The 57,197-nt window shown below is 68.9% G+C and carries 52 protein-coding genes, 1 other RNA gene and 2 pseudogenes (2 of these 55 cut by a window edge); 32 read left to right on the top strand and 23 right to left on the bottom strand.

What is annotated here, in order from left to right; genetic code table 11:
* The 9 genes from N542_RS0117930 to nhaC form a co-directional block, all read right to left on the bottom strand.
* On the bottom strand, positions 1-527 hold the 5' portion of the coding sequence (locus tag N542_RS0117930) for a UbiA family prenyltransferase (protein WP_028645109.1). Its footprint begins 277 nt before the window's first position; only the first 527 of its 804 coding nucleotides appear in the window; the start codon lies at positions 525-527; its stop codon lies beyond the left edge, outside the window.
* Positions 528-630: 103 nt separating this feature from the next.
* On the bottom strand, positions 631-3,576 hold the full coding sequence (locus N542_RS0117925; RefSeq protein ID WP_028645108.1) for a bifunctional [glutamine synthetase] adenylyltransferase/[glutamine synthetase]-adenylyl-L-tyrosine phosphorylase: 2,946 nt from the start codon (positions 3,574-3,576) through the stop codon (positions 631-633).
* Positions 3,573-4,346 (bottom strand): type 1 glutamine amidotransferase, encoded by a 774-nt coding sequence (locus N542_RS25470; RefSeq protein ID WP_051552012.1) that lies wholly within the window; start codon positions 4,344-4,346, stop codon positions 3,573-3,575. The genes N542_RS0117925 and N542_RS25470 overlap by 4 nt, the downstream gene beginning before the upstream one ends.
* A complete protein-coding gene (locus N542_RS0117915; protein ID WP_028645107.1) occupies positions 4,343-4,696 on the bottom strand; it encodes a hypothetical protein in 354 nt (117 codons plus the stop codon). Before N542_RS0117915 ends, N542_RS25470 begins: the two co-directional genes overlap by 4 nt.
* Entirely contained in the window at positions 4,696-6,036 is a 1,341-nt protein-coding gene (glnA, locus tag N542_RS0117910; RefSeq protein ID WP_028645106.1) for a type I glutamate--ammonia ligase, read from the bottom strand. Before glnA ends, N542_RS0117915 begins: the two co-directional genes overlap by 1 nt.
* A gap of 9 nt (positions 6,037-6,045) precedes the next feature.
* Positions 6,046-7,002 carry a lysylphosphatidylglycerol synthase domain-containing protein gene (locus tag N542_RS0117905; RefSeq protein ID WP_081795352.1) on the bottom strand — a complete coding sequence of 319 codons (957 nt, stop codon included), beginning with the start codon at positions 7,000-7,002 and terminating at the stop codon, positions 6,046-6,048.
* 47 nt (positions 7,003-7,049) lie between these two features.
* Complete coding sequence (locus tag N542_RS0117900) at positions 7,050-8,303, bottom strand: arginine deiminase (RefSeq protein WP_028645104.1); 1,254 nt, start codon at positions 8,301-8,303, stop codon at positions 7,050-7,052.
* A gap of 22 nt (positions 8,304-8,325) precedes the next feature.
* Positions 8,326-9,789 (bottom strand): basic amino acid/polyamine antiporter, encoded by a 1,464-nt coding sequence (locus N542_RS0117895; RefSeq protein ID WP_028645103.1) that lies wholly within the window; start codon positions 9,787-9,789, stop codon positions 8,326-8,328.
* Entirely contained in the window at positions 9,786-11,261 is a 1,476-nt protein-coding gene (nhaC, locus tag N542_RS0117890; protein WP_028645102.1) for a Na+/H+ antiporter NhaC, read from the bottom strand. Before nhaC ends, N542_RS0117895 begins: the two co-directional genes overlap by 4 nt.
* Positions 11,262-11,389: 128 nt before the next feature.
* Between nhaC and N542_RS0117885 the strand changes: the two genes are divergently transcribed.
* Together N542_RS0117885 and N542_RS0117880 are read left to right on the top strand one after the other, a co-directional pair.
* Complete coding sequence (locus N542_RS0117885; protein WP_028645101.1) at positions 11,390-14,110, top strand: AAA family ATPase; 2,721 nt, start codon at positions 11,390-11,392, stop codon at positions 14,108-14,110.
* Positions 14,111-14,190: 80 nt separating this feature from the next.
* A complete protein-coding gene (locus N542_RS0117880; RefSeq protein ID WP_028645100.1) occupies positions 14,191-15,900 on the top strand; it encodes an RCC1 domain-containing protein in 1,710 nt (569 codons plus the stop codon).
* A gap of 494 nt (positions 15,901-16,394) precedes the next feature.
* Here the strand turns inward: N542_RS0117880 and N542_RS0117875 are convergent, their stop codons facing one another.
* Positions 16,395-18,437 carry an NAD(+) synthase gene (locus tag N542_RS0117875; protein ID WP_028645099.1) on the bottom strand — a complete coding sequence of 681 codons (2,043 nt, stop codon included), beginning with the start codon at positions 18,435-18,437 and terminating at the stop codon, positions 16,395-16,397.
* Positions 18,438-18,496: 59 nt separating this feature from the next.
* On the opposite strand from N542_RS0117875, the gene N542_RS0117870 reads away from it, so the two are divergent.
* The 7 genes from N542_RS0117870 to N542_RS0117840 all read left to right on the top strand — a co-directional run bounded on the left by N542_RS0117870 (position 18,497) and on the right by N542_RS0117840 (position 24,633).
* Complete coding sequence (locus N542_RS0117870) at positions 18,497-18,958, top strand: VOC family protein (RefSeq protein ID WP_028645098.1); 462 nt, start codon at positions 18,497-18,499, stop codon at positions 18,956-18,958.
* 99 nt (positions 18,959-19,057) lie between these two features.
* A complete protein-coding gene (panB, locus tag N542_RS0117865; RefSeq protein WP_028645097.1) occupies positions 19,058-19,909 on the top strand; it encodes a 3-methyl-2-oxobutanoate hydroxymethyltransferase in 852 nt (283 codons plus the stop codon).
* A 93-nt stretch (positions 19,910-20,002) separates the two neighbouring features.
* Positions 20,003-20,923 carry an ABC transporter ATP-binding protein gene (locus N542_RS0117860; RefSeq protein WP_036508664.1) on the top strand — a complete coding sequence of 307 codons (921 nt, stop codon included), beginning with the start codon at positions 20,003-20,005 and terminating at the stop codon, positions 20,921-20,923.
* Positions 20,920-21,705 carry an ABC transporter permease gene (locus tag N542_RS0117855; RefSeq protein WP_028645095.1) on the top strand — a complete coding sequence of 262 codons (786 nt, stop codon included), beginning with the start codon at positions 20,920-20,922 and terminating at the stop codon, positions 21,703-21,705. Before N542_RS0117860 ends, N542_RS0117855 begins: the two co-directional genes overlap by 4 nt.
* 14 nt (positions 21,706-21,719) lie before the next feature.
* On the top strand, positions 21,720-22,838 hold the full coding sequence (locus N542_RS0117850) for a sensor histidine kinase (RefSeq protein WP_197026019.1): 1,119 nt from the start codon (positions 21,720-21,722) through the stop codon (positions 22,836-22,838).
* Entirely contained in the window at positions 22,835-23,452 is a 618-nt protein-coding gene (locus N542_RS0117845) for a response regulator transcription factor (RefSeq protein ID WP_028645093.1), read from the top strand. The genes N542_RS0117850 and N542_RS0117845 overlap by 4 nt, the downstream gene beginning before the upstream one ends.
* 29 nt (positions 23,453-23,481) lie before the next feature.
* Positions 23,482-24,633, top strand: a complete 1,152-nt coding sequence (locus N542_RS0117840) for a PQQ-dependent sugar dehydrogenase (protein WP_028645092.1) — start codon at positions 23,482-23,484, stop codon at positions 24,631-24,633.
* A 3-nt stretch (positions 24,634-24,636) separates the two neighbouring features.
* On the opposite strand, the gene N542_RS0117835 is transcribed toward N542_RS0117840, so the two are convergent.
* Together N542_RS0117835 and N542_RS0117830 are read right to left on the bottom strand one after the other, a co-directional pair.
* Entirely contained in the window at positions 24,637-24,909 is a 273-nt protein-coding gene (locus N542_RS0117835) for a hypothetical protein (RefSeq protein WP_051552009.1), read from the bottom strand.
* Positions 24,906-25,088 (bottom strand): hypothetical protein, encoded by a 183-nt coding sequence (locus tag N542_RS0117830; RefSeq protein WP_028645090.1) that lies wholly within the window; start codon positions 25,086-25,088, stop codon positions 24,906-24,908. The genes N542_RS0117835 and N542_RS0117830 overlap by 4 nt, the downstream gene beginning before the upstream one ends.
* Before the next feature lie 35 nt (positions 25,089-25,123).
* Between N542_RS0117830 and map the strand changes: the two genes are divergently transcribed.
* The 4 genes from map to N542_RS0117810 all read left to right on the top strand — a co-directional run bounded on the left by map (position 25,124) and on the right by N542_RS0117810 (position 29,387).
* The gene (gene map / locus N542_RS0117825; RefSeq protein WP_081795304.1) at positions 25,124-25,978 is read left to right on the top strand and encodes a type I methionyl aminopeptidase; all 855 of its coding nucleotides are present in this window, start codon (positions 25,124-25,126) and stop codon (positions 25,976-25,978) included.
* A gap of 63 nt (positions 25,979-26,041) precedes the next feature.
* Positions 26,042-27,622 (top strand): circularly permuted type 2 ATP-grasp protein, encoded by a 1,581-nt coding sequence (locus tag N542_RS0117820; RefSeq protein ID WP_028645088.1) that lies wholly within the window; start codon positions 26,042-26,044, stop codon positions 27,620-27,622.
* Positions 27,616-28,545 (top strand): alpha-E domain-containing protein, encoded by a 930-nt coding sequence (locus tag N542_RS0117815; RefSeq protein WP_028645087.1) that lies wholly within the window; start codon positions 27,616-27,618, stop codon positions 28,543-28,545. Before N542_RS0117820 ends, N542_RS0117815 begins: the two co-directional genes overlap by 7 nt.
* Before the next feature lie 2 nt (positions 28,546-28,547).
* The gene (locus tag N542_RS0117810) at positions 28,548-29,387 is read left to right on the top strand and encodes a transglutaminase family protein (protein ID WP_036508661.1); all 840 of its coding nucleotides are present in this window, start codon (positions 28,548-28,550) and stop codon (positions 29,385-29,387) included.
* Here the strand turns inward: N542_RS0117810 and N542_RS27645 are convergent.
* Entirely contained in the window at positions 29,371-30,114 is a 744-nt protein-coding gene (locus tag N542_RS27645; protein ID WP_155993193.1) for a hypothetical protein, read from the bottom strand. The genes N542_RS0117810 and N542_RS27645 overlap by 17 nt on opposite strands.
* A 91-nt stretch (positions 30,115-30,205) precedes the next feature.
* On the opposite strand from N542_RS27645, the gene N542_RS25460 reads away from it, so the two are divergent.
* The 4 genes from N542_RS25460 (at position 30,206) to N542_RS0117785 (ending at position 31,738) form a co-directional block, all read left to right on the top strand.
* Positions 30,206-30,733 carry an RNA polymerase sigma factor gene (locus tag N542_RS25460; protein ID WP_051552005.1) on the top strand — a complete coding sequence of 176 codons (528 nt, stop codon included), beginning with the start codon at positions 30,206-30,208 and terminating at the stop codon, positions 30,731-30,733.
* Between the two features lie 100 nt (positions 30,734-30,833).
* Positions 30,834-30,962 (top strand): hypothetical protein, encoded by a 129-nt coding sequence (locus tag N542_RS28330; protein WP_269319779.1) that lies wholly within the window; start codon positions 30,834-30,836, stop codon positions 30,960-30,962.
* 61 nt (positions 30,963-31,023) lie between these two features.
* Positions 31,024-31,278 (top strand): DUF6458 family protein, encoded by a 255-nt coding sequence (locus N542_RS0117790; RefSeq protein ID WP_028645085.1) that lies wholly within the window; start codon positions 31,024-31,026, stop codon positions 31,276-31,278.
* Between the two features lie 85 nt (positions 31,279-31,363).
* Complete coding sequence (locus N542_RS0117785) at positions 31,364-31,738, top strand: hypothetical protein (protein ID WP_028645084.1); 375 nt, start codon at positions 31,364-31,366, stop codon at positions 31,736-31,738.
* Between the two features lie 104 nt (positions 31,739-31,842).
* On the opposite strand, the gene N542_RS0117780 is transcribed toward N542_RS0117785, so the two are convergent.
* Both N542_RS0117780 and N542_RS0117775 read right to left on the bottom strand, forming a co-directional pair.
* The gene (locus N542_RS0117780; protein WP_028645083.1) at positions 31,843-32,259 is read right to left on the bottom strand and encodes a tetratricopeptide repeat protein; all 417 of its coding nucleotides are present in this window, start codon (positions 32,257-32,259) and stop codon (positions 31,843-31,845) included.
* 17 nt (positions 32,260-32,276) lie between these two features.
* A complete protein-coding gene (locus N542_RS0117775; protein WP_028645082.1) occupies positions 32,277-32,822 on the bottom strand; it encodes a GNAT family N-acetyltransferase in 546 nt (181 codons plus the stop codon).
* A gap of 516 nt (positions 32,823-33,338) precedes the next feature.
* Between N542_RS0117775 and N542_RS0117770 the strand changes: the two are divergent.
* The 4 genes and pseudogenes from N542_RS0117770 to N542_RS0117765 all read left to right on the top strand — a co-directional run.
* Positions 33,339-34,325: pseudogene (locus tag N542_RS0117770) on the top strand (DUF222 domain-containing protein); the annotation flags it as partial.
* 98 nt (positions 34,326-34,423) lie between these two features.
* Complete coding sequence (locus N542_RS28185) at positions 34,424-34,585, top strand: HNH endonuclease (protein ID WP_231482755.1); 162 nt, start codon at positions 34,424-34,426, stop codon at positions 34,583-34,585.
* A gap of 54 nt (positions 34,586-34,639) precedes the next feature.
* An RNA gene (rnpB, locus tag N542_RS26825) (RNase P RNA component class A) lies at positions 34,640-35,032 on the top strand.
* A gap of 158 nt (positions 35,033-35,190) precedes the next feature.
* Complete coding sequence (locus N542_RS0117765) at positions 35,191-36,030, top strand: nuclease-related domain-containing protein (RefSeq protein WP_036508658.1); 840 nt, start codon at positions 35,191-35,193, stop codon at positions 36,028-36,030.
* 101 nt (positions 36,031-36,131) lie between these two features.
* On the opposite strand, the gene N542_RS0117760 is transcribed toward N542_RS0117765, so the two are convergent.
* On the bottom strand, positions 36,132-36,908 hold the full coding sequence (locus N542_RS0117760; protein WP_028645079.1) for a hypothetical protein: 777 nt from the start codon (positions 36,906-36,908) through the stop codon (positions 36,132-36,134).
* Positions 36,909-37,424: 516 nt separating this feature from the next.
* Between N542_RS0117760 and N542_RS0117755 the strand changes: the two genes are divergently transcribed.
* Complete coding sequence (locus N542_RS0117755; RefSeq protein WP_028645078.1) at positions 37,425-37,805, top strand: hypothetical protein; 381 nt, start codon at positions 37,425-37,427, stop codon at positions 37,803-37,805.
* Between the two features lie 204 nt (positions 37,806-38,009).
* Positions 38,010-38,483: an AAA family ATPase gene (locus N542_RS0117750; RefSeq protein ID WP_197026018.1), complete on the top strand. Its 474-nt coding sequence runs from the start codon at positions 38,010-38,012 to the stop codon at positions 38,481-38,483.
* A 34-nt stretch (positions 38,484-38,517) separates the two neighbouring features.
* Here the strand turns inward: N542_RS0117750 and N542_RS25455 are convergent, their stop codons facing one another.
* Genes N542_RS25455 through N542_RS0117730 form a run of 4 tightly spaced genes read right to left on the bottom strand, consistent with a single transcriptional unit; the run spans position 38,518 to position 41,232 of the window.
* Positions 38,518-39,288, bottom strand: a complete 771-nt coding sequence (locus N542_RS25455) for a nucleotidyl transferase AbiEii/AbiGii toxin family protein (RefSeq protein WP_051552003.1) — start codon at positions 39,286-39,288, stop codon at positions 38,518-38,520.
* Positions 39,289-39,307: 19 nt separating this feature from the next.
* Positions 39,308-39,769: a helix-turn-helix domain-containing protein gene (locus tag N542_RS27950; RefSeq protein WP_036508654.1), complete on the bottom strand. Its 462-nt coding sequence runs from the start codon at positions 39,767-39,769 to the stop codon at positions 39,308-39,310.
* A 14-nt stretch (positions 39,770-39,783) separates the two neighbouring features.
* Positions 39,784-40,974 carry a tyrosine-type recombinase/integrase gene (locus N542_RS25450; RefSeq protein WP_081795285.1) on the bottom strand — a complete coding sequence of 397 codons (1,191 nt, stop codon included), beginning with the start codon at positions 40,972-40,974 and terminating at the stop codon, positions 39,784-39,786.
* 27 nt (positions 40,975-41,001) lie between these two features.
* Complete coding sequence (locus N542_RS0117730) at positions 41,002-41,232, bottom strand: helix-turn-helix domain-containing protein (protein ID WP_028645075.1); 231 nt, start codon at positions 41,230-41,232, stop codon at positions 41,002-41,004.
* A gap of 153 nt (positions 41,233-41,385) precedes the next feature.
* On the opposite strand from N542_RS0117730, the gene N542_RS27945 reads away from it, so the two are divergent.
* Entirely contained in the window at positions 41,386-42,198 is an 813-nt protein-coding gene (locus N542_RS27945) for a helix-turn-helix domain-containing protein (RefSeq protein ID WP_051551999.1), read from the top strand.
* Positions 42,138-42,272: a DUF433 domain-containing protein gene (locus tag N542_RS28450; protein ID WP_442937496.1), complete on the top strand. Its 135-nt coding sequence runs from the start codon at positions 42,138-42,140 to the stop codon at positions 42,270-42,272. Before N542_RS27945 ends, N542_RS28450 begins: the two co-directional genes overlap by 61 nt.
* A gap of 14 nt (positions 42,273-42,286) precedes the next feature.
* On the opposite strand, the gene N542_RS28180 is transcribed toward N542_RS28450, so the two are convergent.
* Positions 42,287-42,556: a hypothetical protein gene (locus N542_RS28180; RefSeq protein WP_028645074.1), complete on the bottom strand. Its 270-nt coding sequence runs from the start codon at positions 42,554-42,556 to the stop codon at positions 42,287-42,289.
* A gap of 109 nt (positions 42,557-42,665) precedes the next feature.
* On the opposite strand from N542_RS28180, the gene N542_RS28175 reads away from it, so the two are divergent.
* On the top strand, positions 42,666-43,139 hold the full coding sequence (locus N542_RS28175; protein WP_231482777.1) for a hypothetical protein: 474 nt from the start codon (positions 42,666-42,668) through the stop codon (positions 43,137-43,139).
* A gap of 14 nt (positions 43,140-43,153) precedes the next feature.
* Here N542_RS28175 and N542_RS28170 read toward each other — a convergent pair.
* Together N542_RS28170 and mobF are read right to left on the bottom strand one after the other, a co-directional pair.
* A pseudogene (locus N542_RS28170) lies at positions 43,154-43,939 on the bottom strand (AAA family ATPase); the annotation flags it as partial.
* Positions 43,825-44,829 carry a MobF family relaxase gene (gene mobF / locus N542_RS28165; RefSeq protein ID WP_028645072.1) on the bottom strand — a complete coding sequence of 335 codons (1,005 nt, stop codon included), beginning with the start codon at positions 44,827-44,829 and terminating at the stop codon, positions 43,825-43,827. The pseudogene N542_RS28170 and the gene mobF, both read right to left, overlap by 115 nt.
* A 347-nt stretch (positions 44,830-45,176) precedes the next feature.
* On the opposite strand from mobF, the gene N542_RS0117705 reads away from it, so the two are divergent.
* The 6 genes from N542_RS0117705 to N542_RS25430 all read left to right on the top strand — a co-directional run.
* The gene (locus tag N542_RS0117705) at positions 45,177-47,873 is read left to right on the top strand and encodes a DNA methyltransferase (RefSeq protein ID WP_036508650.1); all 2,697 of its coding nucleotides are present in this window, start codon (positions 45,177-45,179) and stop codon (positions 47,871-47,873) included.
* A gap of 23 nt (positions 47,874-47,896) precedes the next feature.
* Positions 47,897-49,849: a DEAD/DEAH box helicase gene (locus N542_RS0117700; RefSeq protein ID WP_231482751.1), complete on the top strand. Its 1,953-nt coding sequence runs from the start codon at positions 47,897-47,899 to the stop codon at positions 49,847-49,849.
* Entirely contained in the window at positions 49,846-51,036 is a 1,191-nt protein-coding gene (locus N542_RS0117695) for a GIY-YIG nuclease family protein (protein WP_051551997.1), read from the top strand. The genes N542_RS0117700 and N542_RS0117695 overlap by 4 nt, the downstream gene beginning before the upstream one ends.
* Positions 51,037-51,411: 375 nt before the next feature.
* Positions 51,412-52,572, top strand: coding sequence for a hypothetical protein (locus N542_RS0117690; RefSeq protein WP_155993191.1), 1,161 nt, complete (start codon positions 51,412-51,414; stop codon positions 52,570-52,572).
* A 307-nt stretch (positions 52,573-52,879) separates the two neighbouring features.
* Positions 52,880-55,318 carry a GmrSD restriction endonuclease domain-containing protein gene (locus N542_RS25435; RefSeq protein ID WP_081795283.1) on the top strand — a complete coding sequence of 813 codons (2,439 nt, stop codon included), beginning with the start codon at positions 52,880-52,882 and terminating at the stop codon, positions 55,316-55,318.
* A gap of 469 nt (positions 55,319-55,787) precedes the next feature.
* On the top strand, positions 55,788-57,197 hold the 5' portion of the coding sequence (locus N542_RS25430; RefSeq protein WP_197026017.1) for an ATP-binding protein. It continues 420 nt past the right edge of the window; only the first 1,410 of its 1,830 coding nucleotides appear in the window; its start codon is at positions 55,788-55,790; its stop codon lies off the right edge, out of view.

Genomic DNA, 57,197 nt, shown 5'->3' with positions numbered 1-57,197 from the left:
TTGACCAGGTGGGCCCCGACGCCGAGCAGGGCCGCGGCGACCGCCAGCCACAGCGGAGGCAGCGTCGCGGGGTCGCCGGCCAGGTAGATGAAGACCGGGAGGCCGCCGAACGAGACGGCGTACGGCGCCCACGACCACCAGGTCGACTTGAGGCCGAGGTTGTAGGCCCACGCGGAGGCCACCAGGACCAGGTGGACGAGGCCGGCGTACCAGCCGCAGGCCAGCGACAGCAGCACCGTCGCCACCAGCGCCACCGCGCAGCAGAGACGCACGGTCGACGCCGTGACGTCCCCGCTCGCGATCGGCTTGTCGCTGCGCCCCACGCTCGCGTCACGGGAGGCGTCGACGAGGTCGTTGGACCAGCCGACCGTGAGCTGGCCGGAGAGCACGGCGCCCGTGACGAGCGCGATGTCGGCCGCTCCCAGGCCCCCGGAGAGGGCGAGCAGGGCGGCGAGCACCGTCACTGCGAGCACCGGCCCGGGGTGGGCGGCACTCGTCAGCCCACGCGCGGTGCGCCCGATGCCCATGCACCAGGTGTACCCCTGCCCTCCTATTCCACGCCGCCGCGAGGTGTCCGCTCCCCCGCCGACGGCCGGCCGCGGCACCGCTCGCCGGCGCCCCGGGCGGGGCTCACTCCCAGAAGATCCGGTCCACCACGCCGCGGGCGAGCCGCGTGTAGCGCAGCTGGTCGTTGACCATCGCGTCGGAGGACTCCGGTGGGTAGCCGAGGATGGCGGCGATCGCCGCGCGCTCGCGGATGTCGCGCGGCAGCTCGTCGCCGGGCTTGCCCCGCACCAGCGTGACGGCGTTGCGGACACGGCTGACGCGGCGCCAACTCTGCTGGAGCACCGCCGCGTCGTCCTCGCCGATCAGGTCGGCCTCACGGGCGGCGGCGAGGGCCTCGAGGGTGCGCGACGTGCGCAGCCCGGGCACCGCGCCGGCGTACCGCATCTGCAGCAGCTGGATGGTCCACTCGATGTCGGCGAGGCCGCCGCGGCCCAGCTTGAGGTGGGTGTGCGGGTCGGCGCCGCGCGGCAGCCGCTCGGAGTCGACACGGGCCTTGATCCGGCGCACCTCCGCCACGTCGTCGTCGGAGATGCCGTCGGGCGGGTAGCGCAGCGGCGCGATCAGCGCCTCGAACCGGATCCGCAGGTCGAGGTCGCCCACGACCGCGTCGGCGCGCAGCAGCGCCTGGGCCTCCCAGACCTTGGACCACTTGGCGTAGTAGGCCGCGTAGGAGTCGAGCGTGCGGACGAGGGCACCCTGGGCGCCTTCGGGACGGAGGTTGGCATCGATCTCCAGGGCCGGGTCCTGGCCGGGCAGGGCGAGCAGCCGCCGGAGCTCGTTGGCCACGCTCTGGGCGTACGACGCCGCGACCTGCGGGTCCGCGCCCGGCAGCGGGTCGTGCACGAACATCACGTCGGCGTCGCTGCCGTAGGACAGCTCGAAGCCGCCGTACCGCCCCATCGCGACGACCGCCATCCGCGTCGGCGCCTCCTCGAGGCCCCGCTGGGTGCGGGCGAACCGGCCCGCGACCGCCATCGTCGCCTCGAGGGTCGCGTCGGTGAGCCGGGACAGGCCGGCCCCGACGTCGGCGACGTCGGTCTGGCCGAGCAGGTCGCCGGATGCGATCCGGAGCAGCTCGCGCCGCCGGATGCCCCGGATCGCCCGGGCCGCGACGTCCGGCTCCTCGTGCCGTCGCACGAGCGCCAGCATCTCCTCGGTGAGCACCTCGGCGCTCAGCGGCTGGAGGTCGCCGGCGAGCATCCGCACGCCCTGTGGCTCGCGCTCCAGGAGGTCGGTGGCGTAGCGCGACGTGGCGAGCACCCGCGCCAGTCGCTCGGCGACCTCGCCCTCGTCGCGCAGGGTGGAGAGGTACCAGGGCGTCGAGCCCAGCGACTCGCTGATCCGACGGAAGCCGAAGAGGCCGGCGTCGGGGTCCGGGGCGTCCGCGAACCACGACAGCATCGCCGGCATCAGCGTGCGCTGGATCTGCGCCGTCCTGCTCAGCCCCGACGTCAGCGCCTCCAGGTGGCGCAGCGCGGACTTCGGATCGGCGAACCCGAGGGCGCCCAGCCGTCGCTCGGCCGCCTCCGGCGAGAGCCGGGCCTGCTCGCCCGGGATCCGCGCGACCGCCGTCAGCAGCGGACGGTAGAACAGCTTCTCGTGCAGGCGACGGACCTCACGGCGGTGGTGCTGCCACGTCTTGTCGAGCAGGCCGACCGGGTCCTTGAGGAAGTTCATGCTGCGACCGAGCCGGCGCAGCGAGGCCTCGTCGGAGGGGACGACGTGGGTACGCCGCAGGCCGTGCAGCTGGATGCGGTGCTCGAGCGTGCGCAAGAAGGCGTACGCGTCGTGCAGCGCCTCGCCGTCGTCGCGACCGACGTACCCGCCGTCGGTGAGCGCGGCCAGGGCGCTCAGGGTCGTGGGCTCGCGGATCGACTCGTCCGCGCGGCCGTGCACGAGCTGGAGCAGCTGGACGGCGAACTCCACGTCGCGCAGTCCCCCGGCCCCGAGCTTGAGCTGCCGCTCCGCCTCGCGCGCCGGGATGTGCTCCACCACCCGTCGGCGCATCGCCTGCGTGTCCTTGACGAAGCCCTCGCGCTCGGCCGCCGACCACACCATCGGGTCGACCATCTCGACGAACTCCTGGCCCAGCGCCAGGTCACCCGCGACCGGTCGCGCCTTCAGCAGCGCCTGGTACTCCCAGGTGCTCGCCCAGCGCTCGTAGTAGCCGCGGTGGCTCGCGATCGTGCGCACCAACGGCCCCGTCTTGCCCTCCGGGCGCAGGTTGGCGTCCACCGGCCAGATCGTGCCCTCGCCGGTGTGGTCGGAGCACACCCGCATCAGGTTGCTGGCGAGCTGGGTCGCGGCGCGCAGCGCAGCGTTGTCGTCGGCCCCCTCGGCCGGCGCATAGGCGTAGATCACGTCCACGTCGGAGACGTAGTTGAGCTCGTGGCCGCCGCACTTGCCCATGGCCAGCACGGCCAGGCGGGCGAGCGCCGCATCGGGCCCGACCCGCTCCCGGGCCACGGCGAGCGCGGCCTCCAGCGTGCCGGCGGCCAGGTCGGACAGCTCGGCAGCGGCGTCGTCGAGGCCCAGGTCATGGGTGAGGTCGCGCGCCGCGAGCCGCAGCAGCAGGCGCCGGTACTCCACGCGCAGCGCGTCGACCGCCGCCGCGTCCGGCTTGCCTGCGACCGCCGCGAGCAGCGACTCCCGCATCGCCCAGGCCGCCGGGCGGGTCGAGCCGAGCACCGCCGCGGTGAGCTCGTGCCAGTGCTCCGGGTGGCGGACCAGGTGGTCGGCGAGCGCCTCGCTGGCGCCGAGCACGCAGAGCAGCCGCATCGCGGTGCCCTCGTCGTCGACCAGCGCCCGCATCAGCTCCGCTGAGTCGTCGACCACCTCGAGCAGCCGCAGCAGCCCGCTGAGAGCGGCGTCGGGGTCGGCGGTCCTCCCGATGATCGCCAGCAGCGGCTCGGCGTCGGCACCGAGCCGGCGCAGCCCGTCGACGGCGGCCTCGGGATCCTGGAACCCGAGTCGCAGCAGGCTGCCCTTGCTGGTCGCCGCTCGCGTCATCGCGCCGTGCCCGACCGCGTCCTGTCCGACCGGATGCCGCCCGACCGGATGCCGCCCGACCGCATCCTGCCCGCGAAGCCGTCGGCCAGCGGCTGCCAGGCCCGGTCGAGCTCGGCGCGGGCCGCCTCGACCTCGCGCAGCAGGGCGTCGGTGTCGAAGCCGCGCGTCTCGTGGCTGCCCCGGTCCTCCTCGGCCCACGGCTCGAGCACCGCGGCGTCGACCTCCGGGTGCAGCTGCACGCCCCACATCTCCGGGGCGTAGCGCACCGCCTGGACCTCGCCGTACGGCGTCGCCGCGAGCAGCGTCGCGTCCTCGGGCAGGGCCGTGACGATGTCGTCGTTCCACTGCACGCCCCGCCGCGGGGTGGCGAGCGGCCCGAGCAGCGGGTCGCCGGCCGCGGCGTCGGTCCAGCCGAGGTCGAGCAGGCCGACCTGCTGGCCACGCGGGTTGCGCTCGACGCGCCCACCGAGCGCGGAGGCGATCAGCTGGTGACCCAGGCAGACCCCGAGCGTCGGCAGCCCGCTCTCCCGCGCCTCGCGCACCAGCTCCTTCACCGGCCCCAGCCACGTGTGCCTCGCGTCGTCGTCGGCACCCATCGGGCCGCCGAGGATCAGGAGGCCGTCGTACGACCGGAGTGCGGGCAGCTCGTCGCCGGCGTAGGGGCGGCGTACGTCGAGGGTGCAGCCCGCGCCCTCGAGCCAGCTGCCGAGCAGCGCCGGCGGGCACTCGGCGTCGTGCTCCACGACGAGGACGTGAGGGCCGACGGTCATGACGGGTCCCGCTCGGGGGCGAAGATCACGACCAGCAGGCCGACCCCGGTGATCGCCGTCAGCAGGCCGACGAGGACGCCCATCAGCGGGAGCGACATGACCAGCAGGAAGACCGCGGTCAGGATGCACAGCCGTCGCGCGGACTCCGCACGGCCGCGGACGGCGCGCAGCGCCACCGCGCCCGAGACGGCGAACGTGGTCGCGATGACGAGCAGGGTGATGGCGTACCTCTGGAAGTCGCCGATCAGCCCGGGGAGGGCCAGCAGCGCGACGACCACCGCGAAGGCGAGGGTGAGGTAGAGCAGGCGCCTGAGGACCTTCACCCGGTCGTCGGTGAGGAAGTCGCTCATCAGATCACCGGGAGCATGCGCTCCCGCTCGAAGGGCGAGACCTGGCCGCGGTAGTCGTCCCACTCGGCGCGCTTGTTGCGCAGGAAGAAGTCGAAGACCTGCTCGCCGAGGGTGTCGGCCAGCAGCTCGGAGCTCTCGGCGATGTTGATGGCGTCGTAGAGGCTGCGCGGCAGCGGCTCGATGCCCAGGCTGCGGCGCTCGCGCTCGGAGAGCGACCAGACGTCGTCCTCGGCCTCGCGCGGCAGCTCGTAGCCCTCCTCGATGCCCTTCATCCCGGCAGCCAGCACCACGGCGTACGCGAGGTAGGGGTTGCACGCGGCGTCGAGCGAGCGCAGCTCCACGCGGGTCGACTGGCCCTTGAGCGGCTTGTACATCGGCACCCGGATCATGGCCGAGCGGTTGTTGTGGCCCCAGCAGATGTACGACGGCGCCTCGGCGCCCCACAGCATCCGCTTGTAGCTGTTGACCCACTGGTTGGTGACGACGCTGATCTCGTTGGCGTGCCGCAGAATGCCGGCGATGAACTGCCGCCCGGTCCGGGAGAGCTGGTACTCGGCGCCGGCCTCGAAGAAGGCGTTGTTGTCGCCCTCGAAGAGCGAGACGTGGGTGTGCATGCCCGAGCCGGGGTGCTCGGTGTAGGGCTTCGGCATGAAGGACGCCCACAGGCCCTGGCTCAGCGCCACCTCCCGGATCACGGTGCGGAAGGTCATGATGTTGTCGGCGGTCGACAGGGCGTCGGCGTAGCGCAGGTCGATCTCCTGCTGGCCCGGGCCGCCCTCATGGTGGCTGAACTCCACCGAGATGCCCATCGCCTCGAGCATGCCGATCGCCTCGCGCCGGAAGTCGGCGCCCATCGACTGCGCGGTGTGGTCGAAGAAGCCGCTGCGGTCGGCCGGGACCGGCGCGGAGCCGTCCTCCGGCACGTCCTTGAAGAGGTAGAACTCGATCTCGGGGTGGGTGTAGAAGGTGAAGCCCTTGTCGGCCGCCTTGCTCAGCGTGCGCTTGAGCACGTGCCGAGGATCGGCGTACGACGGGGAGCCGTCGGGCATCACGATGTCGCAGAACATCCGGGCGGTCGACGGGCCCTCGCCGCTGCGCCAGGGCAGCACCTGGAAGGTGGCCGGGTCCGGCTTGGCGAGCATGTCGGACTCGTAGACCCGCGCGAAGCCCTCGATCGAGGAGCCGTCGAAGCCGATGCCCTCCGAGAAGGCCTGCTCCAGCTCGGCCGGAGCGACCGCGACCGACTTCAGGAACCCGAGGACGTCGGTGAACCAGAGCCGGACGAACCGGACGTCGCGCTCTTCGAGTGCGCGGAGTACGAAGTCTTCCTGCTTGCCCATGGCGCCACCTTAGGGGCTGGTCACCGCCGTGCCGGCACTGCGCCGCCACGCGACCAGCCCGAGGGCGCCGAGCGCGAGCGGGCCGCCGATCGTGAACACCCGCCAGACCACCAGACCGGCGACCGCGGCGGCCTCCACCTCCGGTCCGGCGAAGTCCACGATCGCGGCCAGGACGAGGGCGTCGACGATCCCGATCCCGGCGAACGGGAAGAGCGTGAACGGGTAGGCGAAGAGGTACGCGATCGCCACCTCGACGACCGGCGCCTCGGCTGCGCTGACCCCGACGAAGCGCAGCGCCAGCACCAGGAGGGTGAGGTCGACGGCCAGCATCGCGCTGAGGGCGAGCAGTGACCGGGGGAACCCGTGGCGGAAGCGGGCGGCGACGTCGAGCCGGAACTGCACGCACGCCGCCGCCCAGGCCTCCGGGTCGACAGTCCTGCGGAAGCGCGACGCGGCCCGTCCCCCCGTCGTACCCACCGTGCGCGCCAGCGCCTCGCTCCGCACCACCAGCATCAGGCCCACGAAGATCGAGACCGCCACCGCGACGCTGATGAGGTCGGCCCACCGCAGCCTGGCCTCCTCGCCGACGACCGCCAGCAGCACGAAGCCCACCGCGGGGGCGCCGAAGCGCACGATGTAGAAGGTGAGCGTGTTCATCAGCGTGCCGGCCAGCCCCTTCGGCACCGGCACGCCCCACGACGAGAACATCGCCATCCGCAGCGCGATGTCGCTCGGCGGCGGGGCGATCGTCGACATCAGGATCGCGACCTGGTCGTTCTGGGTCGCGCGGTAGGCCGAGACGCCCGGGATGTAGAGCGACAGGGGCAGCGCGTTGAGCACCTGGCGCACAACCAGGACGGCGAAGAGCACCGGCGCGTGCCACCAGGCGAGGTGCGTGAGAGCGTCACGCACCTCGCCCCAGTCGACCCGACCGACCAGGCGGACGATCACGACGGTGGCCACCATGGCCACCGTCAGGAGGACGGCCCGGACCAACCAGGTCCGCTGCTTGCTCAGAAGTCGACCGGCTCGCGGATGATCGGGCACGTCATGCAGTGACCGCCGCCGCGACCGCGGCCGAGCTCGGCGCCCACGATCGTGATCACCTCGACGCCGGCCTTGCGCAGCAGCGTGTTGGTGAGGGTGTTGCGGTCGTAGGTGAAGACCACGCCGGGCTCCAGGGCCACGGCGTTGTTGCCGCTGTCCCACTGCTGGCGCTCGGACTGGTAGACGTCGCCGCCGGTGTCGATCACCTGGATCGACGGCAGCCCCAGCTCGCGGGCGACGACGTCGACGAACCTGGCCGAGCCCTCGTCGCGCACCTCGACGCCCGGCGCCTTGTCGGACGGCGTCAGCGTGAACGTGTGCACCGCGTCCATGATCGTCGGGTAGAGCGTGACGATGTCGCGGTCGACGAAGGTGAAGACCGTGTCGAGGTGCATCGCGGCGCGCAGCTTGGGCATGCCGGCGACGATCACCCGGGTGGCCGCGCCCTGGTCGAAGAGCGCCTTGGCGACCTGGGTGATCGCCTGCCGCGACGTGCGCTCGCTCATGCCGACGAGCACGACGCCGTTGCCGACCGGCATCACGTCGCCGCCCTCGAAGGTGGCCTGCCCCCAGTCCTCGTCCGGGTCGCCCCACCAGACCTTCGAGCCGACGTAGTCGGGGTGGAACTGGTAGATCCCCTTGTAGATCAGGGTCTCTTCCTTGCGGGCGGGCCAGTAGAGCGGGTTCATCGTCAGGCCGCCGTAGAGCCAGCAGGTGGTGTCGCGCGTGTAGAGCGTGTTGGGCAGCGGCGGCATCAGGTACTCGCGGGCTCCGGTCGACTCGCGGGCGAGGTTGACGTAGTCGGAGCGGAAGTCGTCGGGCAGGTCGCTGGTCGCGAGGCCGCCGATGAGGAACTCCGCCAGCTCCTTCTCCGGCAGCGACTCGAGGTAGCTCCGGGTGTCGTCGACGAGGCCCATGCCGACCTGGTTGGGCACGATCTTGCGGTCCAGCAGCCAGTCCCGGCCGCCCGGCACCGCCAGCGTCTGGGCGAGCACGTCGTGCAGCTCCACGACCTCGACGCCGCGCTGGGTCATCTTGTTGACGAAGTCGGCGTGGTCGCGCTGCGCGTTCTCCACCCACATCACGTCGTCGAACAGCAGCTCGTCGTTGTTGCTCGGCGTCAGCCGCCGGTGCGCGAGACCCGGGCGGCAGACCAGCACCTTGCGGAGCTTGCCGACCTCGGAGTGCACGCCGTACGTCGAGGAGACGTTCTCGGTCATGGTGGTGCCTTTCTGATCGATTTCAGAGGGTGATGCGGCCGGTCCAGAGGCCGATGGCGCCGGCGATGCCGCCGGCGACCACCAGCGCGAAGACCGCGATCTCGGTCGGGGTGAAGAGACGGCGCCCGTTCTCGCTGCGTGCCTTGATGTAGAGGATGGACGCCGGCGCGAGGATCACGGTCGACAGCAGCACGAACTTCAGACCCGCGGCGTCGAAGAGGAAGATCGTGTACGCCGTGGCCGCGCCGGCGACGATCGTCTCCTTGCGGCGTACCCCTGCGGAGATCCCCTCGTAGGACTCCCCCGTCAGCCCGAGCTTGAGAGAGTACGCCGCCGCGAGCAGGTAGGGCAGCAACGACAGGCTGGTCGCGAGGTCGAGCAGGAAGTTCAGCGCGTCGTTGACGACGAGCGTGAGGGCCAGCAGCGCCTGGACGCCGATGGAGGTGACCACCAGCGCCGTGATCGGCGTCCCGGCGGCGTTCTCCTGGCCGAGGAACTTCGGGAAGTCGTCGGCCTTCGCCGGGATGTACATGACCTCGGCGGCCATCAGCGTCCACGCCAGGTAGGCACCCAACACCGAGACGACGACGGCCACGCTGATGAAGTACTCACCCCAGTCGCCGACCTGCGACTGGAAGACACCGACCATCGACGGCTGCCGGGTCGCGGCGAGCTCGGGCTGCGGGACGGCCGAGTAGCTCGACAGCGTGACCAGCGCGAAGATCGAGAGCACGCTGAGGAAGCCCAGGACGGTGGCCTTGCCGACGTCCTCGCGCTTCTTGGCGTAGCGGGAGTAGACGCTGGCGCCCTCGATGCCGATGAAGACGAAGGTCGTGATGAGCATCGTGTTGCGGACCTGCTCGTTGAGGCTGCCGAGGTCGCCGTACCCGTAGGCCGTCCAGTTGTCCGCGAAGACGTCGGCGTCGAACGCGAAGAACATCACGACGATGAAGACCAGGATCGGGATGATCTTGAAGACCGTCACGATCCGGTTGATGACGGCCGCATCCCGTACGCCGCGCGCGATCAGGTAGTGGAAGAGCCACACCCCGGCCGTGGAGACGGCGACGGCCAGCACGGTGTCGCCGTCCCCGAAGCTGTCGAAGAACGCGCCGAGGGTCGCCCCGATGAAGACCCAGTAGAAGGTGTTGCCCGCGACCGAGCTGGCCCAGAATCCGATCGCGGAGTTGAAGCCCGCGTAGTCGCCGAACCCGGCCTTGGCGTAGATGAAGACCCCGGAGTCGAGCTCCGGCTTGCGGATCGCGAGGGTCTGGAAGACGAAGGCGAGCATCAGCATGCCGGTGCCGGCGATCGCCCACGCGATCAACGAGCCGAGGATGCCGGTCGCGACGCCGAACCGGGCGGGCAGCGAGAACACTCCCGCGCCGACCATGCCGCCGACCACCATGGCGGTCAGCGTCGGCACGCTCATCTTCGCGACGATGCCGCCCTCGGACGCAACCTCGGTGTCGGTGTCGGTGCTCATGCTGTCTCCTGGAGCTCGGTGGGTTCGATCTTCTCGACCTTGAAGCCGGTCACGCCGTACAACACGCTGAGCAGCGGGCTGGCATAGCAGAAGATGGCGTACGGCACGTACAACAGCGTCGAGACGCCGAGCGTCGCACCCATGAAGGCGCCGCACGAGTTCCACGGCACCAGCGGGGAGGTCACGGTGCCGCTGTCCGCGGCGAGCCTGGACAGGTTGGTGGGCGCCAGGCCGCGGCGGGCGAACTCGGCCCGGAAGATCCGGCTCGGCAGCACCAGCGCGATGTACTGGTCGCCGGCGACCACGTTGAGCCCGAAGCCGCAGGCGAAGACGGTCACGTAGAGGCGCCCGGTCGTCGTGGCGGCGGCGATCATCGGGTCGACCAGTCGGTTGATCAGCCCGAACTCCTCGAGCATCGCCCCGAACGTCACGGCGCCGATGATCAGCCAGATGGTGAGCAGCATGCTGTCCATGCCGCCGCGCGACAGCAGCCGGTCGACGTCGGGGATGCCCGAGTCGATGGTGAACCCCGTGGCCATCGCCGACCAGACGGCCTTGAGGGACTCCACGACCACGTTGCCGCTGCCGGCGACGAAGTCGGCGTACACGTCCGGCTGCAGGAAGGCTCCCAGGACGCCGGCGAAGATCGTGGCCGCGAGCAGCGCCAACGACGCCGGGACCTTGCGGATCGACAGGACGGCCAGCAGCACGACGGGCAGCAGCGCCCACGGGGTGATGGTGAAGATCTGGTTGAGCTTGTCGAGGTCGGACGTCGTCTCGGCGTCGGTGACCGTGTCGGGTCCGGTCACACCGAGGACGAGGAAGACGACGAAGGCGGCGACGAAGGCCGGGACGGACGTCCAGATCTGGCGCTTGATGTGCTCGTAGACGTCGACCTTGACTATCTGGGCGGTCAGGATCGTCGTCTCCGACAGCGGCGAGGTCTTGTCGCCGAGGTACGCGCCGGAGATCACCGCACCGGCGGTGATCGCGGGCGAGACCCCGATCAGGGTCGCGATGCCGACCAGACCCACCCCGATGGTGGCCGCCGTCGTCCAGGAGCTGCCGATGCTCAGCGCCACGACCGCGCAGATCAGGGCGGTGGCGGCGTAGAACCAGCCCGGCGACAGCGCCTGGATGCCGTAGTAGACGAGCGTCGGGATGGTGCCGCTCAGGTTCCACACCCCGATGAGCGCGCCGACGGCGAAGAGGATGAAGATCGCGCTGGTCACCGACGCCACCGCACCCTTGCCCGCCTCCTGGACCGAGGTGAACGGGTGGCCGTTCTTCATCGCGATCAGCGCGGCGACCGCGCAGCACAGCACCAGCGCGACCTGGATCGGCCCGTCGAGCGCGTCGAGCCCGAAGAGCGCCAACGCTCCGGCGATCAGCGCTGCGAGGGTCGCCAACGGCACGAGCGCGTCGGCCAGGGTGGGCTCCTTGAACTCCCGGGCCGGCTGGGTCTGCGACACGCTTCCTCCTGGGCTCGAGTCGCAGGTCGCCCCCGAGCACGTCGATGCTTCCCCAGGAGACGCCTCCCGACCTCACCCGGTCCGGGCGAAACCGGATCCCGACCCGCCCGGCGTGGAACGATGAGCACGTGACCGCGACGCCGACCCGGCCTGGTGCCGATCGGGTGCTCGTCGGCCGCGACGAGGAGCTCGCTCGTCTCGAGGCCTTCCTGGCCGGCCCCGGCGGCGGTGTCCTCGTGCTCGAGGGACCGGCCGGCATCGGCAAGACCGCGCTGTGGCGCTCGGCCCTCGAGGGCGCCCGCGCCCGCGGCCGGCTGGTCCTCGTCGCGGTGGCCTTCGAGGGCGAGACCGGGATGCCGTACGCCGCGCTCGCGGACCTGCTGCGCGACGTACCCACCGACGTGCTCGACCTGCTGCCCGAGCTGCAGCGCTCGGCGCTGCGGTCGTCGGTGCTGCTAACCGATCACGGCCACGCCACCGACCGCGCCACCGAGCAGGAGCACGACGAGCGAGCGGTGCCCGCCGCGCTGTTGTCGGTGCTCCGGGCCCTCCCGACACCGCTGGTGCTGGCGCTCGACGACGTGCAGTGGCTCGACCCGGCCTCCGCGGAGGCTCTTGCCTTCGCCACCCGCCGCCTGGGCGACCACCTGGTCAAGGTGCTGCTGACCCGGCGCGGTGACGAGGCGTCGCCGCTCGAGTGGGGGCTGCGGGACCAGACGACCTCGGTGGCCGTCACCGCGCTGGACGACGCCCGCACCCGCGACCTGATCCGGGCCCGGGTCACCGCGCTGACCCGGGTGAGCGAGCGGGACGTGATCGGCGCCAGCGGTGGCAACCCCCTCTACGCGCTCGAGCTCGCCGCGCTGGTGGCGCGCGGCGGCGACGCCTCCCCGCTGCCGACCTCGATCGGGGCAGTGCTGCGCAACCGGCTCCAGGGCCTCGACCCGGACGCCCGCACGGCCCTGCTGGTGCTCGCCCTCAGCCCCGGGGTCCGCCCGGCCGAGGTGACCGAGATCCTCGGGTCGACGGCCGTAGCGGCAGCGGTCGACGCGGGCGTCGTGGACATGCAGGACGACTCGATCCGCCCCGGGCACCCGCTGCTCGCTGTCGCCGCGCTCGAGCTCGCCTCTCCCGCCGCCCAGATCGGCCTGCACCGCCGGCTCGCCGAGACCGTCGCCGACGAGAGCCGGCGGGTCCGGCACCTCGCGATGGCCACGGAGCGCCCGGACGAGCCGACCGCGGCCCTGGTGGCCGACGCGGCCTCGCGGATCGGGGCGTACGGCGACCGCCGTCTCGCCGTCGAGCTCGCCGAGCACGCCCTGCGGCTCACTCCTCCGGACGGTGCCCGACGTCCCGAGCGGCTGGTGGACCTTGCCGCCCACCTGGTGCTGGCCGGCGAGCTCGACCGGGCCGCCGGGCTCCTGCGGGCCTCGCTCGACGGGCTGCCCGCCGGGCCGGTGCGGGCCCGAGGGTGGCTGCTGCTGGTGGACTCCGACACCAGTGCCGGCGCCGACATCGACCGCAACATCGCCCAAGCGCTCGCCGACGCCGGTGACGACCCGACCACCCGGGCGTCCGTGCTCGCCCAGCGCGCGATCATCGCGGTCTTCCACCACATGTCCGATCTCGCGGCCGCCGACGAGTGGTGCGTCGAAGCGGCCGAGCTGGCCGGATCCTCCGAGCTGGACCCGGCGCTCGTGTCGGTGGAGCACGCCCGGGGTTGGGTGCGGATCATGCGCGGCCAGCCCTCCGCCCCGGACGACAGCACCTACGCCTCCCCCGTCTACTCCCACGACCGGATGGTGCTGCTGCGCCAGATGTGGCGCGGGGAGCTCGCCGCGGCTCGCGAGGGCTTCACCGCGCTGCTGGCCACGGCCGAGGAGCGGGCGGAGTCGGAGTCGATCTCGATCTCGACCCTCCAGCTCTGCGAGCTCGAGCTCCGGGCCGGCCGCTGGGCCGAGGTGGACGGCTGGCTGCTCGAGTGGGAGCGGTCGGGCAACCGCGGCCACATCATGGCGCTCGACGCCACCTTCGGGCGGTTGCGCGCGCTGGCCGCCGCCGGCCGGGGCGACGTACGGCTGGCCATCGAGCTGGCCGACGCGGCGGTTGCCGACGCCACCGGTCCCGCCACGATGTGGCAGGTGCTGGAGGCCAGGCGCGCCAAGGGGCTCGCGCTGCTGCTGGGTGGTGACGCCGAGGCCGCAGCCGCCGTCCTGCTGCCGATCTGGGAGCACCTGCGCGACGGCGGCGTGGTGGAGCCCGGCGCGTTCCCGCTCGGACCCGACCTGGTCGAGGCGCTCGCCGCGAGCTCGCCGTCGACGGCGGCGGACGTGCTCGCCTGGCTGGAGGCCGTCGGCGCCGACCACGCATGGGCCGCGGCGTCCGCCCTGCGGTCGCGGGGCCATCTCGCGGTCGCTGACCGCGACGACGACCTGGCGATCGACCTCTTCACGCGCGCTGCCGCGGCGTACGACGGGCTCGGCTTCCGGGCCGACGCCGCTCGCTCCCTGGTGCACGCCGGAGCGGGCCTGCGGCGCCGTCGGCGGATGCGGCAGGCACGCGACGTGCTGCAGCGGGCGGTCACGGAGTTCGACGAGATCGACAGCCCCGGATGGTCGAGGTGGGCGCAGGCCGAGCTGTCCCGGGTCGGCGGCCGACCGACGTCCGGCGGGGAGCTGACGGCCGCCGAGAAGCGGGTCGCGGTCCTGGCCGCGCTCGGCCGGCGCAACCGCGAGGTGGCCGCGGAGCTGTTCATCACCGAGTCCACCGTCGAGGCGACGCTGTCGCGGGTCTACGCCAAGCTCGGCATCCGCTCTCGGACCGAGCTCGCCGCCCGGTTGCGGCGCTGAGTCCACGCCGTGTGGGGTAACCCCCACAGTTACCCCGCCCCTGCTGGACCGGGTCGGTGACGGCCACCCAAGGTCGGAACATGCCTACCAAACACGCCCTCGTCTCGACCCTCCTGCTCCCCCTGGCGCTCGGCGCGTCGCTGACCGCGACCGCCCCGTCGTACGCCGCACCCGCGACCTCGACGACACCGCTGCCGACCATCGCCGTCGGGCAGCGGCACTCGCTGCTGATCGCGGGGGACGGCCGCGTCTGGGGCGCCGGCACCGACGACTCCAAGCAGATCGGGTCGTGCGGCACCGTGGCGACCTTCTGCGAGCTGCCACCGCTTCCCGACGGGAGGCGCGCGATCGCCGTCGCCGTCAGCAAGCAGTCGTCGTACGCGCTCAGCTCCGGCGGCACCGTCTACGGCATGGGCCGCAACGACGAGGGCCAGCTGACCGGCCCCGACACGACCGTGGACCATTGGCGCAGGCTGGCCGGCCAGCCCTCGACCGTGACCTCGCTGTCGGCGGCCGGCAAGACCGTCGCCGTGACCGGCTCCGACGGGCGTGCGTACCTGACCGGCGCCAACTCGTGCAAGCTCACCGGAGGGGCGACGTCGTTCTCGACGCTCACGCCGATGGAGGTCTACACCGGCGCCGACATCGGTGCGCGCCGGGTCAGCGTGGGCTCCGGCGACTTCTGCGTCGTCGTCGGAGCGCACGGCAAGGCGTGGGCCGTCGGCGACAACTCCGCGGGCCAGACGACGGCCAACAACGGCAAGCTGGTCTGGCTCAACGCCCCGGCTGCGGGCGTGTCGGTCCGCGCCGCCGCCGTCGGTGACTCCTCCACGGCGGTGCTGGGCTCCGACGGCAACGTCTACTCGATCGGCGCCAACGCCAACTACCAGTTCGGCGACGGCACCAAGACCTCGGCGACCGAGGCGAAATGGGCCCAGATGGGCGGGATCAATGGTCGAGCCACGTCGGTCGCCGTCGGCGGCACGACCGTCGTCGTGGGGACGGCGGGCGGCACCGTGTACGGCGTGGGGTTCAACAGCAATGGCGCGCTCACCGGATCGACCTCCGAGGTCACCGCCCCCACCCTCCTGTCGGGTGCCACCGCGTTCGACCCCGTCGTCGAGGTGACGCTGAGCGAGGACGGCGACACCTCGTTCCTGCGCGACTCCACCGGTGTCGTCTCCGGCAGCGGGTACGGCGGCTACTGCCAGCTGGCCACCGACTGCACCACCCTGACCACGGTCACGATCGGCGACGGTCAGGTGATGGCGCCGTCCGCCGACCCGTCGGTGTCCGGTCCCGCCGCGGTCGGCGGCAAGCTGACGGCCCGGGTCGGCGCGTGGTCGATCGTCCCCGACGCGTACGACGTCCAGTGGCGCCGCAACGGCGTCGCCGTCCCCGGCGCATCCGGGCCGACGTACACGCCCACGAACAGCGACGCCGGTGCCAGCCTGTCCTCGCGCGTGTCGGGGGTCCGGCTCGGGTTCACCTCGAAGACGGCCCAGAGCGCCACCGTCAGGATCCCCGCCCGCAACACCGTGACACCGTCCTTCACCGGCAAGCTGACCCGCGGCAGCAGGCTGACCGCACGGAAGGGCACCTGGTACGCCACCGGCTACGCCTTCGCCTACCAGTGGCTGCGCAACGGCAAGGCGATCACCCACGCCACGAGGACGACCTACAAGGTCACCGCCAAGGACCACCGCGCCAAGCTCAGCCTCCGCGTCACCGCCACGAAGCCCGCCTTCAAGACCGTGACCGCGACCAGCAAGCCCAAGACCGCCAAGTAGCAGCCCGGCCGGTTCAGCCCTCGAAGCCCACCCAGCCACCCGGTGGTTGAGGTGCGAGGGCCGCCAGGCCCGAGCCTCGAAACCCCCCGGGACGTACGGCGTGCCCGGTGGTTGAGGTGCGAGGGCCCCCAGGCCCGAGCCTCGAAACCCCCGGAGCCCTCGTACGACGCCGGCGTCACGAGTCGGCACCGCACACCGGCTGCGGGGGTCTCGACGACGCTCAGGCGCCAGAGCGCCTTCCCTGCTCGACCACCGGGACGTACGGCGTGCCCGGTGGTTGAGGTGCGAGGGCCGCCAGGCCCAAGCCTTCGAAACCCCCGCAGCATCGGCACGGCGCCGATGCCGACGCTCCCCGCCACACCCTTCGCTGCGGGGGTCTCGACGACGCTCAGGCGCCAGAGCGCCTTCCCTGCTCGACCACCGGGACGTACGGCGTACCCGCTGGTTGAGGTGCGAGGGCCGCCAGAGCGCCTTCCCTGCTCGACCACCGGGACCTACGACGCCCCCGGGATCGCCTCGATCTCGGCCAGCCACGCCGTCGGGGCGGCGTCCGAGGGCATCCGCCAGTCACCCCTCGGCGACATGGTGCCACCGGGGCTGACCTTCGGCCCGTTGGGCAGCGCGGAGCGCTTGAACTGGCTGGCGAAGAACCGCTTGGTGAAGACGACGAGCCACTTCCGGATCTCCGCCAGGTCGTACGACGCGCGCCGGTCGTCCGGGAAGTTGGGCGGCCACTCCCCGACCGCGGCGTCGCGCCACGCGTGCCAGGCCAGGAACGCGATCCGGCTGGGCAGCGCTCCGAGGCTCAGCACGTGGAAGAGCGTGAAGTCCTGCAGTGAGTAGGGCCCGACCGTCGACTCGGTGGCCTGCGGGAGCTGGTCCTCGCGCGTCGGGATCAGCTCGGGGGTGATCTCCTGCTCGACGATCTCGAGCAGGAGGTCGTTGGTCTCGTCCTCGAACTGCCCGCTCCCGGCGACCCAGCGGATCAGGTGCTGGATCAGGGTCTTGGGGACGCCCGCGTTGACGTTGTAGTGCGACATCTGGTCGCCGACGCCGTACGTGCACCACCCCAGCGCCAGCTCCGAGAGGTCGCCGGTGCCCAGGACGATGCCGCCGCGGTGGTTGGCGAGCCGGAAGAGGTAGTCGGTGCGCAGCCCGGCCTGCACGTTCTCGAAGGTCACGTCGAAGACCTCGTGCCCGGAGGCGTACGGGTGGGCCAGGTCCGTGAGCATCTGGTCCGCCGCCGCGGTGATGTCGATCTCCTCGAAGTGGACGCCGAGCGACTTCGAGAGCCGGGTGGCGTACGACTTCGTGGTCTCGCCGGTCGCGAAGCCCGGCAGCGTGAACGCGTGGATGTCCTCGCGCGGGCGTCCGAGCCGGTCCATCGCCTTGGCCGCGACGATCAGGGCGTGGGTGGAGTCCAGGCCGCCGCTGACGCCGATCACGACCTTGGGCTGGCCGATGGCGTGCAGCCGCTGCTCGAGCCCCGAGACCTGGATGTTGTACGCCTCGTAGCAGTCGAGCGCGAGCCGGTCCGCGTCGTCGGGCACGAACGGGAAGCGGTCCACCTTGCGCAGCAGGCCGATGTCACCGGCGGGGGGACGCACCTCGAAGGCGACGGTGCGGAAGCCACGGACCCGCTCGTCGTGGGTGCGCCGGTTGTCGTCGAAGGTGCCCTGCCGCAGCCGGTCCTGCCGGAGGGCCTCGAGGTCGACGTCGACGACCGTGCGGCGTGCGCCGTCGGGGAACCGCTCGGACTCCCCCAGCAGCTGACCGCACTCGTAGACCATCGTCTGGCCGTCCCAGGACAGGTCGGTGGTCGACTCCCCCTGGCCGGCGGCCGCGAAGACGTACGCCGCGGAGCAGCGTGCGCTCGCGCTGCGCACCAGCAGCCGGCGATCCTCGGCCCGGGCGACGGTGATCGGGCTGCCGGACAGGTTCGCGAGCACGGTCGCCCCGGCCAGCGCGGCCTCGGCGCTCGGCGGGATCGGCACCCACATGTCCTCGCAGACCTCGACGTGCAGCCGGAGGCCCCGGACGTCGGCGGCCTCGAAGATCAGGTCGGGGCCGAACGGCACCTCGACCCCGCCCAGCCGGATGGTCGCGCCACGTCGGTCGTCGCCGGCGGCGAACCAGCGCCGCTCGTAGAACTCGCGGTAGTTCGGCAGGTAGGACTTCGGGGCCACGCCCAGGATCCGGCCGGCGTGCACGACGACCGCGCAGTTGAGCACCCGTGTGCCGTGCACCAGCGGCGCGCCCACGACGAGCACCGGCCGCAGGTCCGTCGTACCTGCGACGAGGTCGGCGATCGCAGTCTCCACGCCGTCGAGCAGGACGTCCTGGAGGAAGAGGTCGTCGATCGAGTAGCCGGTCAGCGACAGCTCCGGGAAGACGGCCACCGCCACGCCCTCGTCGTGGCAGGCCCGGGCCTGCTCGAGGATCGCGCGGGCGTTGGCGGCCGGGTCGGCGATCGCGACCGGGAACGTGCACGCGGCGACCCGGGCGAAGCCCTGGGCGTAGGCGGAGTAGAAGTCCACGGGCCGAGTCTAGGGCTGGGCCGCCGATGAGTTCTCGCGCCGACCGCGGTCGAAGGGGTATGCCCGAGATCAGCACCTGCCTGTGGTTCGACGACAACCTGATGGAGGCCGTGGAGTTCTACACCCTGGTCTTCCCCAACTCCGAGGTCCGCGGGGTCTCCCACTACGACGACGGCCGCGTGCTCGCCGCCGAGTGGACGCTCGACGGGCGGTCCTTCCGGGGCATCAACGGTGGACCGGTGCATGCCGGCTTCACCGAGACCGTCTCGCTGAGCGTCAGCTGCGCCGACCAGTCCGAGGTCGACTACTACTGGGACACGCTGGTCGCGGGCGGCCGCCCCGACAGCTGTGCGTGGCTCCGGGACAAGTTCGGGCTGTCCTGGCAGATCGTGCCGGTCCGGCTCTACGAGCTGCTCTCCGATCCGAGTACGGCGCGCGCACAGGCCGCGAGCGCGGCGATGATGGAGATGCAGAAGATCGTCGTCGCCGACCTCGAGGCGGCTGCTGACGCGGCCGGGTGACGATCGACACACGGTCGGTACGCCGCGTTCGGGGCTAGCCTGACGACGGTCCGTGGACTCCACCAGGGAGCTGCGAGATGACGTTGCTGGGAGACTGACATGAGCGAGGAGACCGCGCCGTACGGCACCGGTCCGGCGAGGCCCGAGGCCCCGCAGGCCAAGCGGATCCGCACCCACCACCTACGCGAGATGAAGCAGCGCGGGGAGAGGTTCGCGATGCTCACCGCCTACGAGCAGTACGCCGCGCAGACCTTCGACGAGGCCGGGATCGAGGTGCTGCTCGTCGGGGACAGCGCGTCCAACAACGTCTTCGCCAACGAGACCTCGCTGCCCGTCACCGTCGACGAGCTGATCCCGCTGGTCCGCGCGGTCACCCGCTCCGCGCATCGCGCGCTGGTGGTCGCCGACCTCCCCTTCGGCTCCTACCAGGCCTCGCCGGAGCAGGCCTACCTGACCGCCGTGCGGTTCATGAAGGAGGCCAACGCCCACGCCGTCAAGCTCGAGGGCGGCGCGGAGATGGCGCCCCAGGTGCGCAAGCTCACCGAGGGCGGTATCCCGGTGATGGCCCACATCGGCTTCACCCCGCAGTCCGAGCACAACCTCGGCGGCTACCGGGTCCAGGGCCGCGGTGACGCGGCCTCGCACGTGGTCGCCCAGGCGAAGGCGATGGAGGAGGCCGGTGCGTTCGCGGTGGTCATGGAGATGGTCCCGGGCGACGTCGCCGCCGAGGTGACCGCCGCCGTCGGCATCCCCACGATCGGCATCGGCGCCGGTGTCGGCTGCGACGGCCAGGTGCTGGTGTGGCAGGACGCCTTCGGCCTGCGCACCGGACGGATGGCCCGGTTCGTCAAGCAGTACGCCGACCTCCACGGCGTCCTGCTTCGGGCGGCCCAGGACTTCGCCGCCGACGTCAAGGGCGGCACCTTCCCCGCCGAGGAGCACACCTTCTGAGCCCAGCCGGCGACGTCGCCATGACATCTGTCATGGCGACGTCGTGATGGCTGTGTGAGGGCCGGGGGTCGCGCCGCCGCCAGGGTGGTGGCCATGACCTCCCCCACCACCCTCACCCGGGTCGCGGCCGTCCGCCTCGACGGCGTGACCAAGGACTTCGCCAACGGCAAGCAGACCGTGCACGCGGTGCGCGGGATCGACCTCGAGCTCCAGCAGGGCGAGATCGTCGCCTTCCTCGGGCCCAACGGGGCCGGCAAGACCACCACCATCGACATGATCCTCGGGCTCTCGCACCCGACGACGGGGACGGCACGGGTGCTCGGCCTCGAGCCGCGCCAGGCGATCGCGCGCGGTCTGGTCTCGGCGGTGATGCAGACCGGCGGGCTGCTCAAGGACCTCACGGTCCGCGAGACCGTGACCTACACCGCCAGCCTCTTCGCCGACACCCGTCCGGTGGCCGAGGTGCTCGAGGACGCCGGCATCACCGACATCGCCGACCGCAAGGTGCAGAAGTGCTCGGGCGGCGAGCAGCAGCGGCTCCGGTTCGCGATGGCGCTGCTCTCCGACCCCGCGCTGCTGCTGCTCGACGAGCCGACCACCGGCATGGACGTCGAGGGCCGGCGCGCCTTCTGGTCCGCGATCCGCCGCGACGCCGAGCAGGGCCGCACCGTCCTCTTCGCGACCCACTACCTCGAGGAGGCCGACCAGTACGCCGACCGGATCGTGCTGATCAGCCACGGGCGGATCGTCGCCGACGGCACCGGCTCCGAGATCAAGGCCCTGACGTCCGGGCGCACGATCCGGGCCACCCTCCCCGACGCCGACACGGACGCGATCGCCGCCCTCGACGGCGTCACCGGCGTCGAGGTCCGCGGCGACGCCCTGCTCGTGCACGCCAAGGACAGCGACACCGTCGCGCGCCACCTGCTCACCCGGACCGTCGCCCGCGACCTCGAGATCACCTCCCACGGTCTCGAGGACGCGTTCATCAGCCTGACTGGAGACCACCGATGACCGTCACCTCGATCGACCCGTCCGTCCGCAAGGTCCCGCCGTTCGGCGGCTTCAGCCTCACCGTGCTCGGCATCGAGATCCGTCGGATGCTGCGCAACCGCCGCACCGTCGTCTTCAGCCTGGTGCTGCCCGCCGCCCTCTTCTTCGTGATCACCGGCAGCGACGAGACCTGGGCCGAGCCCGTCGGGAGCGGCAACGAGGCGGCGTACATCCTGATCTCGATGGCGCTGTACGGCGCCGCGCTCACCGCCGCCGCCGGTGGCTCCATGGTCGCGCTCGAGCGTGCGCTCGGCTGGTCGCGCCAGCTGCGGCTGACCCCGCTCAACCCCGTCGCCTACATCCTCACCAAGGCGCTGGTCGCGCTCACGATGGGCGCCCTGGCGATCGCCGTGGTCAACGCGTGCGGCGTCGTGCAGGGCCGCGCGGAGATGCCGCTCGACGTCTGGGTCAGCGCCGCGCTCCTCACGCTCTTCTGCACCCTGACGTTCGCGGCGCTCGGCGTCTTCGTCGGCTACGTCGTCCCGGGCGAGAACGCGATGCAGATCCTCGGGCCGGGCCTCGCCCTGCTCTCCTTCCTCGGCGGCGTCTTCTGGCCGCTCACCGAGGGCAGCGCGCTGTGGCACGTCGCGACCTTCACCCCGATGTACGGCGTCGCCATGGTCGCCCGGGCACCGCTGACCCACGACCTGCCCTGGTACGCCGTCGTCAACGCGATCGCCTGGCTCGTGCTCTTCGTGGCCGGCGCCGCCTGGCGGATGAGCAAGGACACGGCTCGGGTGTGACTAGCCTGACCACCGTGAGCCAGGACGACCGCGACCCCCCGCCGATCCGGTCCCGGATCCGGATGGCGGCCGTCGCCCCGTTCTTCTCCGGCATCTGGCTCTTCTTCCTCCTCGAGCCGCTGGGCGAGGGCTGGCGCAACCGCGACGAGCTGAGCGGCGTCCTCGGCATGGTGACGACCGTCGCCTTCGCCGTCGTCTACATGTCGCTGTGGCTGCGGGCCCGCTCCGACCGCAGCCGCCTGGTCGCCCAGCCTCCCCGTCCGGTCGCGCTGCTGTACGTCGGCTCGCTCGTCGTGCTCGGGGCGCTGATGACCGTCTTCGTCGGGGGCCACGGGCTGGCCAGCACCCCGTACATCGGGGTCGCCTGCGTCATGGTCTTCCCGCTCGGGGTCGCGACGCTGTCGGTGCTCGCGCTGGTCGTCGTCGACGTCGCGCTCTTCTCCCTCCACGACTGGGGCAGTCCGGTCGGGCTCGTCTTCGGGGTGCTGGCGGCCTCCGTCGCCGTGATGGGCCTGCGGATGGTGATGTCGCGCAACATCGAGCTGCTCAGCGCCCAGCAGGAGAACGCCAGCCTCGCGGTCGAGAACGAGCGCACCCGCTTCGCCCGCGACCTCCACGACATCCTCGGCCACTCGCTGACCGTGATCACCGTCAAGGCCGAGCTCGCCCAACGGATGCTCGACGTCGACCCGGAGCGCACCCGCGCCGAGCTCGCCGACCTCGAACGGCTCAGTCGCGACGCGCTGGCCGACGTACGCCGTGCCGTCGAGGGCTACCGGGAGCTGACCCTGCCCGGTGAGCTCGCGCGGGCGCGCGGCGCGCTCGCCGCCGCCGAGATCGAGTCCCGGCTGCCCACGGCCGCCGACGAAGTCCCCACCGACCTGCGCGAGCTCTTCGCCTGGACCGTCCGCGAGGGCGTGACCAACGTGATCCGGCACTCCGGCGCCACGACGTGCGAGGTCCGGCTGACGCCGAGGAGCGCGGAGGTGCGCGACGACGGCGCCGGCTGCCCCGCCGCCGGCCTGTCCGGGTCCGGCCTGGCCGGCCTGCGCGAGCGCGCCGCCGCCTCCGGGGCGACCGTGGTGGTCCGTGACCTCTCCCCCGGCTACTCGCTCCAGGTGGTCCGGGCGTGAGCGGCCAGAGCATCCGGCTGCTGCTCGCCGACGACCAGGCACTGGTCCGGGGCGCACTCTCGGCGCTGCTCGGCCTCGAGCCCGACCTGGAGGTGGTGGCCGAGGTCGGCTCCGGTGACGCCGTGCTCCCCGCCGTGCTGGAGCACCGGCCCGACGTCGCGCTCCTCGACGTCGAGATGCCGGGGCTCGACGGCATCGCCGCCACGGCCGAGGTACGCCGGGCCGCGCCCGACACCCGGGTGCTGATCGTGACGACGTTCGGTCGTCCGGGCTACCTGCGGCGCGCCCTGCAGGCCGGGGCGTCGGGGTTCGTCGTCAAGGACACCCCGGCGGCGCAGCTCGCGGACGCCGTACGACGCGTGCACGCCGGCCTGCGGGTGGTGGATCCCGGGCTGGCGACCGACAGCCTCCTGGCCGGCGAGTCGCCGCTCACCTCCCGGGAGACCGAGGTGCTGCAGGCAGCGCGGGACGGGTCGGCGGTGGCCGGGATCGCGGCCAAGCTGTTCCTCTCCGAGGGCACCGTGCGCAACCACCTCTCGTCCGCGATCGGCAAGACCGGTGCCACCAACCGCGCCGAGGCGGTGCTCACCGCCGAGGGCAACGGCTGGTTGTGATCTGGAGGATCGTGACTACCGTGGTGGAGATGCGATCCCTTCTCGGAGTCTCGACCGCCATCGCCCTCACCGCCACCCTCCTGGCCGCGGCGCCCGCCCACGCGGAGCCCCGCGAGGCCCAGCGGGCGGCGTACCCCGCTCTCTCGGTGAAGCGGGTCGTCACCGGTCTCGACCATCCGTGGGACGTCGTGCGTCTCGGCAAGGGCCGACTGCTCTACACCCAGCGGGACCGGGCCACCCTCAACGTGTGGTCCCACGGCCACAAGCACCGCGTGCGGTTCCCGAGCGGCTCGGTGTGGGTGAGCGGGGAGACCGGGCTGCTGGGGCTCGAGGTCGACCCGAAGTTCTCGAAGAACCACCGCATCTACACCTGCCAGGGCGGCACCACCAACGGCAGGCACGACGTCCGCGTCATCGCCTGGCGGCTCAACCCGAGCGCGACCCGGGCCAAGCGGATCAAGCGCCTGGTGGGTGGCTTCCCCGCGTCGTCCGGGCGGCACGGCGGCTGCCGCCTGCTGATCGACCGGGCCGGCTCGCTGCTCGTCGGCACCGGCGACGCCGCGATCGGCACCAACCCCGAGAGCAAGCACTCCTTCGGCGGCAAGACCCTGCGGCTCAACCGGCTCACCGGTGCCCCGTGGCCGAGCAACCCCTTCATCCGGTCCGCCAACCGCACCGCCCGCTACGTGCACACCTACGGCCACCGCAACGTCCAAGGACTCAGCCAGCGCTCCGACGGCACGCTGTGGTCGATCGAGCAGGGCACCTACCGCGACGACGAGGTCAACCGGCTCGTCAACGGCGGCGACTACGGCTACAACCCCGTGCCCGGCTACAACGAGTCGGTGCCGATGACCGACCAGTCCCTGCCCGGCAAGCAGCGCAACGCCGCCTGGCGCTCCGGCGACCCGACCATCGCCACCTCGGGCGGCGCCTTCCTCTACGGCACGGGGCTGGGCGGCTACCAGGGCACGCTGGCGGTCGCTGCGCTCAAGGCCCAGCGGGTGCTCTTCCTGACGTTCTCCGCGTCGGGCCGGCTCCAGCGGGTGCGTGTGCCTGCCGTCCTGAAGCGGTACGGCCGGATCCGCACCGTCGTCGACGGTCCAGGAGCGACGTTCTACGTCACCACCGACAACGGCGACGGCAAGGACGCGATCCTGCGGGTGACGGCCCGCCGCTGAGCGCTAGGCCGACCAGTCCAGCCAGGCGCCACCGGCCGCGACCGCGGCGAACCACAGCACGACCGCGACGACCGCCACCCACGGCACCCGGCGCGGGTACGGCGTCCACCACGTGCACGCGACGGCGAAGAGCAGCAGCCACACCGCGAGCAGGAGGACGACCGCCCACCACGGCGCGACCAGCCCGCTCGCGGCGTACAGGAAGAACGCGCAGGCCATCCCGGCCATGCCGACGAAGGGCCAGGGAGACGCCTTGGTCTGCAGCGGCGCGGTCACTTCTCCCGGTCGTTCCACTTCGGGTCGTTGTCCCACTCGTCGTTGCGCCGGTCGGCCTTGGCCAGGGCGCCCTCGGCCTCCTCGCGGGTGCCGAACGGCCCGAGCCGGTCGATCGGCGGGCACATGTCCTCGCCCTGCTCGACGCTGTGGTGCTTGACGCAGAACCAGAAGTCGCTCATCTCGCGAACCTACCCCGCATCTAGAGTTCTCAGTCGTGACCGCCCCACCCGTCGCGCCCGCGACGATCTCGCCCCGCCGACCCGTGCCGACCTCGATCGCGCGGCCGGAGTACGTCGACCGCGACGCGCCCGCGCGCTTCACGGGCAGCGAGGTCAAGGACGCCGACACGATCGAGCGGATGCGCGCGGCCGGCCGGCTCGCGGCGCAGGCCCGCGACCTGGTCGGCAGCCACGTCGCGCCGGGGGTCACCACCGACGAGCTGGACCGGATCGGGCACGAGTTCCTCTGCGACCACGGCGCCTACCCCTCGACGCTGGGCTACCGCGGCTTCCCCAAGTCGCTGTGCTCCAGCGTCAACGAGGTGGTCTGCCACGGCATCCCCGACAGCCGTCCGGTTCTCGACGGCGACATCGTCAACATCGACATCACGGCGTACCTCGACGGCGTCCACGGCGACACCAACGCCACCTTCCTCGCGGGCGACGTCGACGAGGAGACCCGGCTGCTGGTCGAGCGGACCCGCGAGGCGCTCGAGCGCGGGATCAGGGCGGTCCGGCCGGGGCGGCGCATCAACGTCATCGGCCGGGTGATCGAGTCGTACGCCGCACGCTTCGGCTACGGCGTCGTCCGCGAGTTCACCGGCCACGGCATCGGTACGGCGTTCCACTCCGGCCTGGTGGTCCCCCACTACGACACCCTCGAGTACGACGACCTGATCGAGGTCGGGATGACCTTCACCATCGAGCCGATGCTCAACCTCGGCACGCACGAGTGGGAGATGTGGGACGACGGCTGGACCGTCGTCACGCGTGACCGCAGGCGCAGCGCGCAGTTCGAGCACACCCTCCTGGTGACCCCGACGGGTGCCGAGGTCCTGACCACGCCCTGATCACTTCTCGACGCAACGTTCCCGTAACAGCGCAGTGGGTAGGGTCCGCGCATGGATACGCCCATGAGCACGCTGTTCGAGGGCTACTCGGAGAGGCGCGGAGCGGCGTACGACGAGATGTTCGACGCCGACACCCTGCGCCCGCCGTACGAACGCCTGCAGACGTCTCTCAACGACCTGACGATCCCCGACCTGGCCGCGCGCGTCGAGGCGCTCCAGGCGAGCTATCTGGACCAGGGCGTCACCTTCGACATCGGCGGTGAGGAGCGGGCCTTCCCGCTCGACATCCTGCCGCGCGTCATCGAGATGGACACCTGGTCGCCGATCGAGCGCGGCGTCCAGCAAAGGGTGAAGGCGCTCGAGGCCTTCCTCGCCGACGTGTACGACGCCGGGCAGGTCTTCGCCGACGGCGTGATCCCGCGACGGGTCATCGTGACCTCGTCGCACTACCACCGCCAGGCGGCCGGCGTGCGTCCGCCGAACGGCGTACGCGTCCACGTCTCCGGCATCGACCTGGTGCGCGACGACCAGGGCGAGTTCCGGGTCCTGGAGGACAACGTGCGGGTGCCCTCGGGGGTGTCCTACGTGATGACCAACCGGCGGGCCATCTCCGCGGCCCTGCCCGAGCCCTTCGCCGAGCACCGGATCCGACCGGTGGCGGCCTACCCCCAACGGCTGCTCGCCGCGCTGCGCGCCTCGGCCCCGGCCGGCGTGCCCGACCCGACGGTCGTCGTGCTGACCCCCGGCGTCTACAACGGCGCCTACTTCGAGCACGCGCTGCTCGCCCGGACCATGGGCGTCGAGCTGGTCGAGGGCCGCGACCTGGAGTGCCGCCGCGGGCGCGTGATGATGCGCACCACCCAGGGGCTGGCCCAGGTGCACGTCATCTACCGCCGCGTCGACGACGAGTTCATCGACCCGGTGCACTTCCGCGCCGACTCGATGCTCGGCTGCCCCGGCGTCATCGACGCCGCCCGCGCCGGCAACGTCACGATCGCCAACGCGATCGGCAACGGGGTCGCCGACGACAAGCTCGTCTACACCTACATGCCCGACCTGATCCGCTACTACCTCGGCGAGGAGCCGGTCCTCAAGAACGTCGACACCTGGCGGGTCGGCGACGCCGAGGCGCGCGAGGAGGTGCTCGACCGGCTCGACGAGCTCGTGCTGAAGCCCGTCGACGGCAGCGGCGGCAAGGGCATCGTCATCGGTCCCCGCGCCTCCGCCGCCGAGCTGGTCGAGCTGCGGACCAAGATCCTGGCCGACCCGCGCTCCTGGATCGCCCAGCCCGTCGTCCAGCTCTCGACGGTGCCGACGTACGTCGACGGCCGCTTCGGACCGCGGCACGTGGACCTGCGCCCGTTCGCGGTCAACGACGGCCAGCGCGTGTGGGTGCTGCCGGGCGGTCTGACCCGGGTCGCGCTCGCCGAGGGCGAGCTGATCGTGAACTCCTCGCGCGGCGGCGGCTCCAAGGACACCTGGGTGCTGGCGGGCTCCGGCCACGTCACGCGCCGTACCGACACCGAGCCCGAGGCGCCGACCGGGCCGAGCGCAGCACCGCAGAGCGCCGGCCCGGCGATGTCCGGCCCCGACGACGCCCAGGAGCAACAGCAGCAGCAACAGCAGGGAGCAGCGCAGTGCTGAGCCGGATCGCGGAGTCGATGTTCTGGATCGGTCGGTACGTCGAGCGCGCCGAGGACACCGCGCGCATCCTCGACGTCCAGACCCAGCTGATCCTGGAGGAGGCCGGCGTCGACGAGCGCGCGACCTGCCGGCTGCTGCTCTCCATCATGGGCGTCGACGACATCGAGCCCGAGGACGACGTCGACGTCACGACGGTGCTGCGCCAGCTCGCCTACAACCCCGACTCCCCCACCTCGATCGCCTGCGCCCTGGGCGCCGCCCGGGAGAGCGCCCGGCGCGCCCGCGAGACGCTCTCGGTCCCGATGTGGGAGGCGATCAACACGACGTACCGCGCGATCCCGTCGGGCCAGTTCCGCTCGATGCGTCCGCCGATGGTCTTCCAGTGGGTGCGTGAGCGGGCGGCGCTGATCAACGGCACCGCCGACGCCACCATGACCCGCGACGAGGGCTGGCAGTTCCTGATGCTGGGGCGGTGCATCGAGCGGGCTGACATGACCTCGCGCCTGGTCGCGACCGCCGCCGTGTCCGCCGGCTCCCCGTGGACCAGCTCGCTGCGTGCGTGCGGCGCCTACGAGGCCTTCCTGCGCACCTACCGCGGGCTGGAGACCGAGCGCGGTGCGGCGGAGTTCCTCCTGCTGGACCGGCTCTTCCCGCGGTCCGTGGTCTTCTCCCTCGACCGCGCGGAGCAGTGCGTCGACAACCTCGAGGCGTCGGGGCAACGTGCCGGCTTCCAGAACGAGGCGCAGCGGCTGCTCGGCCGCACCCGCGCCGAGCTGGAGTACCGCTCGCTGTCCGACGTGCTGGCCGACCTCCCGCACGAGATGGAGCGCATCCAGCGCACCTGCGCGTTGGCGACCGACGCGATCACCCGCCGCTACTTCGCCCGGGCCGAGTCGCTCACCTGGCAGGGGGTGCTGTCGTGAGCATGCAGCTGAGGATCGTGCACCGCACGACGTTCGAGTACGACGGCCGCGCGGTCGCGTCGTACAACCAGGCCCGGCTGACCCCCCTGACCACTCCCGGCCAGATCGTCTCGCACAGCCGGGTGGAGGTCTCACCGCCGCCGTGGACCTTCGACTACCGCGACTACTTCGGCACGGCCGTCACGGCCTTCGAGGTGCTCGACCCGCACGAGACGATGACCGTCACCGCGACGTCCACGGTCTACACCGACCGCACTCCGGCAGGCGTGCCCACGATCGAGTGGGAGCAGCTCCAGCACCCGGACGTGGCCGACGAGTACACCGAGTACCTCGCCCTCACCCCCGTGGTGGCCCTGCACCCCGAGCTCAGCGAGCGGGTGGAGCGCATCCGCGCCGAGTCGAGGCTGCCCGGCGACGCCGCCCGCCAGGTCTGCGCACTGGTCCACCGTGAGGTCGAGTACCGCGTCGGCGCGACCGACGTGCACACCCGCGCCGCCGACGCCTGGGAGCAGCGCGCCGGCGTCTGCCAGGACATGGCGCACCTGACCATCGGGGCGCTGCGCGCGCTCGGCATCCCGGCTCGCTACGTGTCGGGCTACTTCCACCCGCGCCAGGAGCCGGCGGTCGGTGAGTCCGTGCCCGGCGAGTCCCACGCCTGGGTCGAGTGGTGGGACCACGGCTGGCACGCCTTCGACCCCACCAACGACTCCGAGCCCGGGGACCGGTACGTCGTGGTCGCCGCGGGTCGCGACTACGGAGACGTGAAGCCGCTCAGCGGGATCTTCTCGGGCGCGAAGACGTCCGCGATGACCGTGGAGGTCGTGCTCACTCGCTTGGGCTGAGCCGTTCCGCCGCCGGTGCCGGGGACGTGGTCGGATCGGGCGTCTTGGTCGACTTCGGCGACTTCGTGGGCTTGGGCGACTTCGTGGGCTTCGCGGCCTGCGTGGGCTTGGGCCGCTTCGTGGGCTTCGCGGACTTGGTCGGCTTGGGCCGCTTCGTGGGCTTGGCCGACTTCGTGGGCTTGGCCGGCTTCGTGGGCTTGGCGGACTTCGTCGGCTTCGCCGGCTTGGTCGGTCTCGTCGGGTGGCCGGACTTCGTCGGGTTGCCGGGCGCCGTCGATCCCGCCGACGCGGTCGGGTCGGCAGGCGTGGCCGGCGCACCGGACGTCGACGGCGTGGCGGCCTTCGTCGGCGTCCCGGTGGGTGACGACCCGGGTCGCGAGGTGCCGGTCCCGGACGTCGAGGGGTCCGGGGCGCCCGGCTCCGACGAGCTGGGACGCGGTGGCTCGGTCGGGCGCGGGCCGACCGGCGTGGGCTCCGGCGACCAGGGCGGTTGGACGATCCCCGCGCCGTACGCCACGCCGAGGCCACCGCCCAGGGTGAGGGCGCAGGCGGCCGCGGCCGAGGCGGCCAGGCGGCGGCGTCTGCCGGCCCGCGGCGCTCCCGCGCCGGGCGCCGAGGCGGCCACCGCCGCCAGCCGGTCGACGAACGCGTCGTCGACCGCGCGCTCGCTGGTGTCGGCGCGCAGCGACCGCGCGACATCCTTGAGCGACCGCCGGCTGACTCTCACGACCTAAACATGTCACGGGAGGTCCGAATGGTTACGCTCGCCCGACCTAGCGAGAGGGTGAGGGGTGGCGAAGCGGCGTTCCGATGCTCTTGTGTCCGCCGCCCGTGCCGGTGACCAGGCGGCGTGGCGGGAGCTCTATGCGCTCCACCACCGCCGCCTGACGGTGTGGCTGCGGTCCTTGTCGCCGGGCGACGCCGTGGACTCCGCCGACGACCTCGCCGCCGACGCATGGCTGCTGGCGGCCGAGAAGCTGGGGGGCTTCGTCGGCAGTGACGACGACTTCGCCGGGTGGTTGTTCACCCTCGCCCGCAACCTGGCGGCCAACAGCCAGCGCAAGGCGGGCCGCCGACGGACGGACGCGACGGAGGTCGAGCCGTCCGCCGAGATGTGGGGCCTCGCCCGCGACGACATCGCCCTCGTCGACGAGCAGGACGCGACCCGTGCGCTGCTCTCGCACCTCAGCAGTCGCGAGGCCGAGGTGGTGGCCTGCATCGACGTGGTCGGTCTCGACGTGGCGTCGACCGCGCGGGCCCTGGGCATGAAGCCGACCGCCGTACGGGTCGCCCGCCACCGGGCGCTGGTGCGCCTGCGCAAGATCCTCTCCGAGTCCGACCTGTAACGCGTCGCGCCGCTGGCGACATGTCTGAGTGAGGCTGCAGATCGTGGCCCGCCTCGTCGACGCCGCGTGCGTCTCGGGGACGCGGGAAGGGGCTCACCGGATGACGACTCAGGATCGACCTCGTCACCGCCTGGCCGGGCCCACAGCCGTGGGCACCACGAACACCCGCGTCGTCGCGAGCGTCGTGCTGCTGATCGCCGTCGTCGGCATCGCCCTGCTGGTCTTCTGAACCCCCGACGCAGCCTCACCCGACCCGCCGTCGACGACGGCGGCCAACCAAAGGAACCGACATGGGCTACGGCCTCGGCATCTTCCTCATCGCGCTCGGCCTGATCCTGGCCTTCGCAGTCACCGACGCCATCGCAGGCGTCGACCTCACCCTGGTGGGCTACATCCTGGCCGCCGCCGGCGTCCTGGTGGTCGTCATCACCGCGGTCACGCTTTCGAGCCGCCGGCGCACCAGCGCCGTGACGACGACGACCCGCGCCGACGGCACCCAGGACGTCAGCGAGCGCCGCACCGACCTCGGCCCGCCTGCGGTCTGATCGCCTGCCGATGTAACAGCCGGCGGGTCCCGGGACATGAACCCGTGAACGCCCACGCGTGACACCCCCTGACAAGGAGCACCACATGCGCACCACCACTCGTATCGCCGGCGCCGTCGCCGGCATCGCCTTCGCCCTGGGCTCGGTCAGCGCCGCCCCGGCCATGGCCGACAAGCCGGCTCCCTGCGCCCAGCAGCAGAAGCAGGTCGACAAGGCCGAGGTCCAGCTCGCCAAGGTCACCGCGGTGTTCCAGCGCCAGCAGGCCAAGGTCAAGAAGGCCAAGCACGAGGTCGAGGTCGCCGACACCGCCAGCGAGCGCGCTCACGCGAAGAAGGTCCTGGCGCACGCCCGGGAGAAGCGCACCCACGTCAAGAAGGCCAAGACCGCTCAGCAGCAGCGGCTGACCAAGGCCCAGGCTCGCCTCGAGGCCTGCCAGGCGGCCCAGCCCACCGCGAGCTGACCCACCCCCCCCAGGAGTGATCTCGGGACATCCCTGGGGGAAGAAGAACGGATGCCCCGTCACCGGCCGGATGTGGCCGGTGGCGGGGCATCTCTCCACGGGCCTCAGCGGGCCCCGTTGAGCCGCTCCTCGACCCGGATCACGGCGAGCCCGTAGTCCCAGTCGCCGCTCATCGCGGCCGCGAGGCGCAGGTGCGGCAGCGCCTCGGCGTACCGGCTCTGGCGCTCGAGGCAGCGACCGAGCGCGTGCTGCGCCCAGTCGTCGGTGGGGTTGGCGGCGATGAGCCGCTCGAGGTCCGCCTGGGCATGCTTGAGCTGCACGCGGATGAAGTAGGCCCAGGCCCGCAGGCTGAGCAGTCCGGTGTTGTCGGGGTCCAGCTCCAGCGCCGGCTCCAGGACGTCCAGCGCCTCCTGGGGCGCGCGGCGGGCGAGCAGGTCGTACGCCGTGCGGTAGGCCGACTCGGGTGCCGCCTTCTGGCCCGGGAACACGACCGGCGGCGTGGGCAGCGTGTCGTCGTACATGTCCCTCTAACGCCTGCTCAGCGGCCGGGATTCCCGGGCGGGTCGTCGTGCAGGACCCGTTGGAAGAGCAGGTGGTCGCGCCACTCCCCCCGGATGAAGAGGATCCGCTCCGCGGTGCCGTACTCCCGGAACCCGCACCGCCGCAGCACCGCCTGCGAGGCGGCGTTGTCGAGCATCGTCCCGGCCTCGAGGCGGTGCAGTCCCATCGCCGTCGCCGCGACGACGACGTGCTCGACGCCGGCCCGTGCCAGGCCCCGCCCCTGGTGCTCCCGGTCGACCCAGTAGCCGATCGTGCCCGACTGCAGCGGTCCCCGGACGACGTTCGAGAGCACGATCCGCCCGACGACCTGGTCGCCGCGCCAGAAGGGATACGTGTACGACCTGCCCTCCTCGGCCAGCGCCACGTTCCGCTCGACCTCGCGCTCCTGCACCTCGTCGGTGTAGAAGCTCTCCTGCCGGCTCGGGTCCCACGGCGCCAGGTGCGCCCGGTTGCGCCGGTACGCAGCCGCCAGCGCCGCCCCGTCGCCGACCTGCAACCCCCGGATCCGATACCCCTCCACCACCCCCCGAGCGTAATGGTCTCCACCGGCTGCTCGAGCGTGTGCGGGGCCGGTGGTTGAGGTGCGAGGGCCCGGTGGTTGAGGTCTGAGGTCCCCGGTGGTTGAGGTGCGAGGGCCGCCAGGCCCGAGCCTCGAAACCCCCGGTGGTTGACGTGCGAGGGCCGCCAGGCCCGAGCCTCGAAACCCCCGCAGCGCAGAAGCGGCAATGAGTGCGCCCTGCGGGTGGGGTTCGGATCCTTCGCCGACAAGCTGACTACGCGGGTACGGCGGGCCGTGGCTTGCGGCCATCGGCCGGCCTACCGGCGGTTGAGGTGTGAGACGCGCCAGCGCCGAGCCTCGAAACCACCACCTAGAGACACGCCCTTCGCGTAGTACGAAAAGCTGCTGGAAGCCCCTCCACAGGGCGTCGACCCGGGTGTGGATGAGTCCCTCGGATCGTGACCTCCTTGTGACCCAGAACCCTGTAAAAACAGGGGTTCTGAGCCTCTCACTGTCGGTGGTCAGTGCTTGGCTAGAACCATGACCACGATGACCACGCCCCGCCACCAGGTGGCATTGGCGACCGGGCAGATGCGCGGGATCGCTGACGCTCTGGTGGACGCATCGGTGTGGTCGATGAGCGCCCCGGAAGCAGCCACCACGCTCTTGGAGCTCACGAAGTTGGAAGCCCAAGTCGTGGAGCTCAAGACCCGGGTCGCCGCGCATGGCGACGAGGTCGAGGTCGGCACCGATGTCGGTGCCACGAGCACGTCGAGCTGGTACGCCCATCAGACCCGAGAGACCAGGTCTGCGGCATACCGGATCGTGCGCCGCGGCTACGACCTCGCCATCTACGACCGGGTCCGATCAGGGCTCGCCCGCGGCGACCTGCGGCTGGAGCAGGCCGACGTGATCATCCGCTCGGTCAAGGCACTCCCGGACGGTCTCGACCCAGAGCTGCTGATCAAGGCCGAGGAACACCTCGTCACCGCCGCGGAAGAGCACGACGCGAAGCGCCTTACCATCCTCGGACGCAGACTCCTCGAGGTCATCGCACCGGACTTGGCCGACCAGCACGAGTCCGACCTCCTCGAACGAGAAGAAGCCAAAGCAGCCCAAGCGTGCCGGCTCACGATGAGCGACGACGGCCACGGCAAGGTCCACGGACGCTTCACGTTGCCCGCGTTGCAGGCTGCCGAGCTGAAGAAGATGCTCCTCGCGCTCGCCGCACCCAAGCACCTCGCCGCCACCCACGGCCCCGGCGTCGAACGCAGACCCGGACCCGAGCGGATGGGCCGAGCGTTCTGCGAGCTCATCGAGAGAATCTCCGCGAAGGATCTCCCGCAGGTGGGCGGGCGGGACGCGACGATCGTGGTGACCATCGGCCTGGACACCCTCCTCGGCCGCCTCGAGAAGGCCGGGGTCCTCGACACCGGAGAACGGATCTCCGCGACCGCGGCCCGCCGGTTGGCGTGCACCGCGAAGATCATCCCGGTCGTCCTCGGCGCCGACTCGCAGGTCCTCGACGTCGGCCGATCCAGACGGTTCTTCACCAAGGCCCAGCTCACCGCCCTGTCCCTGCGCGACGGTAGTGCGTCGCCGACGGCTGTGACTGGCCACCGTGGATGTGCCATGCCCACCACTGGACCAGATGGGCCGACGGCGGTCCTTCCGACCTCGACAACGCCGGGCTCCTCTGCCCGAGACACCACGCCCGAGCACACGACCCGACGTACGCCATGGCAAAGCACCACAACGGCAAGGTCACCTTCACCCGACGCCAATAGGAGCCTGGGACAACGCGCGTGGTCAGCTCCCTGCCCTATCCTTGCTCTCGCGGACGGGCTGGCCGGGCGACCGCGTCATCGGGGAACCGATGCCGAGGAAGGTCCGGGCTCCACAGGGCAAGGTGGTGGGTAACGCCCACCCGGGGCAACCTGCGGGACAGTGCCACAGAAAACAGACCGCCTCCCGCCGTTTCGACGGTGGGCGGTAAGGATGAAACGGCGGTGTAAGAGACCACCAGCGACCGGGGTGACCCGGTCGGCTAGGCAAACCCCACCTGGAGCAAGATCAAGAAGTTCGGAGCCTCCGGGCCCCGGATGCGCGCACGTTCGAGGGCTGCCCGCCCGAGTGCGCGGGTAGATCGCTGGAGGCGGCCGGCAACGGTCGTCGTAGATGGATGGTCGCCACGCTTCGGCGTACAGAACCCGGCCTACAGGCCAGCCCGTCCCCAAAACACCGTCTGACCTGCGGAAACGCGATCACGACACGGTTGTAGTCCGCACATAGTCCGCAAGAGAAATAATCTTGCTTCTTAAACTACCGGGACGATGTGTTCGAATCGCTGCCGGCTAGGGGTTCGCACCTATAGCGTCCGGCCGTGTCCGAAATGGCTGGCGAGAAGCGGATGAAGCTCCGGTACGCAGGCGTCTGCCGGCTCTGCGGAGCCGAGCTCGCTGCTCGAGCCGAGGCGATCTATGAGCGCTCGACGAAGACCGTCCGCTGCCCCGACTGCTCCCCCGCCAGTCCGGCGCCGCCGGTCGAGCCCACTCCGTTGGTCGAGCCTGTCGAGACCGCGGCGCCGATCGACGTGGGAACCCCCGGCGCCTCCGCGCGCCGCGAGTATGAACGCCGTCAGGCCAAGCGCGAGACCCGCATCCGCGAGGATCACCCCAAACTTGGCCGCCTCATCCTTGCGGTCACCGACGACCCACAGTCGACGACTGCGTGGGACACTGGAGCGCTCGGTGAGGAACGCCTCGGCCAGCGGCTCAACGAGCTCTCCTCCGAGACGATGCGCGTCCTCCATGACCGCCGCATCCCGGGCACCCGCGCCAACATCGATCACCTTGCCGTCACCCCGACCGGCATCTACGTCATCGACGCCAAGAAGTACAAGGGCCGGCCGTCGCTCAAGGTCGAAGGCGGCATCCTCCGGCCCCGTGTCGAGAAGCTCCTGGTCGGCACCCGCGACCAGACCAAGCTCGTCGACGGCGTCCTCAAGCAGGTCGACGTCGTCCGTGCCATCGTCGGTGATGCGATTCCCGTCACCGGTGTCCTCTGCTTCGTCGAGGCCGAATGGCCGCTCATCGGCGGCGCCTTCACCACCCGCGACGTCGAAGTTCTCTGGCCCAAGAAACTCTACCCGCGCCTCGCCGCCGACGGCCTGCTCGCTTCGCGCCTCGACGATCTCCACCGAACGTTGGCGTCAGCGCTGCCGCCGGCGTGACGGGCCGGCTGAGGAGTCAGCGACTTGCTGCACATCGCCGCCAGTCACCTTCAGGATCCGTTGCGGATCGTGGACAACTGCGGAGGCGAGATTCGTCGAGTTCAGCCGAGCGCGTCCTCATCATCAACCAAGAGAAGTATCAGCCCACATCCCAGCGCAGCCGCTGACCGTTGAAGGCGGCGAGTGATCGGAGCATCGATCGTCCGAGGCACGTCGCGACCGAGCCGGCTGATCGATTCCTGAACAGCGTCTTCCAGACCACCCAATGTCATGTCGCGCCTACGCGGCCTATTCGACGCAGCGGTTGCCCTGACCCGAGCGCGCTCGCGCATTGACTCCCATTGGCCGATCCTCTCGGGTCGGCGAGGTTCCGACAGAACCTGGAGGCCACCCGCTAGGTCCGCGACGAAGTGATGCTTGCCGGTGGAACTTGGGAATTCGGTTGGAGACACCAAGTGAGAGTTCTCGAGCACTCCGCCGTAGCTGTAAGCAGCGTCGAACTCATGTTGTCGGTGAAAGCCGGGGGCCGCGTAATAGATGTGGCCAGGGTCAGTGCCGGTCGAAAGGGCGCTTTCGAGGCTGACCAGGGCGGCGTGCTGGTGCCCATCGGTGTCGATCGAGAACCGATAGTGCGGTCCGCCCACGTAGGACCAGGTCGGCGACGCCGGATGCCGTCGGCTGACGTACTCCACTCGTTTGAATTGCAAGAAGAGGCAGTACTCGACGTACTGCAACTTGGCGTCCCAGCCAAGTTTCTCCTCTTGCAGCAACGACGGAAGCACTGGCGCGGCCGCACTTCGATAGATGGTCGCCAGTTCTGCTTCGGCCTCGCGAATGGCAGCGTAACCGTAGGAGAATTCCGAAAAGTCACAATCCATACGGCCAAACTAGGGGTCGCTAGCTCCACTTCCTACGGATCAAGCAGAATTGCGTTCAGGCGGTCCGTTGCTGAGGGACGTCAAGCTGATGATCAGACCCTCCCGCGCATGTCCCGCCGCGCATCGTTCGCCGCGCATCGTTCGCCGCGCATCGTTCGCCGCGCATCGTTCGCCGCGCATCGTTCAGTCATGGCGATCTCCTAGAGATCAGAGACCCGAACTGTGAACGACGCCCGTCAGTTTTGACAATAGGTCGGTTCCAAGCCGCTTCGACCGAGCGGCAGTGCCGAGCTGGAAGGGCGAAGGTGCTGCCACGGATCCGCGCAATCGTCTACCAGTCTCGTGGTTGTCCGCGAAAGTGCATTGGATCAGCGCGGCGGTTGTGGACGCATCCCGAACGAGATCTCAACTTCGTGCAAGAGCAGACCATGAACCACTGCATGTGGCAGCGTGAGCGCGAGCGAGAGCCGCCGAGCAAGGCGGCAGAGGGACGCACTCCATGGGTGAGTCGACAAGATGATCTTTGAACGCACCCCCGGACTCTCGTCCGCCGACCGCGAAAGGAAGCTGAGTGCTCTAGTGGAGTTCATCATCGAAGAACCGCTGAAGGAATGGCTGCGACCGAAAGCCAAGGCGATGTGGTCCGCGTGGTCTCACCCGGACTATGTGGCTATTCGCGTCGACGAGAACGCGCCGGGCTACGACTACGACATTCTGTTCGACAACGGCGAATACTCGACGCAGGCGTGGGGCAAGCCGGGGATTGTGTCGAAGGGCGACCGGCTGCACGTGATCCAAGACAACTATGTGGTTATCCATTCGCGGCACCTGACCGAGATTGACCCAACCTGGCTGAAGAAAGTTCGGCGCTGTCCAGCACCCGCGGACTACCTGTGAGGGGGCAGCCCGGGCGATCCCGGTGGCTCGCTTTCGGTTCGCTCAGCCGCGCTGAGCTGGACGAGGCCGCCTGGCCCGCCGCCTGTAGTGGCACTCAGCAACGTGCGTCCTGAAGCCGCGCCCAGCCGCGAAGATATGAGCGCTCCGAAGGGAGCCGAACCCAAGGAGGCCCAACTGCTGGGGCGGAGCGCTAGCGTGCCAGCCATGGGCCAGCCGGTTGGAATCTTGCACGTCCTGGTCGGACTGCCAGGTTCAGGGAAGTCCACCTACCTTAACGAGCACTTCAAGGTCGAACACCCCGACGTTCTCGTATTAGATGACTACCAAGCGGACGCGATCCTTGGGCGGCCTGACCCTGAGTGGAGTCGGAACCGGCCCGCTGCAATTGAGGCACTGCGCAATGGCCAGTCGGTCCTTATCAGCGATGTCGCCTACTGCCGGGCGCGCGCCCTAAGCCGGATCATCAGTTTGATGCGAGCCGACGTTCCAGCCCTTGATGTGAATGTCATCTACTTCGCGAATGACCCAGCCAGCGCCGAGCACAACGTGCGGTTGAGGGGTCGTGAGGGGTTGGCACGAGAGTTGGAGTTGATCGCGGACCTGGCAAAGGATTACCCGGCGCCGGAGCACGCGATGCCGATCACGAGAGGGACTCCACTTCAGGACGGAACCGCATAACGAGTTGCGGTCTTCGTTGTGGTCCTTTCGCTGCTTAGGCGCTCGGCAGCACCATCCGACTTTGGTGATCTCTTGCTGAGCCATCACCGTCATCATGAGCACCTGCAGTACTGATGATCGACGGGCCGAGACCTTCGATCCTGGCGCATCGTGCGGAAAGATCGCGGACGCTTTGCCAGACAGCTGCTCGCGGCGCCTCGATGTTGAGGGCGCGGATGTATTGGTCGAGACGGTGCGGGTGTTCGCGGAGGTAGGAGATGGCGCTGCTGAGGCTCTCTCCGACCGTCTTGCCATACGCGTCGAATGCCTTGCGCGCGCCAGCCTTCAGGGCGGCTGTGTCGGGTCTCATCATGGCCAGGTCGATGAGGTCGCGGCTGAACGTCGAGGTGTCTGCCCAGCGGTCATCGTTGGCAAGCAGCTTGCTTGCGACCTGGTCGGTTCGCGTCAGGGTCAGTACACCGCAGATTTTGTCCTCTGACGAGGGAGTGTCGAGGTCGATGCGACCTTCGTGGATGATTTCGATCTTGATCGCCACCCCGCCAACGAGCACCGAGGTCCGGATTTTGTAGCCATCGACCGGAGGGGTTCGACCCACCTCCAGGTTGCGTGTCGCCAGAGCGTTGAGCCCACGATCTCTGACGATCTGGCGCAGTTGGCGGTAGGACTGCTGGTCGGAGACCAGGAACTCGATGTCGACCGACTCTCGGTACTCACCGTTGGCGAGGACGATCGCGGCGCCGCCTGCGAACCAGCAGTTGTGCTCGGCCAGGAGCGGTGCGTCGAGCATTGACAGCACTTCGGCCACCCGTTGGTGGTGGACGCGCCTAAACAAAGAGCCTCCCTTTGCTATAGGTGTCCGCGAGGTGCTGGATGAACGCCTTCTCTTGATCCGTGAGGGTCTCCCGGTCGAGGTCTCGCCAGCCGCGTTCGTAGAGGTTGAGTGCCTCCGTCTCCGTGATGCTGGTGCCGGCGTCGGTCTGCCAGGCCAGGGTGCGGAGGCCGGGGTAGTCGCCGACCGTGATCGTCTCCGGCTCTGCTCCTGGAGCGTCGAGGATGGGGACGACGAGGTGGAGCCCGAGTGCGGCTGCGACGTTGCTGTAGGCGCCAATCGTGACCGAGGGGTTGCCGGCCTCGATCCTGTGCAGGGTCACGCGCGACACGCCAGCAGCCTCTGCACAGGCGACTACCGTGACACCGAGGGCCTTCCGCCGTTCGCGGAGGCGCGCGCCCAGGCGTTCGAGATCCGCCCGTTGTTCTGCGCTCATGTAGGGACTAGTGGCTGGCATGTTTCTCATTTTAGTCATTTCAGCCGAAATATCAACAATGAGAAACAATTCCAGGCGACCTCGAGCGCGTCCGCGCGGGAGCCGTACGCGCCCGGCACCTCCTGTTCGCCCTCTCGGCGCGGCCCGAGCACCGAGTCGATCGCATCGCGAGTGCGGTCGTCCGAGTCTGGCCACAGGTGGCTGTACGTATCCAACGTCTCTACAGCGGACGCGTGTCCGAGTCGGATCTGCACGGTCTTGACGGACTCGCCGTACCGGATCAGCAGCGAGGCGTAGTAGTGCCGAAGCGCGTGCATGCCCGGGCCGGTCGCGGCGTTCAGTCCGGCGATCTTGGCGACCGGCCGCCAGACGTGGCCGAAGGCCTGTCTGGTGATCGGCCGGCCGTCGAGGGTGAAGACCAGGTCGTCGTCAGCGATGTCGCGAGCCGCCAGGTGCTCGTTGAGGGCGTCGACGACGGCCATGGGCAGCGGGATAGCGCGGTAGCTCACCCTCGTCTTCAGCGGCCCGAACTCGGTGACGCGACCCAGCCGTGTCAGCAGCTGTCGATCGACCAAGACCACCGGGTTCGCACCCAGCAGTCGCAGTCGGTCGCGGGTCAGGCCGAAGATCTCACCCTGGCGCATGCCGGTCCCGGCGGCGAAGGTGACCAGCGCCTTGAGCTCGTCGGGCAGCTCGGCACGCAGCGTCTCGACCTGCACGGTGGTCAGCGGACTGATCCGCCGTCGTTCGACCCGCGGCAGCCGGGTGCCCTCGCATGGGTTCGCCATGATCCGCCGGTCCCGCACCGCCGAGCGGAAGATCCCGGACAGGACGCCGATGGTCCCGGCCGCCAGCGGTTTGCGCTTCGTCGCCCGATCTCCGACGCCCAGCAGCTTGACCCACGCTTGGATCTCCGAGGGCAGGATGCTGCCGATCGCCCGGGCGCCGTAGATCGGGTAGACGTGGCGCCTGAGCATGCCCTCGACGTACGCCGCGCTGGTGGGTCTGTGGACCTGCGCGGCGCGCCACTGCTCGGCGTACTCCTGGAAGGTGATCTTGCCGGCGCGCGGGTCGACGTACTGGCCGGTGACGATCGAGGTGGCGACCTCGTCGATCCAGCGTTGCGCCTCGACCTTGCGCGCGAAGTGCTTGGCGTGCTCGCGACCTGCCTCGTCGCGGTACCGAGCACGCCAGCGGCCGTCCGGCCGCTTCTGGATGTTGGCCATGGCTCCTCCGTGGGAGGTGGGTGCGGATCAGAGAGCGCCACGCTGCTGGCGGCGCTCCTCGCGGATGAACCGTCGTACGTCGCCCACGGTGGTGACGAGGTGGCGGCCGATCTTGAAGAACTCCGGCCCGACGCCGCGCTGGCGCCACCAGCGCATCGTGTTGACCGGAACTCTCAGGATCTCAGCCACCTCGGACAATGTCAGCAGGTCTTCGGGGTCGCGCTCGGGGAACGGGACGTGGTGGGTCGTGGCAGTCATTGGTGCGTACCTCCGGTGAGTGATGGATGTGCTCCCTCGCGGACAGCTAGTGCTTGTCGTCGGTGGAGTCGGCCGTTCACCAGCTAGGTGCGCAGCACGTGCCAGCCCAGGGGCCTGAAACACTCGATTGGGTATCGTCGGGCTACAGACCCGGTGTATCTCGTCGAAGTGGCGAGACGAGTCAGCGGCCTCACTCAGGCTGAGCTGGCCCGGAGGGGTCGCACGTCCCAGGCGACGATCTCGGCGTACGAGCGCGGACTGAAGACCCCGTCCTTGAACGTCGCGGCGCGACTGCTGGGCGTGATGGGTTGCGAGCTGATGCTGCACGTGCGGATTGACTTCGAGGAGTACCACCCCGAGGGCATCGACCCCTTCTGGGCGCCGAACCTGCTGTGGCGAGTGCAGACGCCCGACTGCTTTGACACCCTTCATATCCCCGACCTGGTGCGGCACGCACCGAAGGAAGAATGGAACCTCAAAGATCGGACCGATCGTCGCCGTGCCTACGAGATCCTGATCCTTCAGGGACTCCCCCAACACATGATCCGGTGGCTCGACGGCGCGCTCCTCGTCGACCTGTGGGATGAGCTCGACCTTCCCGCGCCGGTCCGCAAGGTCTGGCTGCCGGCGATCGCGGTTGCTCGCGAGAGCCGGCTCATCGGAAACATCTTCCACCGGCACGGACAGGATCCGGAGACCGCGGCGTACGCCCGAATTCGTGGATTCGAGTTGCTGCCGCCACCGCCTCCCCCGCCACCACCGCGGCGGTCCCGTTTCGACCCAAGACCTGCGCCCGACCCTCACACCGCTCGGATCGCATCCTTGCTCCAGCGCATCTCCATTAACCCCGGATCTCCCAGGGGCGTCCTGTCGTTGGTGGTACGCGCGTACGCGTCACCGACGTCATCTCACTGCTGGTTGCGGGCGCAGCCGAGGCCGAGATCCTGGCGAATCACCCGGACCTGACGTCGGAGGACATCAAGGCCTGTTTGACGTACGCCGCTACGAAGGTCGACCCGAGCATCATGACGGCGCCCTGAGGCGGCTGGTTCGGTCAGAGACCGATGGCGCCCCCGGAGGTCTGCGCCGGTGGCCGGTAGCTGAGGTCGGCCCCTCGCCGGACTGGCACCAGTGGCCGAGTCGTCGGCCGCCGCCTCGGCGCGGTCGGGCCGTACCGGTCGACCGCGTCCGCGGCGAGCTGGGCGACGTGGGCGGGGCCGAGGTCGGCGCGGTCGCGGCCGAAGACGGCGATCCATTGGTTGCGGGCGTCATCGGTGGACTCAGCAACCAGGTGCGCGACGTTGCGCTCGCGGCCGCGGGTCATCCTGACGTACGCCGAGGCGGCACCGGTGTGTGCTCGCCGACCAGCAGGTGTGACGTCTGGACGGTCGAGCCCGGGCGCCGTACGCCGTGGTCGCGTAGGCCAGCTCGACGTGCTCGGCCGCGTACTGCGCCGGCAGGGTGCGACGGCCGGAGTCACCGACGACATCGAGCGCGCCGTGCTGCGAGCCGATCACGGTCCAGAGTTCCCGGTTGGCCACACCGAGGTCGGTGTCGTTGCGACGGGTGGCGATGCGATCGCCGATGCCGATCTGCTCCCCCGTCGTGGTGAGCTGCCCACCGGTGACCGCACCGGTGGTAACGCGGAACTGGCGAGCGATCCCGTTGATCTGCGCAACCTGCTCGCACGTGTCGGCGACCACCAGGTCACCGTCCGCGGCGCGCGTCGCGAGCACAGCGGTCCGCTCGACGCCGCTGGCGTGCACGACCACAAGACCTCGGCGGACGAGCTCGTCGAACACCTCACCAGTTCGCTCACCACGGCGCATCTGCAGCGACAGGTCGGCGTACTTCGGATCGGTGAACGGCGTACGCCCTCGAGCTCGACGACACGGTCGGGGGCGTAACGGACCGCGAGGTCGAGCACTCCCCCGCGTCCAACGGCGGGGAGCTGGTGGCGGTCGCCGATCAACGTTATTTGAGCGCCGGCATTGTCGGCGAGCTCGAGGAGCGCGCGGGCCGTGTCCTGATGGAGCATCCCGGCCTCGTCGACGACGAGATGGGTACGGCGGTCCAGCCGCGGCGCTCCAGGGGCTGGCACTACCCGTCCCCACCGTCCGTCCGAATCCCAGCGGTAGCCGTACTGATACAGCAGCCGCGCCACGGAGTCAGTGTGCGTGCCGACCTCACCGGCCGCGACCTGAGCGGCCTTCCTGGTCGGCGAGACGACCAGCATCCGCCCGCGGCGCGCCTCGACCTGCGCGCGCATCGCTGCGAGGCGCCGCGTCTTGCCCGAACCGGCGGCGCCATCGACCACGGTGATCGTCCCGGCGCCCGCGCGCCGAGCGATCCGGTCGACGAGGTCCCGTTCGACCGCGAGCACCACGGGCGAAGTGAGGGACCGGACGTGCTCGGGCACGTCATCGCGGCCGAGCAGCGGCCGCGAGGCTTCGACGACTCGGGCAGCGAGATCCTCGGCGAGCTCGCGACGTACGGCACCGTCGACGACCAAGCCCGCTGCGGCGATGAGCTTCTCGACCTCACCGCGTGCGTCGGCGGCGTTCCATGCCGAGCGTCGGGAGCCGAGCCGCGTCAGTGCTGTCTCGACCACAGCTTCTCGGTCGAGCTCCCCCGGCCGGACAGCCGGGACCCGCTTTCGTTGGTCGAGCTTGTCGAGACCCGGTGCGGCGAACCCCAGCTCTCCCATTCCTCGACCCATCGCCTGCGCAGGTCTTCCCCGGAGATCGGGACGACCTTGTCCGGGCGAGCGTCTGACCACGCCCGCCGGTCCCACGACTGGCGCAGCGCCGGACCGGGCTCCTCGCCAGCATGCTCACCACGCCATTCGGCCTCGTAGCGGTCGATGTTGGTCTCGATCTGCCGGGCCCGCGCACTGAACGCTCCGACGTACGGAGCCAGCTCGACGACCTCGCTACTCTCGTCGTCGAGGGAGTAGCCATGCGCCGCCAGCGCGGCGCGGAATCCGGGATCAGTCATCACTGAGGCGTGCCCCATGCCGTTGATCGCCTCGAGGCTGTCGCGGACCCCTACGGTGTGCAGCCCCCGCCAACGGCCATCGGCGAAGACCCGCGCGTTGATCTGGAGGTGGAGATGCCGGTGCGGATCACTGGCCCGCGACGTGAAGTGGCGTACAACGGCGGCCTCGATCTCCCCGACCGGCACCTGCACCTGCCGGCCGCGGGGCCCGACCCGGGTGGTCGAGTGCTCGGACAGCCAGCCGACGATCTCGACCGCGGCGCGATCCTGGGCAGCGTCGTACGCCTCCGCGATCTCGGGGTGCAGCGCGGCCGCCACGGACCAGGTCTTCGGCCCGTTGACGGTCACCTCGACGAACCGCACCGCCTGGTCGTCGGTGCGGAGCCGGCCCTTGACCTTCCCGGTGTCAACGTCGTACCCGGCCACCCACTGCTCGTACGTCGCACCATCCATGTCCGCCCGTAGCTGGACCTCGCCGGGCCGGGCGACCAGCCGCTGCGCCAGCCCGCTCCCCTCGGCCAGGTAGTAGTCGTCCGCCCGGGATCGATCGGCCTCGACGTAGTTGCGAGCAGCGGCGGCGCTGCCGCGGTAGATCTTCATCCCGCCATGCACCCGAGAACGCCTCCCTCGACAACCGTCGACACCGGCAAACCTGCAGGTCAGAGCAGGTTTGCGTTACCGAAATTGGTAGCATGCGTGCCGCTCATTGAGGTGGGTGAGACAGGCGATCTGACGAGTGGTTCTGGGAGCCGTTGGTGGTTGTCAGTGAGTGTCGAGGGACGCGGCGCTGGGTGAGCAAGGAGGCCGGACCGGAGAGGACCTCGGGATGTCGGTTGGATGCGGTAGAAGTAGTCGGGCGATAGGCGACCCCTGCTGGCAGGATCGGGATATGAGACTGCTGTGCGCTGGTGACCTCTGACCCGACCCACGACTGAGAAGATTCGATAGTGAAGCTCAACCTGAAGGCGGTCGAGGAGCGGGTCGCTCCGCTCGGCGGTCAGCCGTCGTATGACCGCGAGTTCATCTTCGAATTGCTGCTCGCATACGGCCGCTCGCAGGGCAACGTCACGCGCCTGCGCAATGGATCTCTCAATGTTGCCGACGACCCTGCGACCGAGGTCGCACAGAAGAACGTCGTCTACTTCAAGGAAACGACTTGCGACCCGCTGGCCGTCATCGAGGAGCTTCGGACAGCCCCAGCAGTGGTGCGCTACCGGCCGCGCTTCGTCATCGTCACCGACTACGTGGAGTTGCTCGCCGTCGACACGAAGACCGGCGAGAACCTGATGGTGCCGATCGCCGACATCCACCAATACTTCACGTTCTTCCTGCCCTGGGCCGGCATGGAGAAGGCGCAGTACGTCGCTGAGGCGCACGCTGACGTAAAGGCCGCGGAGCGGATGGGCAAGCTCTTCGACGAGCTGCTCGCCGCGAACCCTGAGATCCTCGGCGACCCCTTCGGGAGACACTCCCTCAACGTTTTCTTCACCCGGCTGTTGTTCTGCTTCTTCGCCGAGGACACCGGCATCTTCGGTCAGAATCAGTTCACCACTGCGGTCGGCAGCCACACCCAGGCCGACGGATCCGACGTCTCGGACTTCCTGACCGATCTCTTCAAGGCGCTGGACACGCCTCACGCCAACGACAAGCCGCAGCACTTTCGAGAGTTTCCGTACGTCAACGGACGGCTGTTCACGATCGCTGCCGAACACAGGGTCCCGGAATTTACGAAGAAGGCCCGCGAGTTACTGATCGAGTCCGGCACCTTAATCTGGCGCGAGATCAACCCCGACATCTTCGGCTCGATGTTCCAGGCGATCGTCACCCCGGGCAAGCGCTCCGATCTCGGTCAGCACTACACGTCGGTGCCGAACATCCTGAAGACTATCGAGCCTCTGTTCCTCAACGGGCTGAAGGATGAGTTCGACGCTGCGTACGGCTCGCGGCGGAAGCTTGAGGGACTCTTGGACCGGATCAGCGAGATCAAGGTCTTCGACCCTGCCTGTGGATCAGGGAACTTCCTAGTCATCGCCTACAAGGAGCTGCGACGTATCGAGCACGCGATCCTGGAGCGGCTCGCCGAGGTCGACGTCAACCACCAGGTGCTCTACGCCGAGTCGAAGATCAACATCGAGAACTTCTACGGCATCGAACTCGACGACTTCGCCGTCGAGGTCGCGATCCTCGCCCTGTGGATCGCCAAGCACCAGATGAACGCCGAGTTCAAGGAGAAGTTCAACCTCTCCATCCCGCTGATCCCGCTCAAGGAGACCGGTCAGATCCGCGAAGCCAACGCCGCACGGATCGAGTGGCAGTCAGTGTGTCCCAACAACGGCGATGAAGAGATCTACCTCATCGGCAACCCGCCGTACGCCGGCGCCAAGACTCAGGCCAAGGACCAGAAGGCCGACTACGACTACGTGTTCCGGGGACGTCCGTACTCGAAGAACCTCGACTACATCGCGCTGTGGTTCATCAAGGGCGCCGACTACATCGAAGGCACGGAAGCTTCGCTCGCCTTCGTGACGACCAACTCGGTGGCCCAAGGCGAACACGTCGGTCTGATGTTTCCGATGATCTTCGCCAAGGGCATCGAGGTCGGGTTTGCCTACACCTCGTTCAAGTGGGAGAACAACGCCAAGCGCAACGCGGGCGTGACGGTGGCCGTGATCGGGTTGAGGAACGAGGCGTCGTCGCCGAAATACCTGTACACCGACGACCTCCGAATCGCTGCCACCAACATCAACGGATACCTCGCAGATGGTGCTGACGTCGTGATGGAGCGTCGGCGCAAGCCATTGGGAGCCCCTCGGCCGGACATGGTGTTCGGATCAATGCCGCGTGACGGCGGCGGTCTCATCTTGTCGCCTGACGAGCGGAGGCAGATGATCGAGGCGGACGGTCGTAGCGAGGCGTTCATCAAGCGCTATATGGGGTCGTCCGAGTTCATCAACGACGGTGAGCGCTATTGCCTATGGGTGCCAGATGGCCAAGCTGGTTTGGCACGGTCGATTGCCGCGATCGGCACGAGATTCGATCGCGTGGCGGCGGAGCGCTCGACGAGCAAGGCGGAAAGCACAGCGGCATTTGCTGCCCAGCCGCACCGGTTCGTTCAGATCAGCTACAAGCCCACGGACTCGATCATCGTGCCTCGCGTTTCGTCGGCTCGCCGTGAATATATTCCGATCGACTACCTCGGCCCAGACACAGTCATCTCGGATGCGGCTTTCGGCGTGTATGACGCCGAGCCCTGGCTGTTCGCGCTGTTGACGTCGCGAATGCACATGGCCTGGGCGCGGTCGGTGGGTGGCCAGTTGAAGACGGACTATCGCTACTCGAACACGATCGTCTACAACAACTTTCCCCTCCCTCCGCTGAGTGATGCTGTCAAGGAGCAGTTGACCGTGGCAGCGTTGCGAGTGTTGGACGTCCGCGAGTATCACTGCGAGAAGACCCTTGGGGAGCTCTACGATCCCGACCTGATGGTGGCCGACCTGCGCGCAGCCCACGCTGAGGTCGACGCGCTGGTCGACTCGATCTACTCCAAGCGCGGATACGAGACCGACGAGCAAAGACTGTCGGACCTGTTCGCCATGTATGAGGCGATGACCGCTGATGAGAGCCCGGAGGGGGCGCAAACTTGAATAAGTTGCTCAACGTCGTCGACGTGACCTACGCCCAGACCGGGGCGTCGGTCAACACCGACGCGATGGGAATGCGAGAGATGCAGCGGCGCGTCTTCGCCCAGCGCGACGCCCAGCACCTTCTGGTCAAAGCACCGCCGGCATCGGGCAAGTCACGTGCCCTGATGTTCGTCGCCCTGGACAAGCTCTACCACCAGGGCCGCAAGAAGGTCATCGTCGCCGTCCCCGAACGCTCGATCGGCGCGTCGTTCTCCTCGACCAGCCTGACCAATTTCGGATTCTTCGCCGACTGGGAGGTCAAGCCAGAACACAACCTGTGCGACCCCGGCTCGTCGCAGGGCAAGGTCGGCGCATTCGTTGACTTCCTGAACGGTCCCGAGGCCGTCCTGATCTGCACCCACGCGACGCTGCGGTTCGCGTTCGAGAGGCTCGCCCCCGCGGCGTTCAACGGCACCGTTCTTGCGATCGACGAATTCCACCACGTGTCTGCCGACATCGAAGCCAACCGCCTCGGTGCGCTACTGCGCGAGGTGATGAACGGCTCCGACGTCCACATCGTTGCGATGACCGGCTCCTACTTCCGCGGCGACTCTGTGCCGGTGCTGTCTGCCGTGGAGGAGGCGCGGTTCACCCCGGTCACCTTCAACTACTACGACCAGCTCAACGGATACGAGCATCTGAAGTCGCTCGGCATTGGCCACCACTTCTACCAGGGCCGCTACACCGATGCGATCGGCGAAGTTTTCGACCTGGGCAAGAAGACGATCATTCACATCCCCAACGTGAACTCGGGCGAGTCCACGAAGGACAAGATTGAAGAGGTCGGTTTCATCATCGACTCGATCGGTCACGTCGAGTCCACCGACCCCGACACCGGGATCATCAGCATCCGTCGGGCCGACAACGGGGCGATCATTCGACTAGCCGATCTCGTCGACGACACCGATCAGAAGAAGCGTGCCGACACCCAGCACTACCTCTCCACGTTCGCCTCCAAAGATCGCGACGGGGTGGATGTCATCCTCGCGCTTGGGATGGCGAAGGAAGGCTTCGACTGGCCGTTCGCCGAGCACGCCCTCACGGTTGGCTACCGAGCGTCCCTGACCGAGGTCATCCAGATCATCGGCCGCGTCACCCGAGACAGCCCGGGCAAGGAGCACGCTCAGTTCACGAACCTGATCGCCGAGCCTGATGCCTCCCAGGGCGAGGTGAAAGTATCGGTGAACAACATGCTCAAGGCCATAACGGCGTCACTGCTCATGGAGCAGGTTCTGGCGCAGAACTTCACGTTCAAGACCAAGCACACCGGCGACGCCAATGACCCGATGGCGCCAGGGGTCATCAAGATCAAGGGGTTCAAGGAACCGTCGACTGCGCGTGTCAAGCAAATCGTTGAGACCGATCTCAATGATCTGAAGGCGACGATCCTGCAAGACGACACCTTCGCGAGAGCAGCGGCTGGCTCGGCAGATCCGGAAACCACTAACAAGGTGCTGATCCCGAAGATCATCCGCGAGCGATACCCCGACTTGGACGAGTCGCAGGTCGAGGAGCTCCGGCAGCAGGTCGTCGTGGATTCAGTGATCAAGAACGGCGAGGTCCGCGAGGTCGGCGACAAGCGCTTCATCAAGATGGCCGAGAGGTTCGTCAACATCGACGATATCAACATCAACCTGATCGACTCGGTCAACCCGTTCCAGCGCGCCTTCGAGGTCATGTCCAAGTCGGTCACCCCGAGCGTCTTGCGGATTATCTCGGACGCGATCACCGCGACACGGGTCGAGTTCACCGACGAGGAAGCCTTCGCGCTGTTCCCGAAGATCCAGGTTTGGGCCAAGGTCAACGGGCGGAAGCCTCAAATGCGCACCGAGGACCCGACCGAGAAGCGCTATGCCGAGGTGCTGCTGTACCTGCAGAAGAGGAAGCAGCAGCACCTCGCAGATCAACGAGCAGCTCAGATGGCAGGCGAAGCATGAGCGGCGAAGCCAGCGTGGGTCCGGTCGACTTCCAATTCACGACCAGCATCGAGGCGCTGCTCGCTGCTGACGTCGACGGTCTGCTCGATGCGCCCGAGAAGCCGAAGAGAGTCACGGCCACCGACCGGTTAGAGCGTGCGTTCCTGGAGATCGTGGCGTTTCGTCGCGGCCACGGCCGGATTCCGGACTCACAGACCCGCGAGATCGCTGAGCGCAAGCTGGGCGCGAGACTCGATGGCATTCTCGCCAGTGCGGAGAAGATGGCTGCGTTGAAGCCTCTCGATGAGTTTGGGCTTCTGGAGATCCCCGAGGCGCCCGGCTCGCTCGACGACCTGCTGGAGGGGGACGAACTCGACCTGCTCGGCGACGAGTCCGGGCTACTCGACGTCTCCGACCTGCCCGTCCGCCGGCAGCAGTTCGACACGGGTGACGCCGCCCGCCGAAAGCCGGCCGAGGACTTCGAGCAGTACGATCCGCTGTTCAAACAAAAGCACGCCGAGCTCCGCGACGGCACCAGCAAGCTTCTCCCGTATCCCGGCTTGAGTCACATCGTGCCGGGCGCCTTCTTCGTCCTGAACGGCGTGATGCTGTTCATCGCTGAAGTTGGAGAGACCGAGTACAAGAAGACGACGGCACGCGAGAACAAACGGGAACGTCTCCGCTGTGTCTTCGAGAACGGCACCGAGTCGTCGATGTACCGACAGTCGCTTGCAATCCGGCTAAGCGACGAAGACGGTCAGATTGTCGCCCGGTCCGAAACACCGGAAATCCTCGCTGAGGATGAGGTCAGCGGATATATTTACGTCCTACGCTCACTGAGCAAGGACCCGCAGATCTGCCGGATCAAGGATCTACACAAGATTGGGTTTTCCCGCGGATCAGTCGAGCAGCGGATCAAGAACGCGGGGAATTCACCGACCTTCCTGATGGCCCCTGTGGAGGTCGCCGCCGCCTACCGTGCTTACAATCTGCGAGCATCGGCGCTGGAAAACCTGGTACACCGCGTATTCACAGAGGTGCGTCTCGATATCACTCAGATCGACCGAAACGGTCGGGACTACGACCCGTCCGAGTGGTTCGTCGTTCCGCTGCCGATCATCGATCAAGCCGTCGAGCTGATCATCTCCGGTGGAATCGTCAACCTCGTTTACGACGCCGCCTCGGCTCGACTGAGAGCGCGAAGCTAGATCGGCTGGTCGCGGGCACCCGTTCTTATCAGCGATCAGATCTGAAGACGTGCCAGGCGCAGAGTCGGTCCGAGCCGGGAAGTGGAAGTGGGCGCCTCGGCCGCTCGGCGGGCGCGGGACTCCTTGTGCTGCAGTACGCCGGCAAGGTTGATGACCGTGTAGGGACGGGGCGACGAGTCTTCACTGCGGAAGAACGGTGCACCGGCGATCAACGGCCCGATCACCGACCTGTCCGGTGTGCCGGTGGAGAATTCGATGCACCATGCGGAGGGTGCCGTGCCGTCACTCGCGACCGGCCGCGCCTCGGCTCTGTGGGACAGGTCGTAGCCACGAATTTCGCCAAATGCTGGTACAGGGAGCGGTCATCACGCTTACATGAGCACGTCGAAGACACGAGAGGCGACTGACGTGCTTAAGTACCGCTTCATTCACCAGCCCAACGACGGAAATCACGCAGCGGCGCTTCAAGAGATGATGATCACGCCCGGGGTCGCTAATGTCGACGTGGCTGTCGCGTACGCGACCGATTCTGGCGTCACGGTGCTGTTGGATTCGATGGATAACAATGACCGTGCCCGTCGCCACTGGTCGGTTGCAGCCAAGAGGTTCCTGGTGGGCATCGACTGGCTCCGCACGCAGCCGACCGCGCTCGACCGGCTCGCTGCAATACCTGGCAGCAACGTGCGTATCTATGACGGCCGTACGGTCGTAGGGAAAGTCGGATGCATCCCGCGCACCCCTTGGCATCCCAAAGCGACCTTCGCCTACGGGGCGGACTTGCGGTCGGCGGTCCATGGGTCGGGGAATTTATCCCGTAACGGGCTCGTTGGCGGAGCCGAAGTGGGTTCCATCGCAGAAGTCGTCAACCCATTGGTCGCCGAAGAACAGCTGCTCTGGGAGGTACTGGACCGCAACGTCACCTGGTTTCAGGGAGTGTGGCGATCAGCGACACCATGGCGATCCATCCACTCTGACTACCACGCCCGCTACAAGGCGGAAGCCGTTCGTCGGGCGATCCCGACCGAGGACGACACGGACCCGAGTGAGGTTGTTACCACGAACCGCAGGGGCGTAACTCCTGAGAGACTGCACGCCCTGCGCGTGGCGAACCACCTTTGGATTGAGACGGGAAACCTACATAAGAACCGCGGACCGAATCAGGCCGGCGACCAGCTGATGATGTCGCCGATGACAAGAGTCTTCTTCGGCCGGTCAGCTAGCCGCGTCGACACCAACCAAGCGCTCGGCAATGTGCCGATTCGGCACGCGGCGACCGGGACTTTTGAAACGAGGCCCATGCGGTTCAGCGACAACTCGATGGACGTGCTGACGCTGCCTGTGCCGGGCGCCCCTCCGTGGCCCGCGACGTACGACCAGACGTGCCTACTGTTCAGCAAAGTAGCTGTTGGACGGGACCTCCACTATGAAATGCGAGTTGCGAGCCGTACCGACAAGCGTCGATACCGGGCGCTCAGTCAGGCCCAGACCTCGGACTACCGCATGACCAGCGGCAGGGCGTGGGGAGTCTTCGGGTAGTCGTGCAAGAAGGCTGGATGGCGTGCAGCAGAATCAATCAGGCGAAGCTCCGCTACGGCCCGATGCTCCCATCGATATAAGCTGCGCTGTCGTCCACCGTGGCATTTTCGGTCCCGCGCTCGCTGCCGACGCTCGTTTGTGGCACGACCTAGGGATACAGGAGCCACGCGCCAATTCGGCCGAGACGACACGGCCTCGGATCCGGTGCTGTCCGAGCACCTGGTCTCAGCACAGGGGTCTTTGCTCGCACGTTGGATCTTCAGTGAATGTCGTTTCCCGTCGCAGGCAATCACCCTAGGGTCGGGTTGTGGAAACCAACGTGCGCACACCGCAAGAGGTCTTTTACCTGCCTCAGCACCTGCTCGTCCCGTTGTTTCAACGACCCTACGTGTGGAACGAAGTCGATCAGTGGCAGCCGTTGTGGCAAGACGTCACCAGGATGGCGGAACTCCGGCTCGCCAACCCGAGCTCGACGGCACGACATTTTCTTGGAGCGGTCGTACTTCAGGCCAGCGACCCGGTCGCCGGAAGCGTGCAGACGTGGAATCTCATCGATGGTCAACAGCGGGTCACCACCCTGCAGCTGATGACCGATGCAGTGGCGCTGGTGTGCGAAGAGCGAGGCCTCGATCACCTCGGACAGCAGTTAGGTGACCTCACCCACAACCGCGCACACTTCGGCTCCGACGGCAGGACCCGGAAGCTTATGCACGCGAACCGCGACGGAGATTCGTTTGCGGAGGTTATGGACGCCGAGCCGCCCGTCGACCACGGGTCACTTCGTCACGCCGGCGCCCTCATCACGCGTGCGCACGAATTCTTCGTAGCTGCCGCAAACGAATGGATCGGCTTCAGCGAGTCGGCGGTCGAACGGCGTGCGACCGTTCTTGCCACGGTGATCGCCCAGGGTTTGCAACTGGTCGTCATCGATCTGCGGTCGGACGAGAACTCACAGGAGATCTTCGAAACTCTCAACGCCCGCGGTACTCCCCTCACGGCCGCCGATCTGATCAAGAACTTCGTCTTCCAGAAGCTGGGGGCCGAGGGCGGCGACGTGCGAAAGGCCTATGCGGAGGATTGGCCGTTTGAAACCAAGTTCTGGGAGACGGAGGTCAGCATCGGCCGCTACCTCCTCAGCCGCAGCTCACTGTTCCTGTCGCAATGGCTCGGGGCACGGCTGGGCGAAGAGATCGGCCCCCGCCAGACTTTCGTCCGGTTCAAGCACCACGTCGATCACGAGGCCGATGTGTCGATGGGCGAACTGCTCATCCTGATCAAGCGACAGGCGGCGATCTACGAGTCGTGGGCGCTTGCCGCCGCCGACACGACCAAGGCACTGACGCCGCCTGAGATGGCGTTCTACCGGATGCAGGCGACGGGCGTGGAATTGCTGAAGCCCGCCCTCATCTGGCTGTACGACCCGTCGCTGAACATCGCGTCGGGCGTCGCGGACGAGGTCATCGGGATGCTCGAATCCTGGACTGTCCGCCGCCAGTTGCTACGGCTGACGTCGGCCAACCTCGGCCGCACCGTCAGCGAGATCATCAAGAACAACCGATCAATGCCGTCGGAAATGCTGTCGAATCGAGTTCGCGACCTCCTGACGAGCCAGACCGCCGCCTCCAACTACTGGCCTGGCGACGAGGAGATCATTGAACATCTGGCAACCGAGCAGGCGTACAACCGCTATCCGCGGGCCCGCCTACGCACCTTTCTTGAAGCGATCGAAGACCACCTGCGACGTAGTCACCTTTCCCAACCGATCGTGCGATCCGGGCTGCCGATCGAGCACATCTTGCCGCAGGCGTGGGAGGCCAACTGGCCAGTCGAAGGACTGGCGGCATCAACGGAACGGGCCGAGCGCGTCCATCGGCTTGGGAACCTCACACTGTTGACGACGAGCCTCAACAGCTCTGTGTCGAACAGCAGCTGGGAGACGAAACGCGGTCACCTAGACAAACACGATGTCTTCCTGCTCAACCGTGGTCTTAGAGCCATCGATGATTGGAACGAGGCCGTGATTGACCGTCGCACAACCGAGCTGACCATCGCACTACTCGAGGTTTGGCCAGTTCCGCATGGCCATGATGGCAAGATCGCTGATCGCGCTCAGAAGGCCGAGTCTTGGGTCGAGGTAAAGCACCTCGTCGCTGCCGGATTGATCGAGCCCGGCACTGTACTTTCGGCACGGTCCGGTCCATGGGGTGACGCCACGGCAACCGTTCAGGCCGACGGATCGCTCGAGGTCGACGGGGAAATGTTCGGATCGCCTTCGGGCGCGGGCAACAAGGTCCGCGGGGGCGACGCAACCAACGGCTGGATCTTCTGGCGCCTATCCGACGGTCGCCCGCTCGGCGATATCCGCGCCACATACCGTGGCGAGAAGCCTGAGTCGAAGAGAGCCCGCTTCGACTGGTCGCCGATGCACGCCATCCTCGAGACCATTCCTGACGGCACCTGGACGTCGTACGCCGAGCTCGCCAGCGCAGTCGGCACGGCGCCGCAACCGCTCGGCAACCACATTGTCTCGTGCAAGCAATGCACGCGTCCGTGGCGTGTCCTCACTTGGGACGGCCGCGTTGCCGACAACTTCACGTGGAGCGACCCCGATGACCATAGGGACCCGACGCAGTTGTTGAAGGCTGACGGCGTTCGAGTAGTCGGCGGTAAGGCAGATCCGACCCAACTTCTCGGCAGCGAGTCGCTACTTGCGCTGATCGCTGGCGAGCCTGCCGAGCGCGCATAGACAACGTGGTGGCGGCACGCCGGGTCCTGGTTGAGCCGCCCGGAAGCTAACACGCCTTTTGGACGCCTAGGTTGACGCGGGACGTCGCCGGAACTCAATGAACGCTCGTTGAGCTCTGCGCGCCGGGCGCGAGCAAACCAGCCGGCGCGTCCATCACCGGCGAGTTCCTGCGCTTGCAGCGAACGCTCGAGGACCTCACGTCTATTCACGCCGACGTGTTCCGCCGAACTGGTGACGTCGCACAGGGTTTCGTCGCGATCGCTGCAGTTGTCGCTAGCCGGTGGCTAGAAGACTCGTTGTCTCGAAGATGAGCTCAGGGAGGGTTGTCGCAGCTTCCATTTAGAGCCACGGGACGATCACTTCGAGCTCGCCGCAGAGGTCCACCTGGCCGAAGCAGCGGAAGGTCACGTTGTCACTCAACCGACCACCCACAAAGTCTCAGCGGTAGCTGCAAAGCGAACTTCCTCAAATGAGCCTCGCTGACCGGCAGACACGTGTCGGCGAGCTCGCCTATGGTCGGGCGGTGACTCAATCTGAAATTGAGGACGACAAGGGCGACCTCCCCGTCGTGGGCCGTGTGCTCGGCACCCAGCCGGCTTCCCCGCTTACTTACTGGACAGCCTTGGTGCCGGGGCGCTGGCTTCAGCTCGACGACGTCGTCGTCACCTCACGCGAAGTCGCCGGCCGCGGAACGGTCGTGACCAGCGGGATCGTCACACATGTGCAGGCCCGTCACGAGGGCGCCTCCTTCGAGTCCGACGTCCACCTGATCGCTGACGGAACTCTGCCGGGGGAGGTCGTGGAGGCCGCCGAGATCACCGTCACCCGCGTCGAGCCCGAGATCTACGTCCCGCCGACCCCGGGGTCCGCGGTGCGCCGAGCTCTTGACGATGAGCGCGACGCAGCTCTCTATTTCGACTCGATGGACCGGATGCTTCCGATCGGCCTCGGGCGCGACCGCCGGCCGGTCTACGCCAACTTCGACTTCGTCGACGGCACCAAGGGCGCGCACATTTCCATCTCCGGCATCTCCGGGGTCGCGACCAAAACGTCGTACGCACTGTTCCTGCTGCACTCGGTCTTCACCTCGCAGGTTCTCGGTGCGAAGGCCGTGAACACCAAGGCCCTGGTGTACTGCGTCAAGGGCGAGGATCTGCTCTACCTCGACTATCCGAACACGGCGCTGACTGCAGATCAGGCACTTAAGTACGCCGAGCTCGGGCTGCCCGCGCAGCCCTTCAAATCGGTGCACGTGTTCGCTCCGCCACGTCCCGGCGACCCCGCCGGGACACCCAACATCAGCGGCCGCGCCGGCGGCGCGGTGTCGCCGATGTTCTGGACGTTGCAGGAGTTCTGCAGGGACGAGCTGCTGTCGTTCTGCTTCGCCGACGCCGAGGACGATCGCGCCCAGTACACCCTGCTGATCGGACAGGTCGCCGCCCGCCTCAAGCGCGAAGCCGACCCCATCGGCGAGTCCGGGGCGATCAGCATAGCCAGCCGTACCGTGACCACCTGGTCAGCACTGGTCGACCTGATCGACGAACAGCTGACCGACGAGGACACCCGACGCGACTGGACACCGGGCGCCACCGCTCTCGGATCGATCAACGCGTTCCTGCGCCGACTGCATTCTTCGGTGCGCCCACTCGACGCCCTGATCCGGGGTGACCTTGATCTGCGTGGCCGGCAGGCCGTGAGCACCTCAGAGGCCCAGGTCACTGTCGTCGACCTGCATTCGCTGCCCGATCGCGCCCAGCGCTTCGTCGTAGGCACGACGCTGCGACGCCAGCTGTTGGAGAAGGAGGCGAGCGGCTCGTCCGATCCGTTGACCTTCATCGTGCTCGACGAGCTCAACAAGTACGCTCCGCGCGAGGGTTCG

It is taken from the genome of Nocardioides sp. URHA0020, from assembly GCF_000620705.1.
In the GTDB taxonomy this organism is placed as follows: domain Bacteria; phylum Actinomycetota; class Actinomycetes; order Propionibacteriales; family Nocardioidaceae; genus Nocardioides.
Note: the sequence above shows the minus strand (reverse complement) of the source record. Positions and strands in the feature narration are given on the sequence as shown.

What these genes read in the sequence shown, in the direction of transcription:
- N542_RS0117780 (WP_028645083.1), bottom strand. Translation starts at nt 32,259, where the DNA reads ATGTACGACGACACGCTGCCCACGCCGCCGGTCGTGTTCCCGGGCCAG.
- N542_RS0117905 (WP_081795352.1), bottom strand. Translation starts at nt 7,002, where the DNA reads ATGGTGGCCACCGTCGTGATCGTCCGCCTGGTCGGTCGGGTCGACTGG.
- N542_RS0117855 (WP_028645095.1), top strand. Translation starts at nt 20,920, where the DNA reads ATGACCGTCACCTCGATCGACCCGTCCGTCCGCAAGGTCCCGCCGTTC.
- mobF (WP_028645072.1), bottom strand. Translation starts at nt 44,829, where the DNA reads ATGAAGATCTACCGCGGCAGCGCCGCCGCTGCTCGCAACTACGTCGAG.
- panB (WP_028645097.1), top strand. Translation starts at nt 19,058, where the DNA reads ATGAGCGAGGAGACCGCGCCGTACGGCACCGGTCCGGCGAGGCCCGAG.
- N542_RS0117760 (WP_028645079.1), bottom strand. Translation starts at nt 36,908, where the DNA reads ATGGATTGTGACTTTTCGGAATTCTCCTACGGTTACGCTGCCATTCGC.
- N542_RS0117820 (WP_028645088.1), top strand. Translation starts at nt 26,042, where the DNA reads ATGAGCACGCTGTTCGAGGGCTACTCGGAGAGGCGCGGAGCGGCGTAC.
- N542_RS28330 (WP_269319779.1), top strand. Translation starts at nt 30,834, where the DNA reads ATGACGACTCAGGATCGACCTCGTCACCGCCTGGCCGGGCCCACAGCC.
- N542_RS0117765 (WP_036508658.1), top strand. Translation starts at nt 35,191, where the DNA reads ATGGCTGGCGAGAAGCGGATGAAGCTCCGGTACGCAGGCGTCTGCCGG.
- glnA (WP_028645106.1), bottom strand. Translation starts at nt 6,036, where the DNA reads ATGGGCAAGCAGGAAGACTTCGTACTCCGCGCACTCGAAGAGCGCGAC.
- N542_RS0117790 (WP_028645085.1), top strand. Translation starts at nt 31,024, where the DNA reads ATGGGCTACGGCCTCGGCATCTTCCTCATCGCGCTCGGCCTGATCCTG.
- N542_RS28180 (WP_028645074.1), bottom strand. Translation starts at nt 42,556, where the DNA reads ATGACCCGCGGCCGCGAGCGCAACGTCGCGCACCTGGTTGCTGAGTCC.
- N542_RS0117860 (WP_036508664.1), top strand. Translation starts at nt 20,003, where the DNA reads ATGACCTCCCCCACCACCCTCACCCGGGTCGCGGCCGTCCGCCTCGAC.
- N542_RS0117690 (WP_155993191.1), top strand. Translation starts at nt 51,412, where the DNA reads ATGAGCACGTCGAAGACACGAGAGGCGACTGACGTGCTTAAGTACCGC.
- N542_RS0117695 (WP_051551997.1), top strand. Translation starts at nt 49,846, where the DNA reads ATGAGCGGCGAAGCCAGCGTGGGTCCGGTCGACTTCCAATTCACGACC.
- N542_RS0117755 (WP_028645078.1), top strand. Translation starts at nt 37,425, where the DNA reads ATGATCTTTGAACGCACCCCCGGACTCTCGTCCGCCGACCGCGAAAGG.
- N542_RS25450 (WP_081795285.1), bottom strand. Translation starts at nt 40,974, where the DNA reads ATGGCCAACATCCAGAAGCGGCCGGACGGCCGCTGGCGTGCTCGGTAC.
- N542_RS25470 (WP_051552012.1), bottom strand. Translation starts at nt 4,346, where the DNA reads ATGACCGTCGGCCCTCACGTCCTCGTCGTGGAGCACGACGCCGAGTGC.
- N542_RS0117750 (WP_197026018.1), top strand. Translation starts at nt 38,010, where the DNA reads ATGGGCCAGCCGGTTGGAATCTTGCACGTCCTGGTCGGACTGCCAGGT.
- N542_RS28185 (WP_231482755.1), top strand. Translation starts at nt 34,424, where the DNA reads ATGTGCCATGCCCACCACTGGACCAGATGGGCCGACGGCGGTCCTTCC.
- N542_RS0117915 (WP_028645107.1), bottom strand. Translation starts at nt 4,696, where the DNA reads ATGAGCGACTTCCTCACCGACGACCGGGTGAAGGTCCTCAGGCGCCTG.
- N542_RS0117730 (WP_028645075.1), bottom strand. Translation starts at nt 41,232, where the DNA reads ATGACTGCCACGACCCACCACGTCCCGTTCCCCGAGCGCGACCCCGAA.
- N542_RS0117870 (WP_028645098.1), top strand. Translation starts at nt 18,497, where the DNA reads ATGCCCGAGATCAGCACCTGCCTGTGGTTCGACGACAACCTGATGGAG.
- N542_RS0117810 (WP_036508661.1), top strand. Translation starts at nt 28,548, where the DNA reads ATGCAGCTGAGGATCGTGCACCGCACGACGTTCGAGTACGACGGCCGC.
- N542_RS0117840 (WP_028645092.1), top strand. Translation starts at nt 23,482, where the DNA reads ATGCGATCCCTTCTCGGAGTCTCGACCGCCATCGCCCTCACCGCCACC.
- N542_RS0117830 (WP_028645090.1), bottom strand. Translation starts at nt 25,088, where the DNA reads ATGAGCGACTTCTGGTTCTGCGTCAAGCACCACAGCGTCGAGCAGGGC.
- N542_RS27950 (WP_036508654.1), bottom strand. Translation starts at nt 39,769, where the DNA reads ATGCCAGCCACTAGTCCCTACATGAGCGCAGAACAACGGGCGGATCTC.
- N542_RS0117880 (WP_028645100.1), top strand. Translation starts at nt 14,191, where the DNA reads ATGCCTACCAAACACGCCCTCGTCTCGACCCTCCTGCTCCCCCTGGCG.
- N542_RS0117895 (WP_028645103.1), bottom strand. Translation starts at nt 9,789, where the DNA reads ATGAGCACCGACACCGACACCGAGGTTGCGTCCGAGGGCGGCATCGTC.
- N542_RS0117900 (WP_028645104.1), bottom strand. Translation starts at nt 8,303, where the DNA reads ATGACCGAGAACGTCTCCTCGACGTACGGCGTGCACTCCGAGGTCGGC.
- N542_RS0117785 (WP_028645084.1), top strand. Translation starts at nt 31,364, where the DNA reads ATGCGCACCACCACTCGTATCGCCGGCGCCGTCGCCGGCATCGCCTTC.
- N542_RS0117925 (WP_028645108.1), bottom strand. Translation starts at nt 3,576, where the DNA reads ATGACGCGAGCGGCGACCAGCAAGGGCAGCCTGCTGCGACTCGGGTTC.